Source organism: Streptococcus sp. 1453, assembly GCF_013276955.1.
Lineage (GTDB): Bacteria > Bacillota > Bacilli > Lactobacillales > Streptococcaceae > Streptococcus.
In genome coordinates this window covers 288358-344856 of record NZ_VMLZ01000005.1, presented here as the reverse complement: position 1 = coordinate 344856, position 56499 = coordinate 288358, and the positions used below count along the sequence as shown (strand labels likewise).

The window sequence follows — 56499 nt, the reverse complement described above, 5'->3', positions numbered from 1 at the left end:
GAGTGAGCGAGACACTCATAGCAAAGGCGATAAAGACGATTAGCCAGAAGGCATTAGGCTCGCCGTTTAGGGGGATTTCATTATCCTTAAAGTTCATCCCGTAGGCAGAAAAGACCATGGTTGGGATGGACATGACGATGGTCACAAGGGCCAAGGTTTTCATGATGTTGTTCTGGTTGTTAGAAATGATAGAGGCGAAGGTCTCTGTCATAGAGTGCAAGACGTTTCCATAAATATCTGCCATCTCGATGGCCTGTTGGGTTTCAATCAGGGTATCTTCAAGCAGGTCTTCATCCTCAAGGTATTTCTTGATATTACTGGTTGAGCTGGTCAATTTCTTAATCACACGTTCATTTGTTTTGAGGGAAGCCTTGAAATAGACGATGGTTTTTTCTAATTCCATGAGTTCAATCAATTCTTCATTTCGAGTTGATTGATGCAGTTGACTTTCGATTTGCTCACTCTTGCGGTCAATTGAACGAAGGGCTGTTAGGTAAAGCTCTGCATTACGATAAAGAATCTGAAAGATAAAACGCGAACGCATGAAGGTGTAGAAATTACGCAATCGACGGTTGATAAAGACATCGAGGACCGGTAATGGTTCCAAACACGTAGTGATAATGGTTTCCTCTGTGATGATAATACCAAGCGGGATGGTGACGTAGTAGGTGCGGTTATTTCTTTCCTCTGTGACCGGCACGTCAACGATAATCAGGGTGTACTCGTCTTCAATGGTAATACGAGACATTTCTTCTGCATCGAGCGGTGCTCGAAGGTCGGCAATATCAATATCGAAGGCGTTAGCTATTTCGAGTGATTCATTTTGAGTCGGATTGACGAGATTGATCCAAGTACCCGGTTCAAGCGTATCGATCTCTTTAAATTCAGTTGTTGTAGAGAGAAAAACTTGTTTCATATCCCTTATCCTTTCTCATTTTTCAGATTTTTTCACACCGTACTATTATACTACAAATTCAGCCTTTTGGGTAATAGAATCTCACTTTTTTTGGTATAATGGTAAGCAATAATGGACTAGAAAGAACAAAGATGCAAGATAAAATTGTCATTCATGGGGCGCGTGCCCATAATTTAAAAAATATTGATGTGGAGATTCCACGAGACAAGCTGGTTGTCGTGACTGGTTTGTCAGGTTCAGGGAAATCCAGTCTGGCCTTTGATACCCTCTATGCTGAGGGACAACGTCGCTATGTAGAGAGTTTGTCAGCCTATGCTCGTCAGTTTTTGGGCAATATGGAGAAGCCTGATGTAGATGCCATTGATGGTCTGAGCCCAGCTATTTCCATTGACCAGAAAACGACTAGCAAAAACCCTCGCTCGACGGTGGGAACCACGACTGAAATCAATGACTATCTGCGTCTCCTCTACGCGCGTGTGGGGACTCCCTACTGTATCAACGGGCATGGGGCTATCAAGGCTTCTTCTGTGGAGCAAATCGTGGATAAGGTTTTAGAATTGCCTGAACGCCAGCGCTTGCAGATTTTGGCCCCGGTCATCCGCAAGAAAAAAGGCCAACATAAGAGTGTTGTTGAGAAGATTCAGAAAGACGGTTATGTTCGTGTCCGTGTGGATGGGGAAGTCTATGATGTGACCGAATTGCCAGAGTTATCTAAGAGCAAGCAACACAATATTGATGTCGTAGTTGACCGTATTGTCATCAAGGAGGGTATCCGTAGTCGTCTCTTTGATTCCATTGAGGCTGCCCTTCGTATCGCAGAAGGTTACGTCATTATCGACACTATGGACGACTCTGAGTTACTGTTCTCTGAGCATTATGCCTGCCCAGTTTGTGGATTTACTGTCCCAGAGTTAGAGCCGCGTCTCTTCTCTTTCAATGCTCCCTTTGGCTCTTGTAGTGAGTGTGACGGCTTGGGCATCAAGCTGGAAGTGGATACTGATTTGGTAGTGCCAGATGCCAGCAAAACCTTACGTGAGGGGGCGCTAGCACCTTGGAATCCTATCTCATCCAACTACTATCCAAATATGCTAGAGCAGGCTATGACAGCCTTTGGAGTGGACATGGATACTCCTTTTGAGGACTTGTCAGAAGCAGATAAGGATTTGATTCTTTACGGTTCAGATGGCAAGGAATTCCATTTCCACTATGAGAATGAATTTGGTGGCGTGCGCGATATCGATATTCCTTTTGAGGGAGTTATCAATAATATCAAGCGTCGCTATCACGAGACAAACAGTGATTACACCCGCACCCAGATGCGCCTCTACATGAATGAGCTGACCTGCGGAACCTGTCACGGTTACCGTCTCAATGATCAGGCCTTGTCTGTCCGTGTGGGTGGCGAGCAAGGGCCACATATCGGAGAAATTTCAGACCTGTCTATCGCAGACCACTTAGACTTGGTGAGCCAGTTAACCTTGTCTGAAAATGAAGCCATCATCGCTCGTCCCATTCTCAAGGAAATCAAGGATCGTTTGACCTTCCTTAATAACGTGGGTCTTAATTATCTGACTCTGTCACGTTCAGCAGGAACCCTTTCGGGTGGGGAGAGTCAGCGTATTCGCTTGGCGACCCAGATTGGTTCCAACTTATCAGGTGTCCTTTATATCCTGGATGAGCCGTCAATCGGTCTCCACCAGAGGGACAATGGCCGCCTGATTGCCAGTCTCAAAAAGATGCGTGATTTGGGCAATACTCTCATCGTGGTGGAACACGATGAAGATACCATGCGTGAGGCGGATTATCTGATTGACGTTGGTCCTGGTGCCGGTGTTTTTGGTGGGGAAATTGTTGCGGCAGGTACGCCCAAGCAGGTGGCTCGTAACAGTAAGTCTATCACAGGCCAGTACTTGTCAGGCAAACGTGCCATTCCAGTACCAGACGAGCGCCGTGTGGGAAATGGTCGTTTTATTGAAGTGACAGGAGCGCGTGAGAACAATTTGCAAAATGTTACTGCTCGCTTCCCACTAGGAAAATTTATCGCAGTGACAGGTGTGTCAGGTTCAGGGAAATCAACCTTGATCAACAGCATCCTCAAAAAAGCCATTGCCCAAAAACTCAACCGCAATTCAGACAAACCTGGTAAGTTTAAGACTATTACAGGGATTGAGCATGTAGACCGCTTGATTGACATTGACCAGAGCCCTATCGGACGGACGCCGAGGTCCAACCCAGCTACCTATACAGGAGTTTTTGACGATATACGTGACCTCTTTGCCCAGACAAATGAAGCTAAGATTCGAGGCTACAAGAAGGGTCGTTTCAGTTTCAACGTCAAGGGTGGTCGCTGTGAAGCCTGCTCAGGTGACGGGATTATCAAGATTGAGATGCACTTCTTGCCAGATGTTTATGTAGCTTGTGAAGTCTGCCACGGAACCCGCTACAACAGTGAAACCCTAGAAGTTCACTACAAGGAAAAGAATATCTCGCAGGTCTTGGATATGACCGTCAACGATGCGGTAGAATTTTTCCAACACATTCCGAAAATTCAGCGTAAACTTCAGACTATCAAGGATGTAGGGCTAGGCTATGTGACGCTAGGTCAACCAGCTACCACCCTTTCTGGGGGAGAAGCCCAGCGTATGAAGTTGGCTAGCGAACTTCACAAACGATCGACAGGAAAATCTTTCTACATTTTGGATGAGCCGACGACAGGGCTTCATACTGAGGATATCGCTCGCTTGCTTAAAGTCTTGGCTCGCTTTGTTGACGATGGCAATACAGTCCTTGTTATCGAGCACAATTTAGACGTTATCAAGACGGCAGACCATATTATTGACTTGGGACCTGAGGGCGGTGTCGGTGGTGGAACCATCATCGCAATAGGAACTCCAGAAGAAGTAGCGGCCAATGAAGCCAGCTACACAGGACATTATTTGAAAGGAAAGTTACATCATGAATAAACGTGTACAAGCATTTCTAGCTAAAATGCAAGAAAAAGAACTAGATGGCATCATCATCAATAACCTTAAAAACGTCTATTACCTGACTGGTTTTTGGGGCTCAAACGGAACAGTCTTCATCAGCCGTGACCGTCAGGTCTTGGTGACAGACTCTCGCTATATCATTGCAGCCAAGCAAGAAACCAGTGGTTTTGAGATTGTGGCTGATCGTGATGAATTGGCTGTCATTGCAGGAATTGTTAAGGACATGGGCTTGTCTCGAATCGGTTTTGAAGATGAGATTTCAGTGTCTTATTATCACCGTATGCAGGCAACCTTTGAGGGAATTGACTTGCTTCCACAGTCTCAGTTTGTTGAAGGTCTTCGAATGATTAAGGATGAAGCGGAGATTGCAGCTATTCGCAAGGCTTGTTCTATCTCAGACCAAGCTTTCCGCGATGCGCTTGACTTTATCAAACCAGGAAAAACTGAAATTGAAATTGCCAACTTCCTTGACTTCCGCATGCGTGAGTTGGGAGCATCTGGCTTGTCTTTTGACACAATTCTAGCTAGCGGAATCAACTCTTCCAAACCCCATGCCCATCCCATGCATAAACCAGTAGAGTTGGGAGAAGCCATCACCATGGACTTCGGCTGTCTCTACGACCACTATGTCAGCGATATGACACGTACCATCTATCTAGGCCATGTCAGTGACGAGCAAGCAGAGATTTACAACACAGTTTTGAAAGCCAACCAAGCCTTGATTGACCAGGCTAAGGCAGGATTAGGTTTCCGTGACTTTGACAAAATCCCTCGTGATATTATCATCGAGGCAGGCTATGGCGACTACTTTACCCACGGTATTGGACACGGTATTGGACTGGATATCCATGAGGAACCCTACTTTAGCCAGACTTCCACAGAAACTATTAAGGCGGGTATGGCCTTGACAGATGAACCTGGTATTTATATTGAAGGTAAATATGGTGTTCGTATCGAGGATGATATTCTGATTACAGAGACGGGTTGTGAATTGTTGACCCTAGCTCCAAAAGAGTTGATAGTTATTTAAGAGTCAAACAACTCAAATGATTGACTTTTAAATTTTAAAGGTTTATACTGAAAAACGAAAACGGTAGGTGAGACTACCATAGGGATACGGATGACTACCGCAAAGCAGTGGAGACACTACTCGTTGGTCAACAGTCCTGGTCGCGAAGGCTAAGACTAAGCTCATTTCATTGCCCTATGGAGTTAAAGCTTGAACGAAAAAACAGATATTTAGTTTTTTAATCCTGCCATTTTTTGATGGTAGGATTTTCTACTGTTTAAATCAAAGAAAGGAGATAGACGATGCAAATTGACGATCATCCGGAACCGCACATACACAGCCAATCGCTGATTTGTGTCGTTCTGTCCTTATAAAGTGATTGGTCTCTGTGTATGAAACACATCATTCATACAGATAGGAGAAACCAATGAAAACTACAAAAGAAAGATTAGCAACAGCTATTCATACATCTTTAAACGAAACTCTATCTTTTTATAAGACAAGTCTAACAGGCTTGACTGAGGAGCAGGTGGAGAAAAATCGTGACCTATATGGCGAAAATACCATCACAAAGGGTCAAGAAGACAGTATCCTCAAAAAGATTTACGAATCCATTATCAATCCTTTTACAATCATCTTACTGGTCATCGCCGTGATTTCCTTGGTGACCAATGTCTGGTTGGCAAAACCAGGTCAAGAAGATCCGACCACTTCCATTATCATCGTTGTCCTAGTCCTCATTTCTGGTGGCATACGCTTTGTCCAAGAACTCCGTAGTGATAAGGCTGCGACCAATCTATCAAAAATGATTGTCAACACAGCGACTGTCATTCGTCAAGGAGAAATCCAAGAAGTACCTATCGATGATTTGGTAGTGGGTGACGTGGTTAAATTAAGCGCTGGAGACATGATTCCAGCAGATCTTCTTTTATTTGAGTCGCGCGATTTCTTTGTCCAACAGTCGGGCTTGACAGGTGAAAGTGAATCGGTTGAAAAATTGGCCTTGACCAAGGCAACAGTTCAACAATCTGATAGTCTGCTAGAAGCAGAAGCGCTCGCCTTTATGGCAACCAATGTCTTATCTGGTAGTGCCAAGGCCGTGGTTTTAGCAGTTGGTGATGATACCATGATGGGGGCCATTGAGCAGACTTTGAACACCTATGACGAGCCTACTTCGTTTGAGCGGGAGATGAATAGTATTTCGTGGCTCTTGATTCGTTTGATGCTGGTCATGGTGCCCATCGTTTTCTTGTCCAATGGTTTAACAGATGGAGATTGGTTAGAAGCTGGTGTATTTGCTTTGAGTGTTGGTGTTGGATTGACACCTGAGATGCTTCCTATGATTATCACGGCCAGTCTAGCAAAAGGCTCCATCATTATGGCCAAGGAAAAAGTGGTTATCAAGAAACTCAATGCCATACAGGACTTAGGGGCGATTGATATTTTGTGTACAGATAAGACAGGGACTCTAACCCAAGACGAAATTGTCCTTGAATATCCCTTGGACATCCACGGACGCTTGGATTTGACCGTCTTGAGACGAGCTTATCTCAATTCTTATTTTCAAACGGGCTTGAAAAATTTGATGGACAGAGCCATCATCAAACGGACTGAAAAGGAAGCCAAAGAACACGCCCTCTTGCAAAATCTAGATCAAACCTTTCAAAAAATAGATGAATTGCCCTTTGATTTTGAACGTAGACGGATGAGTGTTATCGTTAAGGATGAACACGAAACGGTTAGTTTGGTAACCAAGGGTGCCCTAGAGGAAATGTTGACGATTTCCAGTCATGCGGAATACCAAGGAGTGATTACTCCCTTGACAGATGCTATTAGAGAAGAAATTTTAGCGGAAGTCCGACAACTCAATCAACAAGGTTTGCGTGTCTTGGGAGTGGCTTATAAGTCAGGTTTGAGGGAAGATCATGCCTATACAGTTGATGACGAAGGGGATATGATTCTAACTGGTTATTTAGCCTTTCTAGATCCTCCTAAACCATCTGCAGCACCAGCAATTAAGGCTTTGTTAGAACATGGGGTTCAAACAAAGATTTTAACGGGAGACAATGAAAAAGTTACCCAAGCAGTCTGTGAAAAGGTTGGTTTGGATATCAATCAGATGCTGTTGGGGTCTGAAATTGATCAGATGAGTGATCAAGAATTGTCTCAAGCCGTAGAGGAGGTAACAGTTTTTGCCAAACTTTCTCCTGACCAAAAAGCAAGGATTATTTTACAATTTAAGGCTAATGGTCATGCGGTCGGCTATATGGGAGATGGAATCAATGATGCCCCTTCTATGAAAGTAGCAGATGTGGGAATTTCTGTTGATACAGCAGTAGATATTGCTAAAGAAACAGCTGATGTTATCTTACTTGATAAGGATCTCATGGTGCTTGAAAAAGGACTTGTTGAAGGTCGTAAGGTCTATGCCAATATGACCAAATATATCAAGATGACAGTGAGTTCTAATTTTGGAAATATCTTATCCCTATTGGTCTCTGGAATCTTTTTACCCTTTTTACCAATGGCACCAGTCCATTTGATTATCCTAAATCTAGTTTATGATTTGTCTTGTATTGCTTTGCCTTTTGACAAGGTGGATAAAGATTTTTTGAGAAATCCACATACCTGGGAAGCCAAGTCCATCACACGTTTCATGATTTGGATGGGGCCTATCTCTTCTGCCTTTGATATTTTGACCTTCATTTTGCTTTATTTTATCATTGTACCCATGACGACAGGTCATGCCTATGTTCATGGAGCAGAGTCGGCCGTAGGCTTTATTGTCTTGTTTCAGACAGGTTGGTTTATCGAGTCCATGTGGTCTCAGACCATGGTTATTCATATGTTGCGTTCAGCCAAAATTCCCTTTTTACAAAGTCGTCCAGCTTGGCTAGTCCTTGTGACAACCTTATTGGCTGCAGCCTTTGTGACCTTCCTTCCCTACAGTCCTCTCGCAAGCCTTCTTCATTTAACTCCTTTAAAACCGATTTATTTCATCTTTTTACTTTTCATCATTATTTTGTATATGATTAGCGTGACAATTGTGAAAAAAATCTATATCAAGAAATATAAAGAATGGCTGTAAATTTCATTTTGTCAAGAAAAAAGTACGAAAATGACGAAAAAAGTCAAAAAAATTTAAAAATAGGTCGCAAGTCGGATGTTTTTTATGGTATAATAGACTAAACTGATAGTAACATGTAGCGAAAGGGGTAGGTACATGATTAAAATTTATACAGTCTCAAGTTGTACTAGCTGTAAAAAAGCAAAAACCTGGCTCAATGCCCACCAGTTAAGTTATAAAGAACAAAACCTTGGTAAAGAAGGAATTACGAGAGAAGAATTACTGGATATTCTAACTAAAACAGATAATGGAATAGCCAGCATCGTTTCATCTAAAAATCGCTATGCCAAAGCCCTTGGAGTGGATATTGAAGATTTGAGTGTCAATGAAGTCCTCAATCTGATTATGGAAACACCGAGAATTTTAAAGAGCCCAATCCTTGTGGATGAAAAACGCCTGCAAGTTGGCTACAAGGAAGACGATATTCGTGCCTTCCTACCACGCTCTGTCCGTAATGTAGAAAATGCAGAAGCACGTTTGCGTGCAGCTCTATAAACATCAAGGCTGGGAGCAATTCCCAGTCTTATTCTATTTTAATCTCAGAAAGAAAGAAGAAAGAAATGAAAAAAATTGTTCTTGTTAGTCTAGCTTTCCTTTTTGTTCTAGTTGGTTGTGGACAGAAAAAAGAAGCTGGACCAGCTACAAAAACAGAAAAGGATACGCTTCAATCAGCATTGCCAGTTATTGAAAATGCTGAGAAGAACACAGTTGTAACCAAGACTTTGGTCTTGCCCAAGTCAGATGATGGCAGCCAGCAAACCCAAACTATTACTTATAAAGACAAGACTTTTTTGAGCCTAACCATCCAACAAAAGCGTCCAGTCTCAGATGAGTTGAAGACCTATATTGATCAACATGGAGTGGAAGAAACTCAAAAAGCTCTTCTCGAGGCAGAGGAGAAGGATGAGGCCATCATAGAAGCTCGTAAATTAGCAGGCTTTAAGCTTGAAACTAAACTATTGAGTGCAACCGAACTTCAAACAACGACTAGTTTTGATTTTCAAGTTCTGGATGTCAAGAAGGCTTCTCAGTTAGAATATTTGAAGAACATTGGCTTGGAAAATCTTTTGAAGAATGAACCAAGCAAATATATTTCAGACAGATTGGCAAATGGTGCGACAGAACAATAGAAAATCCAAATAAATAGACTGCCTGAATTGTAGAACGTAAGGAATTATGCTATAATGGTACTATTCTAAGGAAAGAGGGTGTTAGAATGGGATTTACTGAAGAAACAGTACGTTTTAAATTGGACGATTCCAATAAAAAAGAAATTAGCGAAACTTTGACTGATGTCTATGCTTCGTTGAACGATAAGGGCTACAACCCAATTAACCAAATCGTAGGTTACGTATTGAGTGGAGACCCTGCCTACGTTCCTCGTTATAATAATGCACGAAATCAAATCCGTAAGTATGAGCGTGATGAAATCGTTGAGGAATTGGTTCGCTACTACCTAAAAGGACAAGGAGTCGATCTATAATCTATGAGAATTATGGGATTGGATGTCGGTTCAAAAACGGTAGGGGTAGCCATTAGCGATCCGCTCGGTTTTACAGCACAAGGACTTGAAATCATCCAAATCAATGAGGAGCAAGGTCAATTTGGTTTTGACCGCGTTAAAGAGTTGGTTGATACTTACAAGGTGGAACGATTTGTAGTGGGCTTGCCTAAAAACATGAACAATACAAGCGGACCGCGCGTGGAAGCTAGTCAAGCCTACGGAGCGAAGCTAGAAGAGCTTTTTGGTTTACCAGTAGATTATCAGGATGAACGCTTGACAACAGTTGCCGCAGAGCGCATGTTGATTGAACAAGCAGATATCAGTCGCAATAAGCGCAAGAAAGTCATTGATAAGTTAGCAGCTCAGCTGATTTTACAAAATTATTTAGATAGAAAATTTTAATATAAGGAGAGGCTATGTCACACGATCATAACCACGAACACGAAGAACGTGAACTAATCACACTAGTAGATGAGCAAGGAAATGAAACCTTGTTTGAAATCCTTTTGACGATTGATGGAAAAGAAGAATTTGGTAAAAACTATGTTCTTCTAGTACCAGTTAACGCAGAAGAAGACGAAGACGGACAAGTTGAAATCCAAGCTTACTCATTCATCGAAAACGAAGATGGAACAGAAGGAGAATTGCAACCAATCCCAGAAGACTCAGAAGACGAATGGAACATGATTGAAGAAGTCTTCAATAGTTTTATGGAGGAGTGATACAGTCTGGGAGACTGTATCAGCCCAACTCCCAGAAATTGGGAAGAGTTGGAACGTCCGGGGGACGTTTTTAGCCCTGCGCTAGAAATTAGAAACGCAGGTAGTCTGGGAGACTGTATTACCCCAACTCCTAGAAATTGGAAGAGTTGGAACATCCAGTGGATGTTTTTAGCCCAAGTTAATATTCATAGTTGCTAGTTATTAGCTAACCAGGTAAGAGGTCGGGACGAAAATCCTGGCCTCGTTTTTGTTAGTTATGAGATTTTATTGAGGCGGTTGATTGAACCTGTAATTAAGGAGATGTATATGTTTGAAGTAGAAGAATGGCTCCATAGTCGGATTGGTTTGAATTTTCGATCAGGTTTAGGCCGAATACAGCAAGCGGTGGATTTGTTAGGGAATCCAGAGAAGTCTTATCCTATTATCCACGTAACAGGGACTAATGGGAAAGGATCTACCATTGCTTTTATGAGGGAGTTATTTATGGGGCATGGCAAAAAAGTCGCGACCTTTACCTCCCCTCATATCGTCTCTATCAATGATCGAATCTGCATTAATGGGCAATCTATAGCAGACACAGACTTTATCCGTTTGGCTGAGCAGGTCAAGGAGATGGAGAAAACGCTTCTGCAAACCCATGATCAGTTGTCCTTTTTTGAATTGCTGACCTTGATTGCTTTTCTTTATTTTAGAGAGCAAGAAGTGGATTTGGTTTTACTAGAAGTAGGAATTGGTGGCTTACTTGACACGACCAATGTGGTAATTGGAGAGCTTGCTGTCATCACCTCCATTGGGCTTGACCATCAGGAGACCTTGGGCGATAGTCTAAAAGCAATCGCAGAGCAGAAAGCTGGTATTTTCAAGGCTGGTAAGAAGGCAGTGATTGCGAAATTGCCTCCAGAAGCTAGGCTTGTCTGTCAGAAAAAAGCCGAATCTTTAGCTGTTGACTTTTATCAGGCAGGTCAAGATTTTTTAATGCTGAATGGGGATTTTTCAAGTTCTTTGGGAACTTTTTCGCAGTTGAAAATAGGATTAGAAGGAGCTTATCAGCAGGAGAATGCGGCCTTGGCGTTGCAAACGTTTCTTCTTTTTATGGGAGAAAGAAAGGAAACTGTTGATGAACAGGCTGTAAGACAGTCCTTGGAGCAGACCCATTGGGCTGGTCGTTTGGAGCGCATTCGTCCTCGGATATACTTGGACGGTGCCCATAACCTCCCTGCCTTGACTCGCTTGGTTGAATTTATCAAAGAAAAAGAGCAGGAAGGTTATCGTCCCCAAATCCTCTTTGGGGCCTTGAAACGCAAGGATTATCAGGGAATGTTGAGTTATCTGACTGAAAATTTGCCTCAGGTGGAACTCAAGGTGACTGGTTTTGACTATCAAGGTTCTTTAGATGAGACGGATGTAACAGGTTACGATGTCATTCCTTCTTACAAAGAATTTATTAGTAGTTTTGAAGAAAGAGCAGATACGCAGGACTTGTTATTCATTACAGGGTCTCTCTATTTTATCTCAGAAGTACGGGGCTACCTGCTGGGTCATGAGCAGATAAATTGACCTCTTTAGCAAGTCTTAGTCTCTTAGTAGCATGTTCACAAAGAGTTCAACAGGTTCAACAACCAGCAGCTCAACCGCAATCACAACCTGCTGCTTCATCGTCTACAGAAAATACAAACCAGGTAGCAACAAGTTCTTCACAAAATGCACCTGAGGCTCAACCGACCGATATTGATGGGACTTATACTGGTCAGGATGACGGAGACCGTATCACTTTGGTAGTGATTGGTACAACTGGTACATGGACACAGGTAGAAACTGACGGGGAACAAGAAATCAAGCAGGTCAGCTTCGATGCATCTAATCAACGTATGATTATTGGTGATGATGTCAAGATTTATTCAATTAATGGTAATCAGATGACTATCGACGATATGGATAGAGAAGCGTCTGATCGCATCGTTTTAACTAAATAAGACTATGCAAGTAGGAAGGGCTGGATTTTCCAGTCTTTTTACTTTTACCTAGAAAATAATCATAAATACTTGCCTTCTACCGAATACCTGCGTTATACTAGTATCAATTACCTGTTTTTAGTATTCAAAATATCAAGGAGGAGATATGAAATATAGGAAATTTCAATTATTGATGTCCAAGTATGGCTTTAGTCTTTTGATTATGCTACTTGAACTTTGTCTGGTTTTTGGTCTCTTTCTTTATTTAGGACGCATGGCTCCCATTTTATGGATTACTGTCCTCATTCTACTGAGTATCATCACAATCATTTCGATAGTCAACCGTAATACGACTCCTGAGAATAAGGTAACCTGGTTATTAGTAGCCTTTGTGCCAGTATTTGGCCCCTTGCTCTATCTGATGTTTGGTGAGAGGCGATTGTCCAAAAAAGAAATCAAACAACTGAAGAAGCTAGGCTCCATGCATTTCCAAGAAGCAAATAGCCAGCTACTAAAAGAGGAATTAAAAGAAAGTGACAAGGCGGCATATGGTGTCATCAAGTCCTTATTGAGTATGGATACCAATGCTGACATCTATGATCAAACTGCCTCTACATTTTTTTCTAGCGGAGAGGTTATGTGGGAAAAGATGGTAGAAGATCTTAAAAAGGCTGAGAAATTTATCTTCTTGGAATATTACATTATAGAAGAAGGTTTGATGTGGAATCGTATTCTAGAAATCTTGGAGCAAAAAGTCGCTCAAGGCATTGAAGTTAAACTGCTCTATGACGATATTGGCTGTATGGCTACTTTAACAGGAGATTATGCACATCGACTTCGTCAGCTAGGCATCGAGGCCCATAAATTCAATAAAGTTATTCCTCGTTTGACAGTGGCCTATAATAACAGAGATCATCGAAAAATATTGATTGTTGATGGTCAGATAGCCTATACTGGTGGGGTCAATCTGGCAGATGAGTACATTAACCACGTCAAGAGATTTGGTTATTGGAAGGATAGTGGAATTCGCTTAGACGGACTAGCAGTAAAAGCCCTGACACGCTTGTTTTTAACCACTTGGTACATCAATCGAGGAGAGATTAGTGATTTTGATCAATATCATTTAGAAAATCATTCTATCCCAAGTGACGGTTTAACCATTCCATATGGGAGTGGACCCAAGCCAATTTTTCGAACGCAGGTAGGGAAAAAGGTTTATCAGAGTTTAATCAATCAAGCAACGGAATCGGTCTATATTACGACACCTTATTTGATCATAGATTATGATTTAACGGAGACAATCAAAAATGCTGCTATGAGAGGAGTCGATGTTCGAATTATCACCCCTTACATACCAGATAAGAAGTTCATTCAGTTAGTCACAAGAGGCGCTTATCCAGATCTTCTTTCTGCTGGTGTTCGAATTTATGAGTATAGTCCAGGTTTTATTCATAGTAAGCAGATGTTGGTAGACGAAGATTTTGCGGTGGTGGGGACAATCAATCTCGACTACCGGAGCTTGGTACACCATTATGAAAATGCAGTCTTACTCTATAAAACTCCTTCTATAATGGAAATAGCCCGAGATTTTCAAAATATATTTGCAGATTCTCAGGAAGTCTATCCTCATTCTATCAAAACGAGCTGGTATCAAAAACTTGTAAAAGAAATCGCCCAGTTATTCGCCCCTATCTTATAAGAAATCTAGGACTTAGGAAATGACCGAGTCCTCTTTTTCTTGCTTTTTACGAATAGAAAGATATAGGGAGGGACGATGCTGACTCAGAAAGAATTGGATTATATCATGTCATTTAAACAGACACATTTACACCGCTTTCGGGAAATTGAAACCTTTGTGAAACTATGCAAAAAATCACTCAAACAGCCATCGCAAGCTGACAATCCTAGGACTTTTTGATATACTAAGACAGATAAATTGAATAGGAGAAACGATATGAGTGTGTATGGTAGAGTAGAAGAAGTTCATCAGGAGAATCGTGAACCTCTAGAATACCAAATCGAACAAGAATCGCATCATCGTGAATCAAGTCGTCTTCCTTTGGTAAAAATTTTACTATGGAGTACGCTTGTAACGGGGATAACTCTAGGAGTACCGCTATTACTCGATTTAATGAGTGCACAGGAAGTGCAGGATTTTTATGCAGGTTGGGCCCTTCATCAGACAGGGAAGATTTACAGCGACTATTATGGAAGTCAAGGTTTGCTTTATTATTTGCTGACTTACGTGACTCAGGGTGGATTTTTCTTTGCCATTTTTGAGTGGTTAGCCTTGGTAGCAGGAGGATTTTTCCTTTTTAGATCAGCGGACACCTTGACAGAGCAAGGAGACCAAGCTGGACAAGTGGTGACTATTTTTTACATGCTAGTTACAGGTCTTGCTTTTGGTGGAGGATATGCGACTCTTTTAGCGCTTCCCTTCTTATTCGCGGCCTTTAGTTTAGTTGCGGCTTATCTAAGCAATCCAAGCCATGATAAGGGATTTGTACGGATTGGGCTGGCTTTGGCGGGTGGATTTTTCTTTGCTCCCTTGTCATCGCTCCTGTTTATTGCTGTAGTGAGTTTAGGCTTGTTGGTCTTTAACCTTGGGCATAGACGCGTTGCGCATGGGTTTTATCAGTTTCTTGCGGTGGCTTTAGGTTTTTCACTTGTCTTTTATCCAACTGCCTACTATAGTGTTGCAACAGGAAGTTTTGGGGATGCCATTAGTGGTATTCGTTATCCCATTGACAGTATTCGCTTTGATTTCACTTCTAAAATTTTAGAGAATATAGCTTTTTATGGCTTGTTGTCCCTCGGTTTGGGATTTGTAGTTTGTATCTTTTTAGGTCTCTTTCAATCCAAGCCCTCTAAACTATACGTCATTTCGGTTCCTGCAAGTCTTGTGACAATTTTAGGTTTGATTTTGCTTTTCTTTTCACAAGAGCCTCTGCACGCTTCCTATTTGATGGTCATCTTCCCTGTTTTCCTACTTTTATTGGTAACCAATATTAAGAGTCAACAGAGGGGGCGTAGTGTTAGAAGAAGACGAAGAGAAACGCCAGTTAGTCTATGGAGTCGTTTCTTCAAAGGAAATCTATATCTGCCAGTTTTAGGGCTTGTCTATCTTTTGTCTGTTCCCTTTTTGATGAAGTTTGTCCTTTATCCGGTACCTTATCAAGAACGTGATCGTCTTGCTGATTTGGTAAAAGAGGAGACAAGTACGGAAGATGCTATCTATGCATGGGATGATACTGCAACTCTTTATCGTAAGAGTGAGCGTTTGTCGCCATCGGCTATTTTGTCCCCGATGCACTATACAGCAACTGAGGAAAACCGGAATAAGCTACTTAATGACTTGAAAGAAAAACAACCTAAGGTGATTGTGGTAAATGACAAAGTGCCAGTCTGGTCTGAAGTAGAAACAATCTTGAAAGAAAATTACCAACAAGTAAAGACGGATTACTCAGAGTTTAAAGTCTATAAAATCAAATAACCAAATCAATATCTTGTGTATTTTTAAAAATTTTAGGATTTTTAACACAAGATATTGATTTTTCTTTTTAGAGTGGTATAATACTTTTTAGAAAGAACATTTTAGAAAAGAGCATGCATATGATTGCACTAGAAGAAAAAATTACAATTTTGCCAACTCTCTTCGTCGAGAAACGAGATGGGAGACGTGTTGTATTTGATGTGGATAAGATTGACAAGGCTCTCCACAAGGCGGCAGACAAGGTTATGGATGTGACACCCTTGGTTGAAAAGCGCCTAAATGCTCTGACCGAGCGAATTGTCACAGAAATTCATAGTCGATTTCCACAGGGGGTTAAGATTTACGAAATTCAAAATATCGTAGAACATGAATTGCTTGAAGCCAAAGAATATGCGCTGGCTGAGGAGTATATCACTTATCGAACACAGAGGGATTTTGAGCGCTCAAAAGCGACAGATATTAACTTTAGTATCCATAAGCTTCTCAATAAAGATCAGGCAGTTGTCAATGAAAATGCGAACAAAGACAGCGACGTCTTTAATACCCAGCGTGATTTGACAGCAGGCATCGTTGGAAAATCAATCGGACTGCAAATGCTTCCTAAGCATGTAGCCAATGCCCACCAAAAGGGGGATATCCACTATCATGATTTGGATTATAGCCCCTACACACCTATGACCAACTGCTGTTTGATTGATTTCAAGGGGATGTTGGAAAATGGTTTTAAGATTGGAAATGCAGAGGTAGAAAGTCCCAAGTCTATCCAGACTGCGACAGCTCAGATTTCGCAAATCATCGCCAACGTTGCTTCTAGCCAGTATGGGGGCTGTTCAGCTGACCGTATCGATGAAGTCTTGGCGCCTTATGCAGAGAAGAATTACCAAAAACACCTCAAAGATGCAGAAGAGTGGGTTTTACCTGAAAAACGGGAAGATTATGCCTGGAAGAAAACGCAAAAAGACATCTATGATGCCATGCAATCTCTTGAGTATGAAATCAACACCCTCTTTACTTCAAATGGGCAAACACCTTTCACTTCGCTAGGTTTTGGCCTGGGAACCAATCGTTTTGAGCGGGAAATTCAAAAAGCTATCTTGAACATCCGAATCAAGGGACTTGGTTCAGAACACCGCACAGCTATCTTCCCTAAACTTATCTTCACGCTTAAAAGAGGACTCAACTTAGAGGAAGGGACACCCAACTACGACATCAAGCAGTTGGCTCTAGAGTGCGCAACCAAACGGATGTACCCAGATGTTTTGTCCTATGATAAAATTGTTGAGTTGACAGGTTCTTTCAAAGTTCCTATGGGTTGTCGTTCTTTCCTTCAAGGTTGGAAAGACGAGAATGGCGTAGAAGTCAATTCAGGTCGGATGAATCTAGGCGTTGTGACGGTCAATCTTCCTCGCATCGCCCTCGAGTCTGATGGTGACATGAATAAGTTCTGGGAAATCTTCAACGAGCGAATGAATATTGCGGAAGATGCTCTGGTTTATCGTGTCGAACGAACCAAGGAAGCAACACCAGCAAATGCTCCTATCCTTTATCAATACGGTGCTTTTGGTCATCGTCTAGGTAAAGAAGAAAGTGTTGACCAGCTCTTTAAGAATCGTCGAGCGACCGTTTCGCTGGGCTATATCGGCTTGTATGAGGTAGCAACTGTTTTCTTTGGTAACAGCTGGGAAAGCAATCCAGAAGCTAAGGAATTCACGCTGGATATCATTCGTGATATGAAACGCCGTGTAGAAGAGTGGTCTGACCAATATGGCTACCATTTCTCTATATACTCAACACCGTCCGAAAGCTTGACAGATCGTTTCTGTAGACTAGATACAGAAAAGTTCGGCTCTATTCCTGATATTACGGACAAGGAGTACTACACCAACTCTTTCCACTACGATGTTCGTAAAAATCCAACACCATTTGAAAAATTAGACTTTGAGAAAGTCTATCCAGAAGCAGGTGCGTCAGGTGGTTTCATCCATTATTGTGAGTATCCAGTCCTCCAGCAAAATCCTAAGGCTCTGGAAGCTGTCTGGGATTATGCCTATGACCGTGTGGGCTATCTTGGGACCAATACTCCAATAGACCGTTGCTACAAGTGTGACTTTGAAGGGGATTTTGAACCAACTGAGAGGGGCTTTGCTTGTCCAAACTGTGGCAATAGCGATCCTAAAACAGTAGACGTTGTTAAACGGACTTGTGGCTATCTAGGCAATCCTCAAGCGAGACCGATGGTAAACGGCCGTCACAAGGAAATCGCTGCGCGTGTCAAACACATGAATGGATCAACGATTAAAATAGCTGGACATCAAGTAACAAATTAGAAAGAAATGAAATGGGAAAATATCAATTAGACGATAAGGGTCGCGCACAAGTGACCCGTTATCACGAGAAACACTCTAAAGGTGGAGTTGGTAAGAAAGAACGCTTGCTCAGCCTCAGAGAACAATTTTTAAACAAGAACAAGAAAAAATAAAAGTGATACTCAATGAAAATCAAAGAGCAAACTAGGAAGCTAGCCGCAAGCTGTACTTGAGTACGGTAAGGCGACGCTGACGTGGTTTGAATTTGATTTTCGAAGAGTATGAGAGTCAGCTCTCGCTTTTCTCATAGTGGGAGGTAAGGATGGAATTACGCAGACCAAGATTAGCAGATAAAGAAACAGTTTTAGACATGATGGCAGAGTTTGAGCAGACCCAATCAGCTCACGATGGGGGCTTTTGGGATACAGAGAACTTTGTGTATGAAGAGTGGTTGGAAACAAATATGCAAAAAGAGATGGGAATAAACTTGCCTGAAAATCGTGTTCCTTCTATTCAATTTGTATCATTTGATGATGTAGGTCGTGCTCTAGGATTTTTGAATCTGCGATTGAGACTGAATGAGGGATTGCTGAATTATGCTGGTCATATTGGCTACTCCATTCGTCCGTCAGAAAGAGGCAAAGGTTATGCGAAAGAAACTCTCCGTCAGGGCTTGCAAGTTGCTAAAGAAAAGAACATCAAGAAGACTCTTGTGACCTGTAACGTGAATAATCCTGCTAGTAGAGCAGTCATTCTAGCAAATAGAGGTCTCATTGAGGATGTTCGTAATGAAGTCGAGCGTTATTGGATAGAGGTGGCGAATGAATAATCCAAAACCACAAGAATGGAAAAGTGAGGAACTCAGTCAAGGCCGTATCATTGACTACAAGGCCTTTAACTTTGTGGACGGCGAAGGCGTGCGCAACTCTCTCTATGTATCAGGCTGCATGTTTCACTGCGAGGGGTGTTATAATGTTGCGACTTGGTCTTTCAATGCAGGAATTCCCTACACAGCAGAATTAGAAGAACAGATCATGGAAGATCTCGCTCAACCTTATGTTCAAGGATTGACCTTGCTGGGAGGGGAGCCTTTCCTCAATACGGGCATTCTCTTGCCTCTCGTTAAACGCATCCGAAAGGAATTGCCAGAAAAAGACATCTGGTCCTGGACGGGCTACACTTGGGAAGAAATGATGTTGGAAACTCCAGATAAACTGGAACTCTTATCACTAATTGACATCCTTGTCGATGGACGGTATGACCGAACTAAGAGAAATCTCATGCTCCAGTTTCGAGGTTCTTCCAATCAACGAATTATCGATGTGCAAAAATCTTTCAAAAGTGGGCAAGTAGTGATTTGGCATAAGCTTAATGACGGAAAAGAAAGCTATGAACAGGTGAAGAGAGAATGAAGAAAAAAGACTTAGTAGACCAACTAGTCTCAGAGATCGAGACGGGGAAAGTCAGGACACTGGGAATATACGGTCATGGGGCTTCGGGTAAATCAACTTTTGCACAGGAATTGTACCAAACCCTAGATTCTGCAAAGGTAAACTTATTGGAAACCGATCCTTACATTGCTTCAAATCGTCATTTAGTGGTGCCAAAGGAGACTCCAGACCAAAAAGTGACCGCTTGTTTACCTGTGGCTCATGAACTGGTAAGTTTAGAAAGAGACATTCTCGCTTTAAAGGCTGGCATGGATATCTTAACAATTGAAGAACCTTGGAAAGCTAGTGAGGTCTTGTCTGGAGCAAAACCAATTTTGATTGTCGAAGGGATGTCTGTTGGCTTTCTACCCAAGGAACTCTTTGACAAAACCATCTGTTTCTACACGGATGAGGAGACCGAATTAAAGCGACGCCTTGCTAGAGATACGACTGTGAGAAATCGCGATGCCTCCTTTATATTGGCTGGCCACCAGATGAGACGGGAGCAGTATCTGCGATACTATAAAGAAACTGAGTCAAGGGCGGACATTCTAGTGGACCAATCAGAAGGTAAATTTGAGGTCAAGAGGACTTAACTTATATAGAAGAAAATCCCTAATTTTAAAAAGAAAAAATAGGAAAACAGTTTCATCCCAAAAAAACGAAAAAAATCTAACAAATCCCTTGCAATCGCAGGGGCTTTGTGTTATTCTATTATGGTGCTGTAAATTACAGCTTTAGCTTTGATGCAAGAGGTTGCGACACGCTCGGTTGCATTGCCACGCAACACCGCGTCGGTTTTCTTGTGGAGCTAGCCTATTATCTTAAATAGACGAAAAGGAGAAAAAGATGGCAAACAAAAAAATCCGTATCCGTTTGAAAGCTTACGAACACCGTACGCTTGACACAGCGGCTGCAAAAATCGTAGAATCAGCTACTCGTACAGGTGCACAAGTTGCGGGTCCAATCCCACTTCCAACTGAACGTAGCCTCTACACAATCATTCGTGCGACTCACAAATACAAAGACTCTCGCGAACAATTTGAAATGCGTACACACAAACGTTTGATCGATATCGTTAACCCAACTCAAAAAACAGTTGATGCCTTGATGAAATTGGATCTTCCAAGTGGTGTAAACGTAGAAATCAAACTTTAATCTAAAATATAAAAGAGCAGAGGCTGGTGTTTCAATCTAATTGAACACGGGCTAAACTCGGTGTGGAAAAAATAAACTTCCTAGTGTCTGCCAGACACTGCGTCAGTTTCCTATTTTCACTTTGAGTTTGACGCCCTTTGTATCTTAGACTTGAGCATAAAAAACGCTCGTTAAAAACTTTTTGAATAAAAAATATAGAAAAGGAACTATTTTCTCATGACAAAAGGAATCTTAGGGAAAAAAGTGGGAATGACTCAAATCTTCACTGAAGCTGGCGAATTGATCCCTGTAACAGTTATTGAAGCAACTCCAAACGTTGTTCTTCAAGTTAAAACTGTTGAAACAGACGGATACAACGCTATCCAAGTTGGTTTCGATGACAAACGCGAAGTATTGAGCAACAAACCTGCTAAAGGACATGTAGCGAAAGCTAACACGGCTCCTAAGCGCTTCATTCGTGAATTCAAAAACGTTGAAGGCTTGGAAGTTGGTGCTGAAATCACAGTTGAAACATTCGCAGCTGGAGACGTTGTTGACGTAACTGGTACTTCTAAAGGTAAAGGTTTCCAAGGTGTTATCAAACGCCACGGACAATCACGTGGACCAATGGCTCACGGTTCTCGTTACCACCGTCGTCCAGGTTCTATGGGACCTGTTGCACCTAACCGCGTATTTAAAGGTAAAAACCTTGCAGGACGTATGGGTGGTGACCGCGTAACAATTCAAAACCTTGAAGTTGTACAAGTTGTTCCAGAAAAGAACGTTATCCTTATCAAAGGTAACGTACCAGGTGCTAAGAAATCTCTTATCACTATCAAATCAGCAGTTAAAGCTGGTAAATAATAAAGAAAGGGGAAATCAGTCACAATGGCAAACGTAACATTATTTGACCAAACTGGTAAAGAAGCTGGCCAAGTTGTTCTTAACGATGCAGTATTTGGTATCGAACCAAATGAATCAGTTGTGTTTGATGTGATCATCAGCCAACGCGCAAGCCTTCGCCAAGGAACACACGCTGTTAAAAACCGCTCTGCAGTATCAGGTGGTGGACGCAAACCATGGCGTCAAAAAGGAACTGGACGTGCTCGTCAAGGTTCTATCCGCTCACCACAATGGCGTGGTGGTGGTGTTGTCTTCGGACCAACTCCACGTTCATACGGCTACAAACTTCCACAAAAAGTTCGTCGCCTAGCTCTTAAATCAGTTTACTCTGAAAAAGTTGCTGAAAACAAATTTGTAGCCGTTGATTCTCTTGAATTTACAGCTCCAAAAACTGCTGAATTTGCAAAAGTTCTTGCAGCATTGAGCATCGATTCTAAAGTTCTTGTTATCCTTGAAGAAGGAAATGAATTCGCAGCTCTTTCAGCTCGTAACCTTCCAAACGTGAAAGTTGCAACTGCTACAACTGCAAGTGTTCTTGACATCGCAAATAGCGACAAACTTCTTGTCACACAAGCAGCTATCTCTAAAATCGAGGAGGTTCTTGCATAATGAATTTGTATGATGTTATCAAAAAACCTGTCATCACTGAAAGCTCAATGGCTCAACTTGAAGCAGGAAAATATGTATTTGAAGTTGACACTCGTGCACACAAACTTTTGATCAAGCAAGCTGTTGAAGCTGCTTTCGAAGGTGTTAAAGTTGCCAATGTTAACACAATCAACGTAAAACCAAAAGCTAAACGTGTTGGACGTTACACTGGTTTTACTAACAAAACTAAAAAAGCTATCATCACACTTACAGCTGATTCTAAAGCAATCGAGTTGTTTGCTGCTGAAGCTGAATAATCTAAGGAGGAAATATCGTGGGAATTCGTGTTTATAAACCAACAACAAACGGTCGCCGTAATATGACTTCTTTGGATTTCGCTGAAATCACAACAAGCACTCCTGAAAAATCATTGCTTGTTGCATTGAAGAGCAAGGCTGGTCGTAACAACAACGGTCGTATCACAGTTCGTCACCAAGGTGGTGGACACAAACGTTTCTACCGTTTGGTTGACTTCAAACGTAACAAAGACAACGTTGAAGCAGTTGTTAAAACAATCGAGTACGATCCAAACCGTTCTGCAAACATCGCTCTTGTACACTACACTGACGGTGTGAAAGCGTACATCATCGCTCCAAAAGGTCTTGAAGTTGGTCAACGTATCGTTTCAGGTCCAGAAGCAGATATCAAAGTCGGAAATGCTCTTCCACTTGCTAACATCCCAGTTGGTACTTTGATCCACAATATCGAGTTGAAACCAGGTCGTGGTGGTGAATTGGTACGTGCTGCTGGTGCATCTGCTCAAGTATTGGGTTCTGAAGGTAAATACGTTCTTGTTCGTCTTCAATCAGGTGAAGTTCGTATGATTCTTGGAACTTGCCGTGCTACAGTTGGTGTTGTCGGAAACGAACAACACGGACTTGTAAACCTTGGTAAAGCAGGACGTAGCCGTTGGAAAGGTATCCGCCCAACAGTTCGTGGTTCTGTAATGAACCCTAACGATCACCCACACGGTGGTGGTGAAGGTAAAGCACCAGTTGGTCGTAAAGCACCATCTACTCCATGGGGCAAACCTGCTCTTGGTCTTAAAACTCGTAACAAGAAAGCGAAATCTGACAAACTTATCGTTCGTCGTCGCAACGAGAAATAATATTAAACTAGTCGCTTAAGCCACTAGTAAATCCGCCAGCTCGGTAGCGCTCCATAGGAGCGCAAGCCGCTGTGGTACAACATTTAAAGGAGAAAATATAAAAATGGGACGCAGTCTTAAAAAAGGACCTTTCGTCGATGAGCATTTGATGAAAAAAGTTGAAGCTCAAGCTAACGACGAAAAGAAAAAAGTTATTAAAACTTGGTCACGTCGTTCAACGATCTTCCCAAGTTTCATTGGTTACACTATTGCAGTTTATGACGGACGTAAACACGTACCTGTTTACATCCAAGAAGACATGGTAGGTCACAAACTTGGTGAATTTGCACCAACTCGTACTTACAAAGGTCACGCTGCAGACGACAAGAAAACACGTAGAAAATAAGGAGAACATAAATGGCAGAAATTACTTCAGCTAAAGCAATGGCTCGTACAGTACGTGTTTCACCTCGTAAATCACGTCTTGTTCTTGATAACATCCGTGGTAAAAGCGTAGCCGATGCAATCGCAATTTTGACATTCACTCCAAACAAAGCTGCTGAAATCATTTTGAAAGTTTTGAACTCAGCTGTAGCTAACGCTGAAAACAACTTTGGTTTGGATAAAGCTAACTTGGTAGTATCTGAAGCATTTGCAAACGAAGGACCAACTATGAAACGTTTCCGTCCACGTGCGAAAGGTTCAGCTTCACCAATCAACAAACGTACAGCTCACATCACTGTAGCTGTTGCAGAAAAATAAGGAGGTAAAATCGTGGGTCAAAAAGTACATCCAATTGGTATGCGTGTCGGCATCATCCGTGATTGGGATGCCAAATGGTATGCTGAAAAAGAATACGCGGATTACCTTCATGAAGATCTTGCAATCCGTAAATTCGTTCAAAAAGAACTTGCTGACGCAGCAGTTTCAACTATTGAAATCGAACGCGCAGTAAACAAAGTTAACGTTTCACTTCACACTGCTAAACCAGGTATGGTTATCGGTAAAGGTGGTGCTAACGTTGATGCACTCCGTGCAAAACTTAACAAATTGACTGGAAAACAAGTACACATCAACATCATCGAAATCAAACAACCTGATTTGGATGCTCACCTTGTAGGTGAAGGTATTGCTCGTCAATTGGAGCAACGTGTTGCTTTCCGTCGTGCACAAAAACAAGCAATCCAACGTGCAATGCGTGCTGGAGCTAAAGGAATCAAAACTCAAGTATCAGGTCGTTTGAACGGTGCAGATATCGCCCGTGCTGAAGGATACTCTGAAGGAACTGTTCCACTTCACACACTTCGTGCAGATATCGATTACGCTTGGGAAGAAGCAGATACTACATACGGTAAACTTGGTGTTAAAGTATGGATCTACCGTGGTGAAGTTCTTCCAGCTCGCAAAAACACTAAAGGAGGTAAATAACCAATGTTAGTACCTAAACGTGTTAAACACCGTCGTGAATTCCGTGGAAAAATGCGCGGTGAAGCAAAAGGTGGAAAAGAAGTAGCATTCGGTGAATACGGTCTTCAAGCTACAACTAGCCACTGGATCACTAACCGCCAAATCGAAGCTGCTCGTATCGCCATGACTCGTTACATGAAACGTGGTGGTAAAGTTTGGATTAAAATCTTCCCACACAAATCATACACTGCTAAAGCTATCGGTGTGCGTATGGGATCTGGTAAAGGGGCACCTGAAGGTTGGGTAGCACCAGTTAAACGTGGTAAAGTGATGTTCGAAATTGCTGGTGTATCTGAAGAGATTGCACGCGAAGCGCTTCGTCTTGCTAGCCACAAATTGCCAGTTAAATGTAAATTCGTAAAACGTGAAGCAGAATAAGGAGAAGGCATGAAACTTAATGAAGTAAAAGAATTTGTTAAAGAACTTCGTGGTCTTTCTCAAGAAGAACTCGCGAAGCGCGAAAACGAATTGAAAAAAGAATTGTTTGAACTTCGTTTCCAAGCTGCTACTGGTCAATTGGAACAAACAGCTCGCTTGAAAGAAGTTAAAAAACAAATCGCTCGTATCAAAACAGTTCAATCTGAAGCGAAATAATAGACTAGGGAAGGAGAAATTTCAATGGAACGCAATAATCGTAAAGTTCTTGTTGGACGTGTTGTATCTGACAAAATGGACAAGACAATCACAGTTGTAGTTGAAACAAAACGTAACCACCCAGTCTATGGTAAACGTATTAACTACTCTAAAAAATACAAAGCTCATGATGAAAACAATGTTGCCAAAGAAGGCGATATCGTACGTATCATGGAAACTCGTCCGCTTTCAGCTACAAAACGTTTCCGTCTTGTAGAAGTTGTTGAAGAAGCGGTTATCATCTAATCAAACCTGAAAGGAGAAAACTGAAATGATTCAAACAGAAACTCGTTTGAAAGTCGCAGACAACAGCGGTGCTCGCGAAATCTTGACTATCAAAGTTCTTGGTGGTTCAGGACGTAAATTTGCAAACATCGGTGATGTTATCGTGGCATCTGTAAAACAAGCTACTCCTGGTGGTGCGGTTAAAAAAGGTGACGTTGTTAAAGCAGTTATCGTTCGTACTAAATCAGGTGCTCGTCGTGCTGATGGTTCATACATCAAATTTGACGAAAACGCAGCAGTTATCATCCGTGAAGATAAAACTCCTCGCGGAACACGTATCTTTGGCCCAGTTGCACGTGAATTGCGTGAAGGTGGCTTCATGAAGATCGTGTCACTTGCTCCAGAAGTACTTTAATTGGTTGCTCAAAGAAAATTAAAACAAGTCTAGGAAGTAAAACGAAAGCATAACTTAAGTTAGGTGAGTTGAAACTGACGAAGGATTGCTTTGATTTTCGAAGAGCAAAAACAAACAAACTAGTCCCCTGGATTTACTTCCAGGGTGCCCTTATGGGCGTAAGAAAAATCAAGGAGAAACCTAATGTTTGTAAAAAAAGGCGACAAAGTTCGCGTAATCGCTGGTAAAGATAAGGGAACAGAAGCTGTTGTCCTTACTGCCCTTCCAAAAGTAAACAAAGTTATCGTTGAAGGTGTTAACATCGTTAAGAAACACCAACGTCCAACTAACGAGCTTCCTCAAGGTGGTATCATCGAGAAAGAAGCAGCTATCCACGTATCAAACGTTCAAGTATTGGACAAAAATGGTGTAGCTGGTCGTGTTGGTTACAAATTTGTAGACGGTAAAAAAGTTCGCTACAACAAAAAATCAGGCGAAGTGCTTGATTGATCACGAAGGAAAGGAGAAGTATAATGGCAAATCGTTTAAAAGAAAAATATCTTAATGAAGTAGTTCCTGCTTTGACAGAACAATTTAACTACTCATCAGTGATGGCTGTGCCTAAAGTAGATAAGATCGTTTTGAACATGGGTGTTGGTGAAGCTGTATCAAACGCTAAAAGTCTTGAAAAAGCTGCTGAAGAATTGGCACTTATCTCAGGTCAAAAACCACTTATCACTAAAGCTAAAAAATCAATCGCCGGCTTCCGTCTTCGTGAAGGTGTTGCGATCGGTGCAAAAGTTACCCTTCGTGGTGAACGTATGTACGAATTCTTGGATAAATTGGTTTCAGTTTCACTTCCACGTGTACGTGACTTCCACGGTGTTCCAACAAAATCATTTGACGGACGCGGAAACTACACACTTGGTGTGAAAGAACAATTGATCTTCCCAGAAATCAACTTCGATGACGTTGACAAAACTCGTGGTCTTGACATCGTTATCGTAACAACTGCTAACACTGACGAAGAGTCACGTGCATTGCTTACAGGCCTTGGAATGCCTTTTGCAAAATAATATAGGAGGTAAATCTAATGGCTAAAAAATCAATGATTGCTAAGAACAAACGTCCAGCGAAGTTCTCTACTCAAGCTTATACTCGTTGTGAAAAATGTGGTCGTCCACATTCAGTTTACCGCAAATTTAAACTTTGCCGTGTTTGCTTCCGTGAATTAGCATATAAAGGTCAAATCCCTGGTGTAACAAAAGCATCTTGGTAATTTAAGATATCAAGGGCGTCAAAACTCTAAGTGAAAATAGGAAACTTGACGAAGAAACTGAAGTTTCTAGGAAAGTTTATCTTTTTCACACAGAGTTTAGCCCGGGTTCAGTTGGCTTTGCCAATTTGAACACGAGCTACAGCTTTGGCAAAAAAGACCAATTTGCTTTGGAGCATCGTTCCTGCATCAAATTGCCTATTTTTGCTCGTGCTGTTACGCTCTTTGTATCATGTATTAACTAGCAAGTGCAACTTGCAAACTACTAGTAAGAGGAGAAAAACAAAATGGTTATGACTGACCCAATCGCAGACTTCCTAACTCGTATTCGTAATGCTAACCAAGCTAAACACGAAGTACTTGAAGTACCTGCATCAAACATCAAAAAAGGGATTGCTGAAATCCTTAAACGCGAAGGTTTTGTAAAAAACGTTGAAATCATCGAAGATGACAAACAAGGCATCATCCGTGTATTCCTTAAATACGGACCAAACGGTGAAAAAGTTATCACTAACTTGAAACGTGTTTCTAAACCAGGACTTCGTGTCTACAAAAAACGTGAAGACCTTCCAAAAGTTCTTAACGGACTTGGAATTGCTATCCTTTCAACTTCTGAAGGTTTGCTTACTGATAAAGAAGCACGCCAAAAGAATGTTGGTGGGGAAGTTATCGCTTACGTTTGGTAATATTTAGTTCCCAATTTCTTTGTGACTCTTCGTTATCGTCTCTTGCCTAACCTAAAGTTATGCCTGCGAGACGATGCCTAGATTCACTTTGAAATTGCAACCTAAATGTTCCTTTAAATCGAGGAATCGATTTAACCCCGTGAAAACTGGCCGTTCTGGCCTGACAATTTAACAGGAGAAAATAAACATGTCACGTATTGGTAATAAAGTTATCGTGTTGCCTGCTGGTGTTGAAATCACTAACAATGACAACCTTGTAACTGTAAAAGGACCTAAAGGAGAACTTACTCGTGAGTTCTCAAAAGATATTGAAATCCGTGTGGAAGGTACTGAAGTAACTCTTCACCGTCCAAACGATTCAAAAGAAATGAAAACTATCCACGGAACTACTCGTGCCCTTTTGAACAACATGGTTGTTGGTGTATCAGAAGGATTCAAGAAAGAACTTGAAATGCGCGGGGTTGGTTACCGTGCACAACTTCAAGGATCTAAACTTGTTTTGGCTGTTGGTAAATCTCATCCAGACGAAGTTGAAGCTCCAGAAGGAATTACTTTTGAACTTCCAAACCCAACAACAATCGTTGTTAGCGGAATTTCAAAAGAAGTAGTTGGTCAAACAGCTGCTTACGTACGTAGCCTTCGTTCACCAGAACCATATAAAGGTAAAGGTATCCGTTACGTTGGTGAATTCGTTCGCCGTAAAGAAGGTAAAACAGGTAAATAATGTTGAGTGGTTGAGTCTCAACCACCAACCTATTTTCCAACTTTGTGCATAGCACACGATTTAAAACTAAAGAGGTGAAAACTGTGATTTCAAAACCAGATAAAAACAAACTCCGCCAAAAACGCCATCGTCGCGTTCGCGGAAAACTCTCTGGAACTGCTGATCGCCCACGTTTGAACGTATTCCGTTCTAATACAGGCATCTACGCTCAAGTGATTGATGACGTAGCGGGTGTAACGCTCGCAAGTGCTTCAACTCTTGACAAAGAAGTTTCAAAAGGAACTAAAACTGAACAAGCCGTTGCTGTCGGTAAACTCGTTGCAGAACGTGCAAACGCTAAAGGTATTTCAGAAGTGGTGTTCGACCGCGGTGGATATCTATATCACGGACGTGTGAAAGCTTTGGCTGATGCAGCTCGTGAAAACGGATTGAAATTCTAATAGGAGGACACTAGAAAATGGCATTTAAAGACAATGCAGTTGAATTAGAAGAACGCGTAGTTGCTGTCAACCGTGTTACAAAAGTTGTTAAAGGTGGACGTCGTCTTCGTTTCGCAGCTCTTGTTGTTGTTGGTGACCACAACGGTCGCGTAGGATTTGGTACTGGTAAAGCTCAAGAAGTTCCAGAAGCAATCCGTAAAGCAGTAGATGATGCTAAGAAAAACTTGATCGAAGTTCCTATGGTTGGAACAACAATCCCACACGAAGTTCTTTCAGAATTCGGTGGAGCTAAAGTATTGTTGAAACCTGCTGTAGAAGGTTCTGGAGTTGCCGCTGGTGGTGCAGTTCGTGCCGTTGTGGAATTGGCAGGTGTGGCAGATATTACATCTAAATCACTTGGTTCTAACACTCCAATCAACATTGTTCGTGCAACTGTTGAAGGTTTGAAACAATTGAAACGCGCTGAAGAAGTTGCTGCCCTTCGTGGTATTTCAGTTTCTGATTTGGCATAAGAAAGGGGATAAAATGGCTCAAATTAAAATTACTTTGACTAAGTCTCCAATCGGACGCATTCCATCACAACGTAAAACTGTTGTAGCACTTGGACTTGGCAAATTGAACAGCTCTGTTATTAAAGAAGATAACGCTGCTATCCGTGGTATGATCACAGCAGTATCTCACTTGGTAACAGTTGAAGAAGTAAACTAATGAATTTTTAGGGGATGTGCACTATACCATCCCCTAAAACTAGATATAGTCATCTATGATGACGTCGTATAGGCGAGTTGATGGGGGAGACAACCTTTTCTCCCTTATCGGCGCTAGCATTTTACAAAAGAGGAGAAAATAAAAATGAAACTTCATGAATTGAAACCTGCAGAAGGTTCTCGTAAAGTACGTAACCGTGTTGGTCGTGGTACTTCATCAGGTAACGGTAAAACATCTGGTCGTGGTCAAAAAGGTCAAAAAGCTCGTAGCGGTGGCGGAGTTCGCCTTGGTTTTGAAGGTGGACAAACTCCATTGTTCCGTCGTCTTCCAAAACGTGGATTCACTAACATCAACGCTAAAGAATACGCAATTGTGAACCTTGACCAATTGAACGTCTTTGAAGATGGTGCTGAAGTTACTCCAGTTGTTCTTATCGAAGCAGGAATTGTTAAAGCTGAAAAATCAGGTATTAAAATTCTTGGTAACGGTGAGTTGACTAAGAAATTGACTGTGAAAGCAGCTAAATTCTCTAAATCAGCTGAAGAAGCTATCACTGCTAAAGGTGGTTCAGTAGAAGTCATCTAAGAGAGGTGACCTATGTTTTTTAAATTATTAAGAGAAGCTCTTAAAGTCAAGCAGGTTCGATCAAAAATTTTATTTACAATTTTTATCGTTTTGGTCTTTCGTATCGGAACTAGCATTACAGTTCCTGGTGTGAATGCCAATAGCTTGAATGCTTTAAGTGGATTATCCTTCTTAAACATGTTGAGCTTGGTGTCGGGGAATGCCCTAAAAAACTTTTCGATTTTTGCCCTAGGAGTTAGTCCTTATATCACCGCTTCTATCGTTGTCCAACTCTTGCAAATGGATATTTTACCCAAGTTTGTAGAGTGGGGGAAACAAGGGGAAGTAGGCCGAAGAAAATTGAACCAAGCTACTCGTTATATTGCTCTAGTTCTCGCTTTTGTGCAATCTATCGGGATTACAGCTGGTTTTAATACCTTGGCTGGAGCTCAATTGATTAAAACTGCTTTAACTCCACAAGTTTTTCTGACGATTGGTATCATCTTAACAGCTGGTAGTATGATTGTCACTTGGTTGGGTGAGCAAATTACAGATAAGGGATACGGAAACGGTGTTTCCATGATTATCTTTGCCGGGATTGTTGCCTCAATTCCAGAGATGATTCAGGGCATCTATGTGGACTACTTTGTGAACGTCCCAAGTAGCCGTATCACTTCATCTATCATTTTCGTAATCATTTTGATTATTACTGTATTGTTGATCATTTACTTTACAACTTATGTTCAACAAGCAGAATACAAAATTCCAATCCAATATACTAAGGTTGCACAAGGTGCTCCATCTAGCTCTTACCTTCCATTGAAGGTAAACCCTGCTGGAGTTATCCCTGTTATCTTTGCAAGTTCGATTACTGCAGCGCCTGCGGCGATTCTTCAGTTTTTGAGCGCTACAGGTCATGATTGGGCTTGGGTAAGGGTAGCACAAGAGATGTTGGCAACCACTTCTCCAACTGGTATTGCCATGTATGCTTTGTTGATTATTCTCTTTACATTCTTCTATACGTTTGTACAGATTAATCCTGAAAAAGCGGCAGAGAACCTACAAAAGAGTGGTGCCTATATCCATGGAGTTCGTCCTGGTAAAGGTACAGAAGAATATATGTCTAAACTTCTTCGTCGTCTTGCAACTGTTGGTTCCCTCTTCCTTGGTGTGATTTCCATTTTGCCGATTGCAGCTAAAGATGTATTTGGTCTTTCTGATGTTGTTGCCTTTGGGGGAACAAGTCTCTTGATCATTATCTCTACAGGTATCGAAGGAATCAAACAATTGGAAGGTTACCTATTGAAACGTAAGTATGTTGGTTTCATGGATAGAACAGAATAAAAGTATTTACTGATACTCTTCGAAAATCTCTTCAAACCACGTCAGCTTTATCTGCAACCTCAAAGCAGTGCTTTGAGCAACCTGCGGCTAGCTTCCTAGTTTGCTCTTTGATTTTCATTGAGTATGAATCAGTAAATGCTGAGGGAGTGGAGGTTTAACTCTAACATTAGTGAGAGTTTGGTCTCCCCTCTTCTATTTTGTTTTTAAATAGGGGTGAAAAGATTTTTTGCTTCTATTTAAAAATAAAATAAGGAGATCAGATCATGAATCTTTTGATTATGGGCTTACCTGGTGCAGGTAAGGGAACTCAAGCAGCAAAAATCGTTGAACAATTCCATGTTGCACATATCTCAACAGGGGATATGTTCCGCGCTGCTATGGCAAATCAAACTGAAATGGGTGTTCTTGCTAAGTCATACATTGACAAGGGTGAATTGGTTCCTGACGAAGTTACAAATGGAATCGTAAAAGAACGTCTTTCACAAGATGATATTAAAGAAACAGGATTCTTGTTGGATGGTTACCCACGTACAATCGAACAAGCTCATGCCTTGGACAAAACATTGGCTGAACTTGGCATTGAACTAGAAGGTGTCATCAACATCGAAGTGAATCCAGATAGCCTCTTGGAACGTTTGAGTGGCCGTATCATCCACCGCGTAACTGGAGAAACTTTCCACAAGGTCTTTAACCCACCAGTTGACTATAAAGAAGAAGATTACTACCAACGTGAAGATGATAAGCCTGAGACAGTAAAACGTCGTTTGGATGTGAATATTGCTCAAGGGGAACCAATCATTGCTCACTATCGTGCCAAAGGTTTGGTTCATGACATCGAAGGTAATCAAGATATCAATGATGTCTTCTCAGATATCGAAAAAGTATTGACAAATTTGAAATAAAGCGCTTTTCACACTTGCAAAAATCCGCTACAAATGTTATACTGAGATAGTCTGACTTATAATTGTTGTCTCTGTGTCTAGAGGCATCGAATCGAAATTTATGGAGGTGCTTTTGCGTGGCAAAAGACGATGTGATTGAAGTTGAAGGCAAAGTAGTTGATACAATGCCGAATGCAATGTTTACGGTTGAACTTGAAAATGGACATCAGATTTTAGCAACAGTTTCTGGTAAAATTCGTAAAAACTATATTCGTATTTTAGCGGGAGATCGTGTTACTGTCGAAATGAGTCCATATGACTTGACACGTGGACGTATCACTTACCGCTTTAAATAATCGAAAAACTTGGAGGGATAAGAAATGAAAGTAAGACCATCGGTCAAACCAATTTGCGAATACTGTAAAGTTATTCGTCGTAATGGTCGTGTTATGGTAATTTGCCCAGCAAATCCAAAACACAAACAACGTCAAGGATAAGATAGAAAGGAGAAAACATGGCTCGTATTGCTGGAGTTGACATTCCAAATGACAAACGCGTAGTAATCTCATTGACTTATGTTTATGGTATCGGACTTGCAACATCTAAGAAAATTTTGGCTGCTGCTGGAATCTCAGAAGATGTTCGTGTACGTGATCTTACATCAGATCAAGAAGATGCTATTCGTCGTGAAGTGGATGCAATCAAAGTTGAAGGTGACCTTCGTCGTGAAGTAAACTTGAACATCAAACGTTTGATGGAAATCGGTTCATACCGTGGTATCCGTCACCGTCGTGGACTTCCTGTCCGTGGACAAAACACTAAAAACAACGCTCGCACTCGTAAAGGTAAAGCTGTTGCGATTGCTGGTAAGAAAAAATAATATAGGAGGTAAAAGTCTTGGCTAAACCAACACGTAAACGTCGTGTGAAAAAGAATATCGAATCTGGTATTGCTCATATTCACGCTACATTTAATAACACTATTGTTATGATTACTGATGTGCATGGTAATGCAATTGCTTGGTCATCAGCTGGTGCTCTTGGTTTCAAAGGTTCTCGTAAATCTACACCATTCGCTGCTCAAATGGCTTCTGAAGCTGCTGCTAAATCTGCACAAGAACACGGTCTTAAATCAGTTGAAGTTACTGTAAAAGGTCCAGGTTCTGGTCGTGAGTCAGCTATTCGTGCGCTTGCTGCCGCTGGTCTTGAAGTAACAGCAATTCGTGATGTGACTCCAGTGCCACACAATGGTGCTCGTCCTCCAAAACGTCGCCGTGTATAATCATCGCATTACACTGCTTTTCGTTTAAGAGGGAGTAACTAAATGATCGAGTTTGAAAAACCAAATATAACAAAAATTGATGAAAATAAAGATTATGGCAAGTTTGTAATCGAACCACTTGAACGTGGCTACGGTACAACTCTTGGTAACTCTCTTCGTCGTGTACTTCTAGCTTCTCTACCAGGAGCAGCTGTGACATCTATCAACATTGATGGTGTGTTACATGAGTTTGACACAGTTCCAGGTGTTCGTGAAGACGTGATGCAAATCATTCTGAACATTAAAGGAATTGCAGTGAAATCGTACGTTGAAGACGAAAAAATCATCGAACTAGATGTTGAAGGTCCTGCTGAAGTAACAGCTGGTGACATTTTGACAGATAGCGATATTGAAATTGTAAATCCAGATCATTATCTCTTTACAATCGGTGAAGGTTCTTCTCTAAAAGCGACTATGACTGTTAACAGTGGTCGTGGATATGTACCTGCTGATGAAAATAAAAAGGATAATGCACCAGTTGGAACACTTGCTGTAGATTCTATTTATACACCAGTTACAAAAGTCAACTATCAAGTGGAGCCTGCTCGTGTAGGTAGCAATGATGGATTTGACAAATTAACCCTTGAAATCTTGACAAATGGAACAATTATTCCAGAAGATGCTTTAGGGCTTTCAGCACGTATTTTGACAGAACATCTTGATTTGTTTACAAATCTTACTGAGATTGCTAAGTCAACTGAAGTGATGAAAGAAGCTGATACTGAATCTGACGACCGTATTTTGGATCGTACGATTGAAGAACTGGATTTGTCTGTGCGTTCATACAACTGTTTGAAACGTGCCGGTATCAATACTGTGCATGATTTGACAGAAAAATCTGAAGCAGAGATGATGAAAGTACGAAATCTTGGACGCAAGAGTTTGGAAGAAGTGAAACTCAAACTCATTGATTTGGGTCTTGGATTAAAAGATAAATAAAGGAGGAATACATGGCTTACCGTAAACTAGGACGCACTAGCTCACAACGTAAAGCAATGCTTCGCGATTTGACAACTGACCTTTTGATCAACGAATCAATCGTGACAACTGAAGCTCGTGCTAAAGAAATCCGTAAAACTGTTGAAAAAATGATTACTCTAGGTAAACGTGGTGATTTGCATGCACGTCGTCAAGCAGCTGCTTTCGTACGTAATGAAATCGCATCTGAAAACTATGATGAAGCAACTGATAAGTACACTTCTACTACAGCACTTCAAAAATTGTTCTCAGAAATCGCACCTCGTTATGCTGAACGTAACGGTGGATACACTCGTATCCTTAAAACTGAACCACGTCGTGGTGATGCAGCGCCAATGGCGATCATCGAATTAGTATAAAATCATCAATTTTGTTGAGTGTTATGATGATGGAGTCTTGTGCTCTTAGTCTAGCTCTGGTCTACCGCTAGGATTTCGGTCCTAGCGGGAACACTCATCATAAGTTGGGATAGTAGACGCTTGTTTACGAAATTGTTTTTTGCTTAAGAACAACTTCGTAAGCAGGCGTTTTTGAGTATTTTAGTTAGAATTATGCTATACTATTTGAAAAGAATCCTGTTTAATGTTCAGGTTTCCTAATTAAAAGAAGAATTGGAGTTTGCTTATGAAAGCGATTATAACTGTTGTTGGTAAAGATAAATCTGGAATTGTTGCAGGTGTTTCTGGCAAAATTGCAGAATTAGGTTTGAATATTGACGATATTTCTCAAACTGTTTTGGATGAATATTTCACGATGATGGCTGTCGTCTCTAGCGATGAAAAGCAGGATTTTACTTATCTTCGTAATGAATTTGAAGCTTTTGGGCAAATTTTGAATGTGAAAATCAATATTCAGAGTGCAGCGATTTTCGAAGCTATGTATAATATCTAGGAGGTTATCATGGATATTAGACAAGTTACTGAAACCATCGCCATGATTGAGGAGCAAAACTTCGATATCAGAACTATTACCATGGGGATTTCCCTTTTGGACTGTATTGATCCAGATATCAATCGTGCTGCGGAGAAAATTTATCAAAAGATTAGGACCAAGGCGGCTAAATTAGTGGCTGTTGGCGATGAAATTGCAGCTGAGTTGGGAATTCCTATCGTTAATAAGCGTGTATCGGTGACTCCTATTTCTCTGATTGGGGCTGCGACAGATGCGACGGACTATGTGGTTCTGGCAAAAGCGCTTGATAAGGCTGCGAAAGAAATCGGTGTGGATTTTATTGGTGGTTTCTCTGCCTTGGTACAAAAGGGGTACCAAAAGGGAGATGAGATTCTCATCCATTCTATTCCTCGCGCTTTGGCTGAGACGGATAAGGTTTGCTCGTCAGTCAATATCGGTTCAACCAAGTCGGGTATCAATATGACGGCTGTGGCAGATATGGGACGTATTATCAAGGAAACTGCTAATCTATCAGATATGGGAGCGGCCAAGTTGGTTGTATTCGCTAATGCTGTTGAGGACAATCCATTTATGGCGGGTGCCTTCCATGGTGTTGGGGAGGCAGATGTTATCATCAATGTCGGAGTTTCTGGTCCTGGTGTGGTGAAACGTGCCTTGGAAAAAGTTCGTGGACAGAGCTTTGATGTAGTAGCCGAAACGGTCAAGAAGACTGCCTTTAAAATCACTCGTATCGGTCAATTGGTTGGTCAGATGGCTAGTGAGAGACTGGGTGTGGAGTTTGGTATTGTGGACTTGAGTTTGGCGCCAACTCCTGCGGTTGGAGATTCTGTAGCACGTGTCCTTGAGGAAATGGGGCTAGAAACAGTTGGTACGCATGGAACGACGGCTGCCTTGGCTCTCTTGAACGACCAAGTTAAGAAGGGCGGAGTGATGGCCTGCAACCAAGTTGGAGGTTTGTCTGGTGCCTTTATCCCTGTTTCAGAGGATGAAGGAATGATTGCTGCAGTGCAAAATGGCTCTCTTAATTTGGAAAAATTAGAAGCTATGACGGCTATCTGTTCCGTTGGTTTGGATATGATTGCCATCCCAGAAGATACGCCAGCTGAAACCATTGCGGCTATGATTGCCGATGAGGCTGCAATTGGTGTCATTAACATGAAAACAACAGCTGTTCGTATCATTCCAAAAGGAAAAGAAGGCGATATGATTGAGTTTGGTGGTCTATTAGGAACTGCACCTGTTATGAAAGTCAATGGGGCTTCGTCTGTTGATTTCATCTCTCGTGGAGGACAAATCCCAGCACCAATTCATAGTTTTAAAAATTAAGAAAATAGGAGAAAATGATGAAAAAAGAAATGAAACATGCTTTAGTAGCTTTAGGACTGTCGACTTTACTAGTCCCAACTTTTGCCAATCAAGTAGTTTATGCGCAGGAAGAAAGTCATGAAACTATAACTCAGGTAACTTTAGAATTTTTTAAAAATGAAGTAGAGCAAGCTAAGAAATCTTATAAAGAGTTTTTAAGTAAGAATAAAGAAAAATTATTAAATGAAGCGGATCAAGTAGACTGGAGCATCCTTTCTTTTTCTCAGGATGATATAAAAACAATTAAGAATAATGCTATAGAAAGACTTAATAAAGAATACCAATCTTTTTTAGAAGAGATAGAAGGAATGGAAAAAGAAGCATTAGAGACTTCAAAGGATTTTCAAGGTGCTGTAAATAGATTGCATAATTCTATGAGTTACCGTATTAACAGAAATTTTGACTCTAGTTATAGAATTAAAAAAGAAGCTTTAAATTTAGTGATATTAAAGAAAAAGGAAAAATTAATTCCTAAAATAAAGGCAAATCAAGATTATACGGTTAGAGAAAAATCAAATGTGTTAAAAAACCTTGAGTCGACAATTGATTTTAAACATTTTGAACCTGATAGTTATGATTATTATAAGACAAGTGTAAATGAATATTTAAAGAGTCTTATTCCGATTGTATCAGATGAGTTTCATATCTATATATCACTTCCGACAGAGAGATATTTTAAAGAAATTAAAGCAGTTGCTTTTATGGAGAAAACAGCTATTAGTAGTGATGAGTCTCTTTCTAAATCTGAGAAGATCGCTTTATTGAATAATGTTGAGGACATATTAGAAGAGGGACTAGCAAAAATTGGGACACACTCTGGAGGATATATTCCTGACAATGGAACCGATATTGTTAATATGCTATCCCCTGAAGAGTTATCTGTCTTTACTAAGCGTATTGAAGATGTTTACCAAGGCAAAGCTAAGCCTAAGGTAACAAAAGAAGAGGCTATTCAAGCAGTTTCTACTGGAACTTCAACCTCAGCTTCAGTCTCAACTTCATCTCAGTCTACTGTTACCTCTAATGAAGAGACTAAGAAAGATCATCAAGCAAGTAAGTGGTTTAAAGAGTCTGGCAAATGGTACTACAATGACCTTTCTGGCAATCTTGTCAGAAACCGCTGGGTAGGCCGTTATTATCTAAAAGCAGATGCTTCAATGGCTGCGAGTGAATGGATTTATGATGAAGATTATAAGAGCTGGTTTTATGTTGATTCAACTGGTAGTTATGTGGAGAAAGCTTGGCAGGGCGAATATTACCTAAAACGTGGCGGTTACATGGCTAAGAGCGAGTGGGTATTTGATTCTCAGTATGATAGTTGGTATTATCTTAACCAAGATGGTAAGTACGCTCGTAATCAATGGATTAAGGATGGGGATAAGTGGTATTACTTGTTAGCTGATGGGAAATTGGCAAAAAATATGACCATTAACGGCTATAAAGTAAACGAAAAAGGTGAATGGGTATAATTTTTTAAGTTCTATTTAAGGTTGGCTGTGTATACTATAATCATTAAATAAAGACCTCCTAATATTATTTGAAACAGATAATACTGATTTAGTTTGAATTTGATTTTCATCTAATATCTTTATTTAATGAACTCCTAAACTTTTTCATAATAATCTCCTGCAAAAGTCGCCTGTATGGGTGGCTTTTGTTTTATCATCCATGTTATAATAGAAGCAAACGGAGGACGGAAAATGGTAAAAGTACGATTGTATTTGGTACGTCATGGCAAGACCATGTTTAACACGATTGGACGTGCGCAAGGTTGGAGCGATACTCCCTTAACAGCTGAAGGTGAACGAGGGATTCAAGAATTAGGAATCGGTTTGCGAGAATCTGGTCTGCAGTTTGAGCGTGCTTATTCCAGTGATTCTGGTCGCACCATTCAGACTATGGGAATCATTCTTGAAGAACTTGGCTTGCAGGGGAAGATCCCTTATCGCATGGACAAGCGTATCAGAGAATGGTGTTTTGGTAGCTTTGACGGAGCTTATGATGGTGATCTTTTCATGGGCATTATTCCTCGTATCTTTAATGTGGACCACGTTCACCAATTGTCTTATGCTGAACTGGCTGAGGGTTTGGTAGAGGTCGATACAGCTGGTTGGGCTGAAGGCTGGGAAAAACTCAGTAGCCGAATCAAGGAAGGTTTTGAAGCAATTGCCAAAGAAATGGAAGAACAAGGCGGGGGCAATGCCCTCGTTGTCAGCCACGGAATGACTATTGGAACCATTGTTTATCTGATCAATGGTATGCATCCACATGGTCTTGATAATGGTAGCGTGACGATCCTTGAATATGAGGACGGCCAGTTTAGCGTAGAAGTTGTCGGCGATCGTAGTTACCGAGAACTAGGACGGGAGAAGATGGAGGAAGCCTCTATTTAATACTCTTCGAAAATCTCTTTAAACCGCGTCAACGTCGTCTTGTCGTAGATAGGGTTACTGACTTCGTCAGTTCTATCCACAACCTCAAAACAGTGTTTTGAGCTGACTTCGTTAGTCTTATCTACAACCTCAAAGCAGTGCTTTGAGCAACCTGCGGCTAGTTTCCTAGTTTGCTCTTTGATTTTCATTGAGTATAAGAATTTGATAGGAATATGAAGATAAGAAAAAACAGCCGAGGGTAATCCTTTCGGCTATTTTTGATGGGGGAAACTAAAGTGTAATGCTATTGCTTTTAGAGATTTTCATAAACAAGAGCAAGGAACCTACTGTTAGAACAGTCAGGATAGTTGACAAGGCTGCGGCTACACCGTAATTTCCTCTGAGAACCTCTGTATAAATGGCTACAGTCATTGTTCTTGTTTTGACATTGTAGAGGAGGATAGAAGTAGAGAGTTCTGAAATCATTGTGACCCAAGATAGGATGGCTCCAGAAATAATACCAGATAGCATCATTGGAGTTGTAATCTTGGCAAAGGTATTGAGACGACTACTTCCTAAGCTTTCAGCGGCTTCTTCAATACTTGGGGCTATTTGTTGCAAGCTAGCAACAGATGAGCGAATAGTATAAGGCAATCTTCTGACAGATAGGGACATAATCAAGATGAAAGCAGTCCCTGTAATCATAAGAAATCCACTTCCAAATAGGCCAGTATTGAAGGAAGAAATGAAGGCAATCCCTAGAACGGTTCCTGGTACAATATAAGGGACCATACTGAGGCTGTCAATTAAGTTTGTAAACAAATTCCGTTTTCTAACGGCTAGGTAGGAGATAAATGTTGCGAATAGGACAACTAGAACTAAGGCAATCAAAGGGATACGAATGGTATTGAAAATAGCAGAGCCCATACGATTGAAAGCCACCTTGTAACTGTTTAGAGAATAGCCTTTAACAAATACCATACCTGATGTTTTTAGGAAAGAGGTATAAATCAAGTAGACTTGAGGTAAAACAGAGATAAAGATAATTCCGTAGACTGTTGCATAAATGGCAACCATTTTTCCTTTTGTAGTTTTTTTAGGCTCAATTGGATGGAGCGAATTCATGCTGAAACTGTAGCGGTTTGCAATGTGTTTTTGGATAAGGAAAATTGTCAAGGCAATGATAATCGCCATAATGGCTAAAGCAGATGCAAAAGCAGAATTTCCTCCAACCTCGCTAATAAATTGGGTATAAATCAGAACAGGGAAAGTCCGATATCCTTCACCAATTAACATAGGTGTTCCAAAGTCTGAGAATGCTCTCATAAATACAAGCAGGGCAGCAGCTAGTAAGGTTGGAACGAGGAGAGGTAAAACAACCGTTACGATACGCTTAAATCCGAAGGACCCCATACTCTCAGCTGCTTCAAGTAGAGAATTGTCAATACTCTTCATTGTCCCAGCAACGTATAGAAATACCAGTGGGAATAGTTGCAGTGTAAAGACAAGTACAATTCCTTTGAATCCATAAATATCGATAGCTGGAAGATGAAGGGTATTTGTCAGAAATTTAGTGATGACCCCATTTCGCCCCAGCAAGAGAATCCAGGAGTAGGCTCCCACGAAAGGAGCTGACATGGAAGCAATGATAATTAATATTTGTAGAAATTTCTTTCCCTTGAAGTCATACATAGAGAAGAGATAAGCTAATAGGGTTCCTACGACTAAGGAAGTGACAGTAGCGGTAATGGAAACCTTGAAACTGTTGACGAGTGTCTCAGAGTAGTAGGCTTTACTAAAGAAAGTGACAAAATTAGCTAGTGAGAATTGTCCTTCATGTATGAGTGCTTGCTTGAGCACGGTAACGATAGGATAAACGAGAAAGACAAGATAGGTAAGAAAGATGAAGAAAGAGGAGGCTGTCCAAATATTTAGTTTTTTACGTTCCATGGTTGACTCCTTTTATCAGGTTTTGGGAACCATCTGCAGAAAAGACGTTTAATTTTTGAGTATTGATTCGTAGACGAATACGATCGCCTTTTTGTAGATCTTCTTCAAAAGTTGATTCTTCGCTAACTTGAATTTTTGAGGCAAATCCTGTTTCGATGAAGTATTCAGTATTCAGTCCAAGATAGACGCTATCGCTAATAATTCCTTCAATATCTCCAGATTCATCTTTGATAAACTCTTCAGGACGAATGCTTACATGAATAGCTTGCTCCTCAGCCTGATCAAGAGCTGGCATTCGAAGAGCATAGCCATCTGAAAAGACGATATAAGCGCCGTCGCTCCGTTTTTCAAGAGTGGCAGGGATAATATTTGTGCGTCCGATAAAGGTTGCTACAAACTCATTAGCTGGTTTATGATAGAGTTCTTTTGGCCGACCGATTTGTTGAATCACCCCATCTTTCATAACAGCAATTTGGTCTGAAATCGCCATGGCTTCTTCTTGGTCGTGGGTTACATAAACAGTTGTAATTCCCACTTCGTGTTGGATTTCTCGAATGACTTGACGCATATCCAAGCGAAGTTTGGCATCCAGATTACTAAGTGGCTCGTCCATGAGGAGAACACTTGGATTAACCGCTAAGGCACGTGCCAAGGCGACACGTTGTTGTTGTCCGCCACTGAGTTTATCAGGTTTTCGATCCGCATATTGAGCAATTTGCATGAGTTCAAGATACTTGTTGGTCTGTTGAATCAATTCTTCTTTTGGAACCTTCTTTTGCTTGAGACCAAAAGCAACGTTATCTCGGACAGTCAAATGTGGGAAAATAGCGTAGTTTTGAAAAACCATGCCGATATTGCGTTTGCTGGGTTCCATATTATTGATTTTTGTATCATCGAAGTAAAATTCTCCACCTTCGATACTGTTGAAACCTGCAATCATACGAAGAAGGGTCGTTTTCCCACACCCTGAAGGTCCAAGAAGGGTAAAGAGACTTCCTTTTGGAATTGTAATGTTCAAATTCTCAATAACAGGGACATCGTGGTAGATTTTTTTGGCGTTAATAATTTTGATCTCACTCATAGTGAACCTCTTTTACTGTTTAGATTGGATATCTGTAAAGACTTCGTTGTATTTCTTAACAATATCTGATTTATTCTTGATGACATAATCATAATCTTCAGTGAGTGTTTTGATTTTGTCAATTGGTTTCATGTTTTCGCTTGTTTTAGCATTTTTACGAACAGGACGATTAGTAGTGGTTGTGCCAAGTGTATCTTGTACTTCTTGAGAGATAATAAAATCGATAAATTTCTTGGCATTTTCCATGTTTTTCGCTTTTTTAACGATAGCAGCACTAGCAGGTAGGAAGACTGTTCCTTCTTTTGGATAGACTACCTTGATATTAGCTCCGTCATTTAAGAGTTTAACTGCTGGATCTTCATAAGAGAGACCAACAGCCATTTCTCCGTCAGCGACTGCTTTATAGACACCAGATGAGCTTGAACCGATTTTACCATCAATAAGTGTGAAAAGATCTTTTACATAAGACCAAGCTTTATCGTCTTTGTAACCACCTTGAGCTTGTAGCATATTTGTTAATTGAGCAAAGGCGCTAGAAGAGTTTGCTGGGTCAGCAGTTGCGATTTTTCCTTTTAGTTCAGGTTTGAGAAGGTCGCTATATCCTTCGATGTTCATGCCTTTCGTTAAATCAGGATTGACGATTAAAACACTACCATCTAGTGTATAAGGAGTAGAGTAACCAGTTGTGTTTTGATATTCTTTGATAACATTATCATTTTCTTTTGAAGTATAGTTTTCAAAGAGTTCTCCGTGGGTAGCATATTGTGTATAAGAACCACCAAAGATGACATCAGCTACAGGAGCTTCTTTTTCTGACTCTAGTTTTTTGAAAAGTTCTCCAGTACCAGCTTGAATCAGTTCTACTTTGATACCATATTTTTCTTCAAAGGCAGGAATAGTTGCTCCGATTAAGCCCTCTGAGTTTGGTGAATAAACGACTAGCGAACCACCGTCTCCTTTATCAGATGAACCTCCATCGGCAGATTCATTAGAAGAACAAGCAGCAAGACCAAAAAGAGCTAGTCCGCAAGCAGCATAATACATCCATTTCTTTTCCATGATGGATACCTCCGTTGTGTTATTTAAGTTTATTTTAAAACAATGTAAGCGTTCTTAGAACCGACAATTCTATTCTATTAGAGTAAAATTCTCTACAAAAAGAAGAATAGCTTATTTTACTATTCTTCCGAGTGATTTCAATTCCTTTGGGGAAATATGGAGGTACTTTTTAAATACTTTGGCAAAATATTTATAGTCTGAAAATCCAACTTGGTCAGAGATGTCGCTTAGAGGGGAGTTGGGAGATTCAGCCATCTTATTTATAGCTTGTTTCAGGCGATATTGCAAGATATATTCATTTAGAGTCATGGGAAAGTCTTCTTTGATAACTTTATATAGATAGCTTTCGCTATAGTTTAAAGCTTCAGCAATAGTCGCAATCGTAAAATGCTCTGCATAATGCTTGTGGACAAAGGAAATAATTTGTTGAATGATTTGGTTTTGTGTATCAACCTGTTGGATAGAGGTGAGTAAAGTTTGATATTCTTCTAAAAAAGGAGTTTCTTGATAGGTGCTACCTTGTAATCGCAAAACAATGTTTTGAAGACATTCTGTCAATTCCTTGGTATCAATTGGTTTGGATAAGAAATCAACTGCTCCATATTGCATGGCTTTTTTGGCATTTTGAAAATCGTTATAACCTGATAAGATAACTTTTTCATAAGAAAGGGTACGAGTAGCTTCGAACATCATAAAAGCATCCATAATTGGCATTGTGATGTCTGTTAAGACAATATGAGGTTCTTTTTCTTGGATGAGTTTCATTCCCTCTTGACCGTGACTGGCAGTTCCTACGACTTGGATACCCAAGGCAGAGTAGTCTACGGCAATCTCTAGCCATTTTCGAATGAGGTGTTCGTCTTCTACGATAATGAGCTTAAACATGAGTTAGTCCTTTCGTTACAAATTTGACCCAAGTTTCTCCTTGGCGATTGACTCCTAAATCTAGCTGGACATCAGAAAAGAAATTGCTCAATCGTTTGTAGCTGTTCACGATGCCATGCTGGGTATGAGGGCTTTCTAAAGAGTCTAAAATAGCGAGTCGCTCTTGTTTTGTGAGTCCTCCAGCATTATCCTTGACTAAAAAAGTTAGAGAATCTGATTCCAAGGTAATTTGGATATCAATATGAAGATCAATACGGTATTGCATCCCATATTTTATAGCATTTTCTACTAGAGGAAGCAAGAAAAGTTTAGGAATAGGCTGATTATCAACAGTTTCTGGGCAGACAATATCATAGGAGAAGTGCTCGAAACGAATCTTATGAATCATAAGGTAATCCTCTATAATCTTTAAATCCTGACAAATGGTTGTTTCTTTTTCTAAATCGGTGATACTGTAGCGAAGAATGCGCGTGAGATTTTGAATCAGGTCTTGTGTGAGGGCGGCATCCATTAAAGAAGTAATTTTAATTGTCTCAAGTGTATTGTAGAGAAAATGAGGATTGAACTGAGCTTCCAGCATTTTTCTTTCAAAAATCCACTTTTCTTTTTCTATGGTCAACATTTTTTGATGAAGTTGATCTAATTCGTACAACATATTGTTGATTTTTTCTGCCATAAACTCAAACTCATCACCTGTTTGTAGAGAAAGCCTTTTTTCTGCTTGTTTAGGAATTTCTTGAAGTTGGTAAACCAAACTTTCAATAGGAACAGCGTTGTGTGTGGCAATTTTATGAGCAATTCGTCTTGCTTGCCAGAAGTAGAGGAAGAATATACATAAGGTGAGGACGGAGGCTAGGCCGAGTAAGCTAGGAATGGGAAAAAAGGATTGAAAAGTATAGATTGAAAAAATAGCACCGACTTTTTCTTTTTGAACAATAAGCGGTTCATTCGCATACCAGTGGGTGCGAGAGTGTAGGAGTTTTTCATCAAATTTTTCAAGAGTGGAGCGAGTAAACTGATTTGTATTGTTGGAGAACATATTTCCAAAGCTATCGGTAATGATGTATTTGGAATTGATCGTTGGGAAACTTGAGATGAAATCATTCTCATTTACGAAAGCAATAGTATAGGCCTTAACTCGTTGGTTTTGAAGTAGTGGTTTGATAAAGAGTGTGTAATGTTGCTTATCTGAAGAAAGTGCAATTTTTTCTGTAACTTTATCTTGAGAAGGATTTTGAATGAGCAGTTTTAGATAGTAGGGAGATAAAATACTTTCTTGATGATTGCGATTGGTACTAAATAGTAATTCACCTGTATCACTTAGGATAATGAGGTCGGAACTAAGTTTTAATTTAGCTTTTGTCTCGTAAAATAAGCTAAAGACTTCTCTCTCTGTGTGTTTGCCGTCCAAAAATCCAAGAATCATTTTATGGTTCATGGTAGTCAGGAGCTCATTATTTGCTTCTTTCATTTCTTGAACCTGTTTTACAATCTGTCTCGTATCTTTGGAGAGTTGCTGCTTTTGTAAAACATAGGAAAAACCAAAAAGTAAAATGAGTAGTAAAAGAGAGGTCACAAAGGCTGCGATAGAGCTTCTATGGAGAATTTCTTTTTGGAGAGATTTTTTAAAGGAATGAGACATCTGCTACCTCCTTGGAAGGGTTTTCTGTTATAAGTATAGCAGTTTAAAAATTTTAGAGCAAGGTAAAATAGAAAAGGTTTGGCTAAAATTTTTTAGCTAAACCTTTTGAAAAGTTAAGTATGTATTATAGATGCTTGTTATCTGCAAATAGCTAGAGCATTTCAAGGAAATGAACTAGAAATAACAATTAATATGATGGTTCAGAAATACCTTTTGATAATCAATAAGATCTTCGGGATGAAGTGCGTTGACTCCATCCATTTCATATTTCCGATTTAATAAACGATATTTGTTTTCACCAAATTGATGAAAAGGGAGTAGTTGAACTTGGTCGATATTTAATGAGTTAAATAGAGTAGCGAATTCTTCTGCATCCTCTAAACTATTGTTAAAATCAGGAATAACCGGGATTCTTAAAACGATAGTTTTATGTTGAGAAAAGGCATAATGAATGTTTTTAATAATCATTTGATTAAAAACCCCAGTCACTTTTTTATGTTTTATAGAATTATAATGTTTTAGGTCTGTGTAGATAAAATCCACATATTGGATTAAATCAACAAATTTTTCATGATCAACAAAGGCAGTAGTTTCAATGGCAGTGTGTATGTGATGTTCTTTAGCTGACTTTAAGATGGCTTTAGCAAATTCAAACTGAGCAAATATTTCACCCCCTGATAAAGTTAAACCTCCACCGGATTCTTCGTAAAATTCTTTATCTTTTAATACCTCTGTAATAATTTCTTCTACAGTTTTTTCTTCACCTACTAAAGTGAATTTTTCTCGTTGAGCATCTTTCATTTTTTCAGGTTTCATTCTTTGAGATTCAGGATTAGAACACCATGGACAGCGCAGAGGACATCCTTTTAAAAAAACAGTTGTACGAATACCCGGACCGTCATGAATTGAAAAGTGTTGAATATTAAAAATAATTCCTTTAGATATTTCCATAAGAGTTCCTCCTCTTTATAATTCTATCCTATCACAAAAACGAAAGAAAAACAATTACGAACGAAAGTTTAATTTGTTGTTTTTTGCTTTTTATTTTGGTAGAATAAAACGGAGGTGTAAAATGAAAAGATTGGAACAAATTATTAAATTAGTATCAGAATATGAAAAGATTGACGTTAATACATTATCGGAAAAATTAAATGTATCGAAAGTAACGATTAGAAAAGATTTAGATAAATTAGAGTCAAAAGGTTTATTACACAGAGAGCATGGCTATGCCGTGTTAAATAGTGGAGATGACTTAAATGTACGCTTGTCAATTAATTATGAAATTAAGAGAAAAATTGTTCAAGAAGCAGTAAAATTGGTATCAGATAATGAAACAATAATGATAGAATCTGGTTCAACCTGTGCTTTACTTGCTGAGGAAATTTGCAAGCAAAAAAGAAATGTCACTATTGTAACAAATTCATTTTTTATAGCAAATTTTGTGAGAGCTTATGATTCATGTCGTGTTATTGTTCTTGGTGGAGAGTTTCAGAAAGATTCACAGGTTACTGTAGGACCTTTATTAAAAGAAATGATACAGACTTTTCATGTGCGTCAAGCTTTTGTTGGGACAGATGGCTACGATAAAGAGATGGGCTTTACAGGAAAAGATTTAATGCGCAGTGAGGTAGTTCAATATATTTCAGCAGCGTCGGATAAAGTCATTGTGCTAACTGACTCAAGTAAATTTGATAAAAGGGGTACAGTAAGAAGATTTGCTTTAAGCCAAGTCTATGAAGTAATAACAGACGAAGGACTTTCTAAACAAAATATAGCTACATTAGAAAATGCTGGGATAATGGTTAAGGTAGTTTCGTAAGAGGTTAAGTGTATGAATCAAGATAGGAATAAACTGCTCTCTAAAATTGCTTATCTGTATTATATTGAAAACTTAAATCAGTCACAAATAGCAGCAAAATTAGGAATTTATAGAACCTCTATTAGTAGAATGTTAACAGAAGCAAGGAATGCAGGAATTGTTAAAATTGAAATAGAGAATTTTGATACCAATATGTTTAAGTTGGAAAATTATGTAAAAGAAAAATATGGTCTGGAAAGTTTAGAAATTATTCCAAATGAATTTGATGATAATCCAACAATTTTATCTGAAAGAATTTCTCAAGTTGCAGCAGGTGTCCTTAGGAATTTAATTGATGATAATATGAAAATTGGCTTTTCTTGGGGGAAAAGTTTAAGTAATTTAGTAGATCTAATCCACAGCAAAAGTGTCCGAAATGTTCACTTCTATCCTCTAGCAGGTGGTCCTAGTCACATACACGCTAAATACCATGTGAATACACTGATTTATGAAATGTCTAGAAAATTTCATGGAGAGTGTACATTTATGAATGCAACAATTGTGCAAGAAAATAAATTGTTAGCAGATGGTATCTTGCAATCAAGATATTTTGAAGATTTGAAAAATAGTTGGAAAGATTTAGATATAGTTGTGGTTGGGATTGGTGATTTTAGTAATAAAGGAAAACATCAATGGTTAGACATGCTTACAGAGGATGACTTTAAAGAATTAACCAAAGTTAAAACTGTAGGGGAAATTTGTTGTCGATTCTTTGATTCAAAAGGTAAAGAAGTTTATGAGAACTTACAGGAAAGAACGATAGCAATCTCTTTGGAAGATTTAAAAAATATTCCTCAAAGTTTAGCTGTTGCTTATGGTGATACGAAAGTATCTGCGATTCTTTCTGTCTTGCGTGCTAATCTAGTAAATCATCTGATTACAGATAAAAATACAATTTTAAAAGTTTTAGAAGAAGATGGTGATTTTTCTTTTCGAAATATTTTATGCGAGTGAAAATGATAGACTGATATCAGTTTATCGTTTTTTCTTTTTAATCAATTGCACATTTGTGCTTATATAAATAAAAATCGTTTATTTGTTGTTTTTGGATTGACAACTTTATTATGTAGTTGTATTCTATAGTTACAAAAGAAAATTTTAAAATTTCAAATGAAAAAAGCTTTTTACATAGTGAAATGAGGAGGAATTTATGGAAATGATTGTTCCAGATCAAATTATCATGGGTTTAATTTTATATGCTGGCGATGCGAAACAACATATTTATAAAGCGTTAGATTATATAAAAAACGGTACATGTGAACGATGTGAAGAAGAAATCCAGTTAGCTGATGCAGCCTTATTAGAAGCCCATAATCTACAAACAAAATTCTTGGCACAGGAAGCGTCTGGTACAAAGACAGAAATAACAGCTCTCTTTGTTCATTCACAAGATCATCTCATGACTAGTATGACGGAGATTAATTTAATCAAAGAAATTATTAGTTTGAGAAAAGAACTTCATAAAAAATAATACTAGAGTATTATCATTGTTATTAACATAGAGGAGGAAAATATAATGGTGAAGATCGGTTTGTTTTGTGCAGCAGGATTTTCTACTGGTATGCTTGTAAATAATATGAAAATTGCAGCGCAATCTAGTGGAGTTGAAGCAGAAATAGAGGCGTTTTCTCAGTCCAAATTAGCTGATTATGCTCCAAATATAGATGTCGCACTATTGGGGCCGCAAGTTGCTTATACATTAGACAAGTCAAAAGAAATTTGTGATAAGTGTGATGTTCCGATAGCTGTTATTCCGATGATGGACTATGGTATGTTAGATGGGAAAAAAGTATTAGATTTGGCCCTATCTTTGATTAGTGGGTAAGAAAAGGAGATTTATTATGGCAAAGATGGATGTTCAAAAAATCATTGCACCTATGATGAAGTTTGTGAATATGCGTGGCATTATAGCTCTAAAAGATGGGATGTTAGCAATTTTGCCATTGACAGTAGTTGGTAGTTTATTCTTGATTATGGGACAATTGCCGTTCGAAGGATTAAATAAGAGCATTGCTAGTGTTTTTGGAGCTAATTGGACAGAGCCGTTTATGCAAGTATATTCAGGAACTTTTGCTATTATGGGTCTAATTTCTTGTTTTTCAATTGCCTATTCTTATGCTAAGAATAGTGGAGTAGAGGCTTTACCAGCTGGAGTTCTATCTGTATCTGCATTCTTTATTTTGCTAAGATCATCTTATATCCCTAAACAAGGTGAGGTGATTGGGGACGCTATTAGTAAAGTTTGGTTTGGAGGTCAAGGAATTATCGGTGCTATCATTATAGGTTTGGTAGTAGGAAGTATTTATACCTTCTTTATAAAGAGAAAAATTGTTATTAAGATGCCAGAACAAGTTCCACAAGCTATTGCCAAACAGTTTGAAGCAATGATTCCAGCATTTGTAATTTTCTTATCTTCTATGATTGTATATATTTTAGCGAAGTCATTGACTAATGGCGGAACATTTATTGAAATGATTTATTCTGTTATTCAAGTTCCATTGCAAGGTTTAACTGGATCTTTGTATGGTGCAATTGGAATTGCATTCTTTATATCATTTTTATGGTGGTTTGGTGTCCATGGACAATCGGTAGTAAATGGAGTAGTGACAGCTCTGCTTTTATCTAATCTTGATGCTAATAAAGCTATGTTAGCCTCTGGTAATCTATCATTAGAAAATGGTGCACATATTGTTACTCAACAATTTTTAGATTCATTTTTAATTCTATCTGGTTCAGGGATTACGTTTGGTCTTGTAGTTGCCATGCTTTTTGCAGCAAAATCAAAACAATACCAAGCCTTAGGGAAAGTAGCAGCTTTTCCAGCAATATTTAACGTAAATGAGCCAGTTGTATTTGGATTTCCGATTGTCATGAATCCAGTTATGTTTGTACCTTTCATTCTTGTTCCTGTACTGGCAGCTGTTATAGTATATGGAGCTATTGCAACAGGTTTCATGCAGCCATTTTCAGGAGTTACATTACCTTGGAGCACCCCAGCTATTATATCAGGATTTATGGTTGGTGGATGGCAAGGAGTTATTACTCAGCTGGTGATATTAGCGATGTCTACATTAGTTTATTTCCCATTCTTTAAAGTACAGGATCGTTTAGCTTATCAGAATGAAGCATGATAATTCTAAAAAACATTTGTGTATTATCATTAAACACACACATTTGTGCTAAAAATTAGAGAGTTAAAGTTTTTCTAGTTAAAAGCTTGAAATTTTCTAAAAAACCAGGTATTATATTTTCGAAAGAAACAAAAATATTTTCGAAAGAAAGGTGCTTACGATGGTAAATAAAGAAGTAGCAAGAACAACAATCAAGACAGAATATTTTGGCAGCCTTACTGAAAGGATGAACAAATATCGAGAAGATGTTTTAAATAAAAAACCTTATATTGATGCTGAAAGAGCAGTTCTAGCAACACGCGCTTATGATCGATATAAGGAACAACCTAATGTCCTAAAACGCGCCTATATGCTGAAAGAAATTTTGGAAAATATGACTATCTATATCGAAGAAGAATCTATGATTGCGGGAAATCAAGCTTCTTCCAATAAAGATGCTCCTATTTTTCCAGAGTATACGCTAGAATTTGTTCTCAATGAGTTGGATCTTTTTGAAAAGCGTGATGGAGATGTTTTCTATATTACAGAAGAAACAAAAGAACAACTTAGAAGTATTGCTCCGTTTTGGGAAAATAATAATTTACGTGCTAGGGCTGGTGCCTTATTACCTGAAGAAGTGTCTGTTTATATGGAAACAGGATTCTTCGGTATGGAAGGTAAGATGAATTCTGGAGATGCTCATTTAGCAGTTAACTATCAGAAACTGTTGCAATTTGGTTTAAGAGGTTTTGAAGAGCGGGCTCGTAAAGCGAAAGCAGCGCTAGATTTAACAGATCCAGCAAGTATTGATAAATATCATTTTTACGACTCTATCTTTATCGTAATCGATGCTATTAAAGTATATGCAAATCGCTTTGTTGATCTTGCTAAAAGTTTAGCCGAAAATGCAAATCCTAAACGTAAGAAAGAATTACTTGAGATTGCAGATATTTGCTCTCGAGTCCCATATGAACCGGCAACTACTTTTGCAGAAGCTATTCAATCAGTTTGGTTTATTCAATGTATTTTACAAATTGAATCTAATGGCCACTCTCTTTCATATGGTCGTTTTGATCAATATATGTATCCATATATGAAGGCTGATTTAGAAAGTGGTAAAGAAACAGAAGATAGCATTGTTGAACGTCTGACAAATCTCTGGATTAAGACAATTACAATTAATAAGGTTCGCAGTCAAGCACATACATTTTCTTCAGCAGGAAGTCCTTTATATCAAAATGTTACAATTGGTGGACAGACTCGAGATAAGAAGGATGCTGTTAACCCATTATCTTATTTGGTATTAAAATCAGTTGCACAAACCCATCTACCGCAACCTAATCTAACTGTACGTTACCATGCAGGTTTAGATGCTCGTTTCATGAATGAGTGTATTGAAGTAATGAAACTTGGTTTTGGTATGCCTGCATTTAATAATGATGAGATTATTATTCCTTCTTTTATTGCAAAAGGAGTATTGGAAGATGATGCTTATGATTACAGTGCCATTGGATGTGTTGAAACGGCAGTTCCAGGGAAATGGGGCTATCGTTGCACAGGTATGAGTTATATGAACTTCCCTAAGGTTCTACTTATCACGATGAATGATGGAATTGATCCGGCTTCGGGTAAACGGTTTGCACCAAGCTTTGGTCATTTTAAGGATATGAAGAACTTTTCTGAATTAGAAAATGCTTGGGATAAAACACTAAGATATTTGACACGAATGAGTGTTATTGTTGAAAATTCTATTGATTTATCATTGGAACGAGAAGTTCCTGATATTCTATGTTCAGCATTGACTGATGATTGTATTGGTCGTGGAAAACACCTTAAAGAAGGTGGAGCAGTATATGATTATATATCAGGTTTGCAAGTTGGAATTGCAAATTTGTCGGATTCATTAGCTGCAATTAAAAAATTGGTATTTGAGGAAGAACGTATAAGCCCAAGTCAGCTTTGGCATGCACTGGAAACAGATTATGCCGGAGAAGAAGGTAAGGTCATTCAAGAAATGTTGATTCATGATGCACCTAAGTACGGTAATGATGATGATTATGCTGACAAATTGGTTACTGCTGCTTATGACATTTATGTTGATGAAATTGCTAAATATCCTAATACACGTTATGGAAGAGGTCCTATTGGAGGGATTCGTTATTCAGGAACATCTTCTATCTCAGCCAACGTAGGACAGGGACGTGGAACATTAGCAACGCCAGATGGACGCAACGCGGGTACACCGTTAGCAGAGGGTTGTTCACCATCACATAATATGGATCAACACGGCCCTACATCTGTTTTAAAATCGGTTTCAAAATTACCAACAGATGAAATCGTAGGTGGGGTTCTCTTAAATCAGAAAGTGAATCCTCAAACGTTAGCCAAAGAAGAAGATAAATTAAAACTAATTGCTTTGTTACGAACATTCTTTAATCGTTTACATGGGTACCATATTCAATACAATGTTGTTTCCAGAGAGACGTTGATTGACGCTCAGAAACATCCTGAAAAACACAGAGACTTAATTGTTCGTGTTGCAGGATACTCTGCATTCTTCAATGTTCTTTCTAAGGCAACCCAAGATGATATTATAGGACGTACTGAGCATACATTGTAAAATAAAGAGGTTCTTTTTATGGAATTTATGCTTGACACATTAAATTTAGATGAGATTAAAAAGTGGTCTGAAATTTTACCGCTAGCTGGGGTAACTTCAAATCCCACTATTGCCAAAAGAGAGGGTTCTATTAATTTTTTTGAACGAATCAAAGATGTAAGAGAATTGATTGGCTCTACACCCTCTATTCATGTTCAGGTGATTTCTCAAGATTTTGAAGGCATCTTAAAGGATGCTCATGAAATTCGGAGACAAGCAGGAGATGATATATTTATCAAAGTACCTGTTACTCCAGCTGGATTACGTGCAATAAAGGTGCTAAAAAAAGAGGGCTACCATATCACTGCAACAGCTATTTATACAGTTATTCAGGGATTATTAGCTATCGAAGCAGGAGCGGATTACCTAGCTCCATATTATAATAGAATGGAAAATCTGAACATTGATTCAAATTCTGTCATTCGTCAATTAGCTCTTGCTATTGATAGACAGAACTCTCCTAGTAAGATTTTAGCTGCATCCTTTAAAAATGTAGCACAAGTAAATAATGCTTTAGCTGCAGGTGCGCATGCTGTTACAGCAGGAGCAGATGTTTTTGAATCAGCTTTCGCCATGCCATCTATCCAAAAGGCGGTTGATGATTTTTCTGACGACTGGTTTGTTACTCAACATAGTCGTTCCATTTAGGTAGAAAGGAAACAAACATGAGAATTTTTGCTAGTCCTTCGAGATATATTCAAGGGGAAAATGCCTTGTTCGAAAATGCCAAATCAATATTGGATTTGGGGAATCGTCCTATTCTATTATGCGATCAGTTGGTTTATGATATTGTTGGAAAACGATTTGAAGATTACCTACATAGGTATGGTTTCCATATTGTTCTAGCTCAGTTTAATGGTGAAGCTTCTGACAATGAAATCAATCGAGTTGTTGCCTTGGCTGAGAAAGAAAATTGTGATAGTATTATCGGTCTTGGTGGGGGAAAGACGATTGATAGCGCAAAAGCTATTGCAGATTTGATTGAAAAGCCTGTTATTATTGCTCCAACAATTGCATCGACCGACGCACCTGTATCTGCTTTATCTGTTATTTATACAGATGAAGGTGCATTTGATCATTATCTATTTTATTCTAAAAATCCAGATTTAGTTTTGGTTGATACAAAAGTTATTTCACAAGCTCCTAAGCGTTTATTAGCGTCTGGTATTGCAGATGGTTTAGCAACTTGGGTTGAGGCGCGTGCGGTTATGCAGGCAAATGGAAAAACTATGTTAGGACAACAACAAACATTGGCTGGAGTTGCAATTGCGAAAAAATGTGAAGAAACGCTGTTCGCAGATGGTTTACAGGCCATGGCGGCTTGTGAAGCTAAAGTTGTGACACCAGCATTAGAAAATATTGTTGAAGCTAATACTCTATTGAGTGGTCTAGGTTTTGAAAGTGGAGGATTGGCTGCGGCGCATGCAATTCATAATGGTTTTACTGCATTGACAGGTGACATACATCATTTAACACATGGTGAAAAAGTAGCTTATGGAACTTTGGTACAACTATTATTGGAAAATAGACCTAAAGAAGAACTTGATAAGTATATTGAGTTTTACAAAAAAATTGGTATGCCAACAACTCTAAAAGAAATGCATTTAGATCAAGTTGGATATGATGATTTAATAAAAGTTGGTAAACAAGCAACTATGGAGGGTGAGACAATCCATCAGATGCCGTTTAAGATTTCGCCTTCAGATGTTGCTCAAGCTATCATCGCTGTAGACGCCTATGTAAATTCAAAATAAACAATAAGGACTACTGTTTTCCAAATGGTAGTCTTTTATTGATCCTCGTATTGAATCCGACGTTCTTCATAAATCAAAAAGCGACATAGGTTGTCGGCTATTTATTATAAATACATTAATGAGCATTCCAGTCGTATCTTCGGTCTAAAATTAGTATTTTGTGTTATAAGAGATAAGCTTCTTGTTTTGCTCTTTGATTTCCCGCATAACAATAAGATAAAAAAGTGGGTGATAGAGCAATTCAGAGCCATCAAAATTAATGAAATACAGTATACAGTTTTTTCTTTTAACACATTTCAAATTCCCTCAAAAATGGTATAATAGTAACATCACAAAATTGGAGAGAGAGACCATGAGTTTTTACAATCATAAAGAAATTGAGCCTAAGTGGCAGGGCTACTGGGCAGAACATCATACATTTAAGACAGGGACAGATGCATCAAAACCGAAGTTTTATGCTCTTGATATGTTCCCTTATCCGTCTGGAGCGGGTCTGCACGTAGGACATCCAGAAGGCTATACTGCAACCGATATTCTCAGCCGTTACAAACGTGCGCAAGGCTACAATGTCCTTCACCCAATGGGGTGGGATGCTTTTGGTTTGCCTGCAGAGCAATACGCTATGGATACTGGTAATGACCCAGCAGAATTTACAGCTGAGAACATTGCCAACTTCAAACGCCAAATCAATGCGCTTGGATTTTCTTATGACTGGGATCGTGAAGTCAATACAACAGATCCAAACTACTACAAGTGGACTCAATGGATTTTCACTAAGCTTTACGAAAAAGGCTTGGCCTATGAAGCGGAAGTGCCAGTAAACTGGGTTGAGGAATTGGGAACTGCCATTGCCAACGAAGAAGTCCTTCCTGATGGAACGTCTGAGCGTGGAGGCTATCCAGTTGTCCGCAAACCAATGCGCCAATGGATGCTCAAAATCACGGCCTACGCAGAGCGCTTGCTCAATGACTTAGATGAACTAGATTGGCCA

General features: G+C 39.6%; 67 protein-coding genes and 1 riboswitch (2 of these 68 cut by a window edge). Of the genes, 59 read left to right on the top strand and 8 right to left on the bottom strand.

What is annotated here, in order from left to right; genetic code table 11:
- Positions 1 to 916 carry the 5' portion of a magnesium transporter CorA family protein gene (locus tag HW098_RS05180; protein WP_000815623.1) on the bottom strand. 29 nt of this gene lie to the left of the window's left edge, so only the first 916 of its 945 coding nucleotides appear in the window; its start codon is at positions 914 to 916; the stop codon falls past the left edge of the window.
- Between the two features lie 131 nt (positions 917 to 1047).
- Here HW098_RS05180 and uvrA point away from each other — a divergent pair, with 131 nt between their 5' ends.
- The 50 genes from uvrA (at position 1048) to HW098_RS04930 (ending at position 39531) form a co-directional block, all read left to right on the top strand.
- On the top strand, positions 1048 to 3879 hold the full coding sequence (gene uvrA / locus HW098_RS05175) for an excinuclease ABC subunit UvrA (protein WP_176139465.1): 2832 nt from the start codon (positions 1048 to 1050) through the stop codon (positions 3877 to 3879).
- Positions 3872 to 4933 (top strand): Xaa-Pro peptidase family protein, encoded by a 1062-nt coding sequence (locus HW098_RS05170; protein WP_049513118.1) that lies wholly within the window; start codon positions 3872 to 3874, stop codon positions 4931 to 4933. The genes uvrA and HW098_RS05170 overlap by 8 nt, the downstream gene beginning before the upstream one ends.
- A gap of 57 nt (positions 4934 to 4990) precedes the next feature.
- Positions 4991 to 5142, top strand: a riboswitch (M-box (ykoK) riboswitch).
- A gap of 197 nt (positions 5143 to 5339) precedes the next feature.
- Positions 5340 to 8000: a magnesium-translocating P-type ATPase gene (mgtA, locus tag HW098_RS05165; protein WP_176139464.1), complete on the top strand. Its 2661-nt coding sequence runs from the start codon at positions 5340 to 5342 to the stop codon at positions 7998 to 8000.
- A 135-nt stretch (positions 8001 to 8135) separates the two neighbouring features.
- Positions 8136 to 8534, top strand: a complete 399-nt coding sequence (spx, locus tag HW098_RS05160) for a transcriptional regulator Spx (RefSeq protein ID WP_000591165.1) — start codon at positions 8136 to 8138, stop codon at positions 8532 to 8534.
- Positions 8535 to 8599: 65 nt separating this feature from the next.
- Positions 8600 to 9169, top strand: a complete 570-nt coding sequence (locus tag HW098_RS05155; protein WP_173228867.1) for an SP0191 family lipoprotein — start codon at positions 8600 to 8602, stop codon at positions 9167 to 9169.
- A gap of 86 nt (positions 9170 to 9255) precedes the next feature.
- Positions 9256 to 9522, top strand: a complete 267-nt coding sequence (locus tag HW098_RS05150; RefSeq protein WP_000507059.1) for an IreB family regulatory phosphoprotein — start codon at positions 9256 to 9258, stop codon at positions 9520 to 9522.
- A gap of 3 nt (positions 9523 to 9525) precedes the next feature.
- On the top strand, positions 9526 to 9945 hold the full coding sequence (gene ruvX, locus HW098_RS05145) for a Holliday junction resolvase RuvX (protein WP_004239076.1): 420 nt from the start codon (positions 9526 to 9528) through the stop codon (positions 9943 to 9945).
- Between the two features lie 14 nt (positions 9946 to 9959).
- Positions 9960 to 10265 carry a DUF1292 domain-containing protein gene (locus HW098_RS05140; RefSeq protein ID WP_000017626.1) on the top strand — a complete coding sequence of 102 codons (306 nt, stop codon included), beginning with the start codon at positions 9960 to 9962 and terminating at the stop codon, positions 10263 to 10265.
- Positions 10266 to 10571: 306 nt separating this feature from the next.
- A complete protein-coding gene (locus HW098_RS05135; protein ID WP_049511457.1) occupies positions 10572 to 11822 on the top strand; it encodes a folylpolyglutamate synthase/dihydrofolate synthase family protein in 1251 nt (416 codons plus the stop codon).
- A complete protein-coding gene (locus tag HW098_RS05130; protein WP_049511458.1) occupies positions 11819 to 12238 on the top strand; it encodes an SP_0198 family lipoprotein in 420 nt (139 codons plus the stop codon). The genes HW098_RS05135 and HW098_RS05130 overlap by 4 nt, the downstream gene beginning before the upstream one ends.
- Before the next feature lie 145 nt (positions 12239 to 12383).
- Positions 12384 to 13916: a cardiolipin synthase gene (cls, locus tag HW098_RS05125; protein ID WP_049511459.1), complete on the top strand. Its 1533-nt coding sequence runs from the start codon at positions 12384 to 12386 to the stop codon at positions 13914 to 13916.
- Positions 13917 to 14171: 255 nt separating this feature from the next.
- A complete protein-coding gene (locus HW098_RS05120) occupies positions 14172 to 15710 on the top strand; it encodes a hypothetical protein (RefSeq protein ID WP_049511461.1) in 1539 nt (512 codons plus the stop codon).
- A 119-nt stretch (positions 15711 to 15829) separates the two neighbouring features.
- Positions 15830 to 18037: an anaerobic ribonucleoside-triphosphate reductase gene (gene nrdD / locus HW098_RS05115; protein WP_049511462.1), complete on the top strand. Its 2208-nt coding sequence runs from the start codon at positions 15830 to 15832 to the stop codon at positions 18035 to 18037.
- Positions 18038 to 18048: 11 nt separating this feature from the next.
- Entirely contained in the window at positions 18049 to 18189 is a 141-nt protein-coding gene (locus HW098_RS05110) for a hypothetical protein (protein ID WP_176139463.1), read from the top strand.
- A gap of 149 nt (positions 18190 to 18338) precedes the next feature.
- Positions 18339 to 18845: a GNAT family N-acetyltransferase gene (locus tag HW098_RS05105; RefSeq protein ID WP_176139462.1), complete on the top strand. Its 507-nt coding sequence runs from the start codon at positions 18339 to 18341 to the stop codon at positions 18843 to 18845.
- Positions 18838 to 19428: an anaerobic ribonucleoside-triphosphate reductase activating protein gene (gene nrdG, locus HW098_RS05100; protein ID WP_176139461.1), complete on the top strand. Its 591-nt coding sequence runs from the start codon at positions 18838 to 18840 to the stop codon at positions 19426 to 19428. Before HW098_RS05105 ends, nrdG begins: the two co-directional genes overlap by 8 nt.
- On the top strand, positions 19425 to 20042 hold the full coding sequence (locus tag HW098_RS05095) for a phosphoribulokinase (protein WP_176139460.1): 618 nt from the start codon (positions 19425 to 19427) through the stop codon (positions 20040 to 20042). Before nrdG ends, HW098_RS05095 begins: the two co-directional genes overlap by 4 nt.
- A 253-nt stretch (positions 20043 to 20295) precedes the next feature.
- Positions 20296 to 20604 (top strand): 30S ribosomal protein S10, encoded by a 309-nt coding sequence (gene rpsJ, locus HW098_RS05090; RefSeq protein WP_001284513.1) that lies wholly within the window; start codon positions 20296 to 20298, stop codon positions 20602 to 20604.
- Positions 20605 to 20820: 216 nt separating this feature from the next.
- Complete coding sequence (rplC, locus tag HW098_RS05085) at positions 20821 to 21447, top strand: 50S ribosomal protein L3 (RefSeq protein WP_000160197.1); 627 nt, start codon at positions 20821 to 20823, stop codon at positions 21445 to 21447.
- Positions 21448 to 21471: 24 nt separating this feature from the next.
- The gene (rplD, locus tag HW098_RS05080; RefSeq protein ID WP_000024539.1) at positions 21472 to 22095 is read left to right on the top strand and encodes a 50S ribosomal protein L4; all 624 of its coding nucleotides are present in this window, start codon (positions 21472 to 21474) and stop codon (positions 22093 to 22095) included.
- Entirely contained in the window at positions 22095 to 22391 is a 297-nt protein-coding gene (locus tag HW098_RS05075) for a 50S ribosomal protein L23 (protein WP_001055347.1), read from the top strand. The genes rplD and HW098_RS05075 overlap by 1 nt, the downstream gene beginning before the upstream one ends.
- A 17-nt stretch (positions 22392 to 22408) precedes the next feature.
- Positions 22409 to 23242, top strand: coding sequence for a 50S ribosomal protein L2 (rplB, locus tag HW098_RS05070; protein WP_000512911.1), 834 nt, complete (start codon positions 22409 to 22411; stop codon positions 23240 to 23242).
- A gap of 103 nt (positions 23243 to 23345) precedes the next feature.
- Entirely contained in the window at positions 23346 to 23627 is a 282-nt protein-coding gene (gene rpsS, locus HW098_RS05065; protein WP_000533766.1) for a 30S ribosomal protein S19, read from the top strand.
- Between the two features lie 11 nt (positions 23628 to 23638).
- Entirely contained in the window at positions 23639 to 23983 is a 345-nt protein-coding gene (rplV, locus tag HW098_RS05060; protein WP_000818137.1) for a 50S ribosomal protein L22, read from the top strand.
- A gap of 12 nt (positions 23984 to 23995) precedes the next feature.
- Complete coding sequence (gene rpsC, locus HW098_RS05055; RefSeq protein ID WP_000529936.1) at positions 23996 to 24649, top strand: 30S ribosomal protein S3; 654 nt, start codon at positions 23996 to 23998, stop codon at positions 24647 to 24649.
- A 3-nt stretch (positions 24650 to 24652) separates the two neighbouring features.
- Complete coding sequence (rplP, locus tag HW098_RS05050; RefSeq protein WP_000960946.1) at positions 24653 to 25066, top strand: 50S ribosomal protein L16; 414 nt, start codon at positions 24653 to 24655, stop codon at positions 25064 to 25066.
- Positions 25067 to 25075: 9 nt separating this feature from the next.
- Entirely contained in the window at positions 25076 to 25282 is a 207-nt protein-coding gene (gene rpmC, locus HW098_RS05045; RefSeq protein ID WP_000772918.1) for a 50S ribosomal protein L29, read from the top strand.
- 24 nt (positions 25283 to 25306) lie between these two features.
- Complete coding sequence (gene rpsQ / locus HW098_RS05040) at positions 25307 to 25567, top strand: 30S ribosomal protein S17 (RefSeq protein WP_000440801.1); 261 nt, start codon at positions 25307 to 25309, stop codon at positions 25565 to 25567.
- Between the two features lie 25 nt (positions 25568 to 25592).
- Entirely contained in the window at positions 25593 to 25961 is a 369-nt protein-coding gene (gene rplN / locus HW098_RS05035; protein WP_000616545.1) for a 50S ribosomal protein L14, read from the top strand.
- A gap of 183 nt (positions 25962 to 26144) precedes the next feature.
- A complete protein-coding gene (rplX, locus tag HW098_RS05030) occupies positions 26145 to 26450 on the top strand; it encodes a 50S ribosomal protein L24 (RefSeq protein ID WP_000497691.1) in 306 nt (101 codons plus the stop codon).
- 23 nt (positions 26451 to 26473) lie between these two features.
- On the top strand, positions 26474 to 27016 hold the full coding sequence (gene rplE / locus HW098_RS05025) for a 50S ribosomal protein L5 (protein WP_000013542.1): 543 nt from the start codon (positions 26474 to 26476) through the stop codon (positions 27014 to 27016).
- Positions 27017 to 27033: 17 nt separating this feature from the next.
- Positions 27034 to 27219, top strand: a complete 186-nt coding sequence (locus HW098_RS05020) for a type Z 30S ribosomal protein S14 (protein ID WP_001085697.1) — start codon at positions 27034 to 27036, stop codon at positions 27217 to 27219.
- 284 nt (positions 27220 to 27503) lie between these two features.
- Entirely contained in the window at positions 27504 to 27902 is a 399-nt protein-coding gene (gene rpsH / locus HW098_RS05015; RefSeq protein WP_000245504.1) for a 30S ribosomal protein S8, read from the top strand.
- A gap of 187 nt (positions 27903 to 28089) precedes the next feature.
- Positions 28090 to 28626, top strand: a complete 537-nt coding sequence (gene rplF, locus HW098_RS05010) for a 50S ribosomal protein L6 (RefSeq protein WP_000086622.1) — start codon at positions 28090 to 28092, stop codon at positions 28624 to 28626.
- Positions 28627 to 28709: 83 nt separating this feature from the next.
- A complete protein-coding gene (gene rplR / locus HW098_RS05005; RefSeq protein WP_000624044.1) occupies positions 28710 to 29066 on the top strand; it encodes a 50S ribosomal protein L18 in 357 nt (118 codons plus the stop codon).
- 17 nt (positions 29067 to 29083) lie between these two features.
- A complete protein-coding gene (rpsE, locus tag HW098_RS05000; protein ID WP_000874202.1) occupies positions 29084 to 29578 on the top strand; it encodes a 30S ribosomal protein S5 in 495 nt (164 codons plus the stop codon).
- Positions 29579 to 29591: 13 nt separating this feature from the next.
- The gene (gene rpmD / locus HW098_RS04995) at positions 29592 to 29774 is read left to right on the top strand and encodes a 50S ribosomal protein L30 (RefSeq protein WP_000057241.1); all 183 of its coding nucleotides are present in this window, start codon (positions 29592 to 29594) and stop codon (positions 29772 to 29774) included.
- A gap of 144 nt (positions 29775 to 29918) precedes the next feature.
- The gene (gene rplO, locus HW098_RS04990; protein WP_000766087.1) at positions 29919 to 30359 is read left to right on the top strand and encodes a 50S ribosomal protein L15; all 441 of its coding nucleotides are present in this window, start codon (positions 29919 to 29921) and stop codon (positions 30357 to 30359) included.
- A 12-nt stretch (positions 30360 to 30371) separates the two neighbouring features.
- Positions 30372 to 31682 (top strand): preprotein translocase subunit SecY, encoded by a 1311-nt coding sequence (gene secY, locus HW098_RS04985; RefSeq protein WP_049511466.1) that lies wholly within the window; start codon positions 30372 to 30374, stop codon positions 31680 to 31682.
- Between the two features lie 263 nt (positions 31683 to 31945).
- Positions 31946 to 32584, top strand: coding sequence for an adenylate kinase (locus HW098_RS04980; protein WP_001050436.1), 639 nt, complete (start codon positions 31946 to 31948; stop codon positions 32582 to 32584).
- A gap of 116 nt (positions 32585 to 32700) precedes the next feature.
- A complete protein-coding gene (gene infA / locus HW098_RS04975) occupies positions 32701 to 32919 on the top strand; it encodes a translation initiation factor IF-1 (protein WP_001029883.1) in 219 nt (72 codons plus the stop codon).
- Positions 32920 to 32943: 24 nt separating this feature from the next.
- Complete coding sequence (gene rpmJ, locus HW098_RS04970; RefSeq protein WP_001808836.1) at positions 32944 to 33060, top strand: 50S ribosomal protein L36; 117 nt, start codon at positions 32944 to 32946, stop codon at positions 33058 to 33060.
- Positions 33061 to 33077: 17 nt separating this feature from the next.
- A complete protein-coding gene (gene rpsM / locus HW098_RS04965) occupies positions 33078 to 33443 on the top strand; it encodes a 30S ribosomal protein S13 (protein ID WP_000090781.1) in 366 nt (121 codons plus the stop codon).
- 17 nt (positions 33444 to 33460) lie between these two features.
- Positions 33461 to 33844 (top strand): 30S ribosomal protein S11, encoded by a 384-nt coding sequence (rpsK, locus tag HW098_RS04960; protein WP_001118385.1) that lies wholly within the window; start codon positions 33461 to 33463, stop codon positions 33842 to 33844.
- 42 nt (positions 33845 to 33886) lie between these two features.
- Positions 33887 to 34822: a DNA-directed RNA polymerase subunit alpha gene (locus HW098_RS04955; RefSeq protein ID WP_000568988.1), complete on the top strand. Its 936-nt coding sequence runs from the start codon at positions 33887 to 33889 to the stop codon at positions 34820 to 34822.
- An 11-nt stretch (positions 34823 to 34833) separates the two neighbouring features.
- The gene (gene rplQ, locus HW098_RS04950; protein ID WP_000331493.1) at positions 34834 to 35220 is read left to right on the top strand and encodes a 50S ribosomal protein L17; all 387 of its coding nucleotides are present in this window, start codon (positions 34834 to 34836) and stop codon (positions 35218 to 35220) included.
- Positions 35221 to 35485: 265 nt separating this feature from the next.
- Positions 35486 to 35752 (top strand): ACT domain-containing protein, encoded by a 267-nt coding sequence (locus tag HW098_RS04945; RefSeq protein ID WP_000644123.1) that lies wholly within the window; start codon positions 35486 to 35488, stop codon positions 35750 to 35752.
- A gap of 9 nt (positions 35753 to 35761) precedes the next feature.
- Positions 35762 to 37099, top strand: coding sequence for a PFL family protein (locus HW098_RS04940; RefSeq protein ID WP_176139459.1), 1338 nt, complete (start codon positions 35762 to 35764; stop codon positions 37097 to 37099).
- Between the two features lie 17 nt (positions 37100 to 37116).
- Complete coding sequence (locus tag HW098_RS04935) at positions 37117 to 38607, top strand: N-acetylmuramoyl-L-alanine amidase family protein (RefSeq protein WP_176139458.1); 1491 nt, start codon at positions 37117 to 37119, stop codon at positions 38605 to 38607.
- Between the two features lie 231 nt (positions 38608 to 38838).
- Positions 38839 to 39531, top strand: a complete 693-nt coding sequence (locus tag HW098_RS04930; RefSeq protein WP_176139457.1) for a histidine phosphatase family protein — start codon at positions 38839 to 38841, stop codon at positions 39529 to 39531.
- Here HW098_RS04930 and HW098_RS10500 read toward each other — a convergent pair.
- The 7 genes from HW098_RS10500 to HW098_RS04895 all read right to left on the bottom strand — a co-directional run bounded on the left by HW098_RS10500 (position 39528) and on the right by HW098_RS04895 (position 47078).
- Positions 39528 to 39719, bottom strand: a complete 192-nt coding sequence (locus HW098_RS10500) for a hypothetical protein (RefSeq protein ID WP_176139456.1) — start codon at positions 39717 to 39719, stop codon at positions 39528 to 39530. The genes HW098_RS04930 and HW098_RS10500 overlap by 4 nt on opposite strands.
- An 82-nt stretch (positions 39720 to 39801) precedes the next feature.
- Positions 39802 to 41460, bottom strand: coding sequence for an iron ABC transporter permease (locus HW098_RS04920; protein WP_176139455.1), 1659 nt, complete (start codon positions 41458 to 41460; stop codon positions 39802 to 39804).
- On the bottom strand, positions 41450 to 42541 hold the full coding sequence (locus tag HW098_RS04915; protein WP_176139454.1) for an ABC transporter ATP-binding protein: 1092 nt from the start codon (positions 42539 to 42541) through the stop codon (positions 41450 to 41452). The genes HW098_RS04920 and HW098_RS04915 overlap by 11 nt, the downstream gene beginning before the upstream one ends.
- A 12-nt stretch (positions 42542 to 42553) precedes the next feature.
- On the bottom strand, positions 42554 to 43600 hold the full coding sequence (locus HW098_RS04910; protein WP_176139453.1) for an ABC transporter substrate-binding protein: 1047 nt from the start codon (positions 43598 to 43600) through the stop codon (positions 42554 to 42556).
- Positions 43601 to 43711: 111 nt separating this feature from the next.
- Entirely contained in the window at positions 43712 to 44485 is a 774-nt protein-coding gene (locus HW098_RS04905) for a response regulator (RefSeq protein ID WP_078156147.1), read from the bottom strand.
- Positions 44478 to 46127 (bottom strand): histidine kinase, encoded by a 1650-nt coding sequence (locus HW098_RS04900; RefSeq protein ID WP_176139452.1) that lies wholly within the window; start codon positions 46125 to 46127, stop codon positions 44478 to 44480. Before HW098_RS04900 ends, HW098_RS04905 begins: the two co-directional genes overlap by 8 nt.
- 174 nt (positions 46128 to 46301) lie before the next feature.
- On the bottom strand, positions 46302 to 47078 hold the full coding sequence (locus HW098_RS04895; RefSeq protein WP_000406173.1) for a glycyl-radical enzyme activating protein: 777 nt from the start codon (positions 47076 to 47078) through the stop codon (positions 46302 to 46304).
- A gap of 121 nt (positions 47079 to 47199) precedes the next feature.
- Between HW098_RS04895 and HW098_RS04890 the strand changes: the two genes are divergently transcribed.
- The 9 genes from HW098_RS04890 to leuS form a co-directional block, all read left to right on the top strand.
- Positions 47200 to 47946: a DeoR/GlpR family DNA-binding transcription regulator gene (locus HW098_RS04890; protein WP_176139451.1), complete on the top strand. Its 747-nt coding sequence runs from the start codon at positions 47200 to 47202 to the stop codon at positions 47944 to 47946.
- Positions 47947 to 47958: 12 nt separating this feature from the next.
- Positions 47959 to 48939, top strand: a complete 981-nt coding sequence (locus HW098_RS04885) for a sugar-binding transcriptional regulator (protein WP_001070838.1) — start codon at positions 47959 to 47961, stop codon at positions 48937 to 48939.
- Between the two features lie 196 nt (positions 48940 to 49135).
- On the top strand, positions 49136 to 49456 hold the full coding sequence (locus tag HW098_RS04880; RefSeq protein ID WP_000425250.1) for a PTS lactose/cellobiose transporter subunit IIA: 321 nt from the start codon (positions 49136 to 49138) through the stop codon (positions 49454 to 49456).
- 45 nt (positions 49457 to 49501) lie between these two features.
- Complete coding sequence (locus HW098_RS04875; RefSeq protein ID WP_000238721.1) at positions 49502 to 49810, top strand: PTS sugar transporter subunit IIB; 309 nt, start codon at positions 49502 to 49504, stop codon at positions 49808 to 49810.
- A gap of 16 nt (positions 49811 to 49826) precedes the next feature.
- Positions 49827 to 51116: a PTS sugar transporter subunit IIC gene (locus HW098_RS04870; RefSeq protein WP_001096824.1), complete on the top strand. Its 1290-nt coding sequence runs from the start codon at positions 49827 to 49829 to the stop codon at positions 51114 to 51116.
- Positions 51117 to 51276: 160 nt separating this feature from the next.
- Positions 51277 to 53715, top strand: coding sequence for a glycyl radical protein (locus HW098_RS04865; protein WP_000247407.1), 2439 nt, complete (start codon positions 51277 to 51279; stop codon positions 53713 to 53715).
- 18 nt (positions 53716 to 53733) lie between these two features.
- Positions 53734 to 54402, top strand: coding sequence for a fructose-6-phosphate aldolase (locus HW098_RS04860; RefSeq protein WP_000395426.1), 669 nt, complete (start codon positions 53734 to 53736; stop codon positions 54400 to 54402).
- Positions 54403 to 54419: 17 nt separating this feature from the next.
- The gene (locus HW098_RS04855; protein WP_112444601.1) at positions 54420 to 55508 is read left to right on the top strand and encodes a glycerol dehydrogenase; all 1089 of its coding nucleotides are present in this window, start codon (positions 54420 to 54422) and stop codon (positions 55506 to 55508) included.
- A gap of 352 nt (positions 55509 to 55860) precedes the next feature.
- On the top strand, positions 55861 to 56499 hold the start of the coding sequence (gene leuS, locus HW098_RS04850) for a leucine--tRNA ligase (protein WP_176139450.1). Its footprint extends 1863 nt past the window's final position; the window shows 639 of its 2502 coding nt (coding positions 1-639); the start codon lies at positions 55861 to 55863; its stop codon lies off the right edge, out of view.

Bases quoted from the DNA above. Each gene is read 5' to 3' on its own strand.
- HW098_RS04870 (WP_001096824.1), top strand. From the start codon at position 49,827: ATGGCAAAGATGGATGTTCAAAAAATCATTGCACCTATGATGAAGTTT.
- HW098_RS04920 (WP_176139455.1), bottom strand. From the start codon at position 41,460: ATGGAACGTAAAAAACTAAATATTTGGACAGCCTCCTCTTTCTTCATC.
- rplO (WP_000766087.1), top strand. From the start codon at position 29,919: ATGAAACTTCATGAATTGAAACCTGCAGAAGGTTCTCGTAAAGTACGT.
- rpmD (WP_000057241.1), top strand. From the start codon at position 29,592: ATGGCTCAAATTAAAATTACTTTGACTAAGTCTCCAATCGGACGCATT.
- rplE (WP_000013542.1), top strand. From the start codon at position 26,474: ATGGCAAATCGTTTAAAAGAAAAATATCTTAATGAAGTAGTTCCTGCT.
- rpmC (WP_000772918.1), top strand. From the start codon at position 25,076: ATGAAACTTAATGAAGTAAAAGAATTTGTTAAAGAACTTCGTGGTCTT.
- nrdD (WP_049511462.1), top strand. From the start codon at position 15,830: ATGATTGCACTAGAAGAAAAAATTACAATTTTGCCAACTCTCTTCGTC.
- HW098_RS04905 (WP_078156147.1), bottom strand. From the start codon at position 44,485: ATGTTTAAGCTCATTATCGTAGAAGACGAACACCTCATTCGAAAATGG.
- HW098_RS04980 (WP_001050436.1), top strand. From the start codon at position 31,946: ATGAATCTTTTGATTATGGGCTTACCTGGTGCAGGTAAGGGAACTCAA.
- rpsE (WP_000874202.1), top strand. From the start codon at position 29,084: ATGGCATTTAAAGACAATGCAGTTGAATTAGAAGAACGCGTAGTTGCT.
- rpsM (WP_000090781.1), top strand. From the start codon at position 33,078: ATGGCTCGTATTGCTGGAGTTGACATTCCAAATGACAAACGCGTAGTA.
- HW098_RS04940 (WP_176139459.1), top strand. From the start codon at position 35,762: ATGGATATTAGACAAGTTACTGAAACCATCGCCATGATTGAGGAGCAA.
- HW098_RS04895 (WP_000406173.1), bottom strand. From the start codon at position 47,078: ATGGAAATATCTAAAGGAATTATTTTTAATATTCAACACTTTTCAATT.
- HW098_RS05150 (WP_000507059.1), top strand. From the start codon at position 9,256: ATGGGATTTACTGAAGAAACAGTACGTTTTAAATTGGACGATTCCAAT.
- HW098_RS04885 (WP_001070838.1), top strand. From the start codon at position 47,959: ATGAATCAAGATAGGAATAAACTGCTCTCTAAAATTGCTTATCTGTAT.
- HW098_RS04910 (WP_176139453.1), bottom strand. From the start codon at position 43,600: ATGGAAAAGAAATGGATGTATTATGCTGCTTGCGGACTAGCTCTTTTT.
- rplP (WP_000960946.1), top strand. From the start codon at position 24,653: ATGTTAGTACCTAAACGTGTTAAACACCGTCGTGAATTCCGTGGAAAA.
- HW098_RS05110 (WP_176139463.1), top strand. From the start codon at position 18,049: ATGGGAAAATATCAATTAGACGATAAGGGTCGCGCACAAGTGACCCGT.
- HW098_RS04865 (WP_000247407.1), top strand. From the start codon at position 51,277: ATGGTAAATAAAGAAGTAGCAAGAACAACAATCAAGACAGAATATTTT.
- rpmJ (WP_001808836.1), top strand. From the start codon at position 32,944: ATGAAAGTAAGACCATCGGTCAAACCAATTTGCGAATACTGTAAAGTT.
- rpsH (WP_000245504.1), top strand. From the start codon at position 27,504: ATGGTTATGACTGACCCAATCGCAGACTTCCTAACTCGTATTCGTAAT.
- HW098_RS10500 (WP_176139456.1), bottom strand. From the start codon at position 39,719: ATGAAAATCAAAGAGCAAACTAGGAAACTAGCCGCAGGTTGCTCAAAG.
- rplC (WP_000160197.1), top strand. From the start codon at position 20,821: ATGACAAAAGGAATCTTAGGGAAAAAAGTGGGAATGACTCAAATCTTC.
- HW098_RS04900 (WP_176139452.1), bottom strand. From the start codon at position 46,127: ATGTCTCATTCCTTTAAAAAATCTCTCCAAAAAGAAATTCTCCATAGA.
- HW098_RS04915 (WP_176139454.1), bottom strand. From the start codon at position 42,541: ATGAGTGAGATCAAAATTATTAACGCCAAAAAAATCTACCACGATGTC.
- HW098_RS04945 (WP_000644123.1), top strand. From the start codon at position 35,486: ATGAAAGCGATTATAACTGTTGTTGGTAAAGATAAATCTGGAATTGTT.
- rplF (WP_000086622.1), top strand. From the start codon at position 28,090: ATGTCACGTATTGGTAATAAAGTTATCGTGTTGCCTGCTGGTGTTGAA.
- HW098_RS04955 (WP_000568988.1), top strand. From the start codon at position 33,887: ATGATCGAGTTTGAAAAACCAAATATAACAAAAATTGATGAAAATAAA.
- rpsS (WP_000533766.1), top strand. From the start codon at position 23,346: ATGGGACGCAGTCTTAAAAAAGGACCTTTCGTCGATGAGCATTTGATG.
- HW098_RS04880 (WP_000425250.1), top strand. From the start codon at position 49,136: ATGGAAATGATTGTTCCAGATCAAATTATCATGGGTTTAATTTTATAT.
- HW098_RS05105 (WP_176139462.1), top strand. From the start codon at position 18,339: ATGGAATTACGCAGACCAAGATTAGCAGATAAAGAAACAGTTTTAGAC.
- rplN (WP_000616545.1), top strand. From the start codon at position 25,593: ATGATTCAAACAGAAACTCGTTTGAAAGTCGCAGACAACAGCGGTGCT.
- rplV (WP_000818137.1), top strand. From the start codon at position 23,639: ATGGCAGAAATTACTTCAGCTAAAGCAATGGCTCGTACAGTACGTGTT.
- cls (WP_049511459.1), top strand. From the start codon at position 12,384: ATGAAATATAGGAAATTTCAATTATTGATGTCCAAGTATGGCTTTAGT.
- HW098_RS04860 (WP_000395426.1), top strand. From the start codon at position 53,734: ATGGAATTTATGCTTGACACATTAAATTTAGATGAGATTAAAAAGTGG.
- HW098_RS05155 (WP_173228867.1), top strand. From the start codon at position 8,600: ATGAAAAAAATTGTTCTTGTTAGTCTAGCTTTCCTTTTTGTTCTAGTT.
- HW098_RS05170 (WP_049513118.1), top strand. From the start codon at position 3,872: ATGAATAAACGTGTACAAGCATTTCTAGCTAAAATGCAAGAAAAAGAA.
- rplX (WP_000497691.1), top strand. From the start codon at position 26,145: ATGTTTGTAAAAAAAGGCGACAAAGTTCGCGTAATCGCTGGTAAAGAT.
- HW098_RS04875 (WP_000238721.1), top strand. From the start codon at position 49,502: ATGGTGAAGATCGGTTTGTTTTGTGCAGCAGGATTTTCTACTGGTATG.
- secY (WP_049511466.1), top strand. From the start codon at position 30,372: ATGTTTTTTAAATTATTAAGAGAAGCTCTTAAAGTCAAGCAGGTTCGA.
- HW098_RS05075 (WP_001055347.1), top strand. From the start codon at position 22,095: ATGAATTTGTATGATGTTATCAAAAAACCTGTCATCACTGAAAGCTCA.
- HW098_RS04855 (WP_112444601.1), top strand. From the start codon at position 54,420: ATGAGAATTTTTGCTAGTCCTTCGAGATATATTCAAGGGGAAAATGCC.
- ruvX (WP_004239076.1), top strand. From the start codon at position 9,526: ATGAGAATTATGGGATTGGATGTCGGTTCAAAAACGGTAGGGGTAGCC.
- nrdG (WP_176139461.1), top strand. From the start codon at position 18,838: ATGAATAATCCAAAACCACAAGAATGGAAAAGTGAGGAACTCAGTCAA.
- rpsQ (WP_000440801.1), top strand. From the start codon at position 25,307: ATGGAACGCAATAATCGTAAAGTTCTTGTTGGACGTGTTGTATCTGAC.
- HW098_RS05135 (WP_049511457.1), top strand. From the start codon at position 10,572: ATGTTTGAAGTAGAAGAATGGCTCCATAGTCGGATTGGTTTGAATTTT.
- HW098_RS05140 (WP_000017626.1), top strand. From the start codon at position 9,960: ATGTCACACGATCATAACCACGAACACGAAGAACGTGAACTAATCACA.
- HW098_RS04930 (WP_176139457.1), top strand. From the start codon at position 38,839: ATGGTAAAAGTACGATTGTATTTGGTACGTCATGGCAAGACCATGTTT.
- HW098_RS05120 (WP_049511461.1), top strand. From the start codon at position 14,172: ATGAGTGTGTATGGTAGAGTAGAAGAAGTTCATCAGGAGAATCGTGAA.
- spx (WP_000591165.1), top strand. From the start codon at position 8,136: ATGATTAAAATTTATACAGTCTCAAGTTGTACTAGCTGTAAAAAAGCA.
- rpsJ (WP_001284513.1), top strand. From the start codon at position 20,296: ATGGCAAACAAAAAAATCCGTATCCGTTTGAAAGCTTACGAACACCGT.
- uvrA (WP_176139465.1), top strand. From the start codon at position 1,048: ATGCAAGATAAAATTGTCATTCATGGGGCGCGTGCCCATAATTTAAAA.
- HW098_RS05020 (WP_001085697.1), top strand. From the start codon at position 27,034: ATGGCTAAAAAATCAATGATTGCTAAGAACAAACGTCCAGCGAAGTTC.
- rplQ (WP_000331493.1), top strand. From the start codon at position 34,834: ATGGCTTACCGTAAACTAGGACGCACTAGCTCACAACGTAAAGCAATG.
- HW098_RS05095 (WP_176139460.1), top strand. From the start codon at position 19,425: ATGAAGAAAAAAGACTTAGTAGACCAACTAGTCTCAGAGATCGAGACG.
- rplD (WP_000024539.1), top strand. From the start codon at position 21,472: ATGGCAAACGTAACATTATTTGACCAAACTGGTAAAGAAGCTGGCCAA.
- mgtA (WP_176139464.1), top strand. From the start codon at position 5,340: ATGAAAACTACAAAAGAAAGATTAGCAACAGCTATTCATACATCTTTA.
- HW098_RS04890 (WP_176139451.1), top strand. From the start codon at position 47,200: ATGAAAAGATTGGAACAAATTATTAAATTAGTATCAGAATATGAAAAG.
- HW098_RS04935 (WP_176139458.1), top strand. From the start codon at position 37,117: ATGAAAAAAGAAATGAAACATGCTTTAGTAGCTTTAGGACTGTCGACT.